The following is a 57671-nucleotide window of genomic DNA, read 5'->3' on the forward strand; positions in this document are numbered from 1 at the left end:
CTGTTAGTATAGATGACATTATTGAAACGGTGAATCACTTTCGAGCAATGGATTACTGTATTGAGATTGCAGAAGAAGAGTTAACAGAAGAAATGATTAAACAATTACACTATTTATTGAAAAGCAGAACGAAAGATGAAACACTTTCTTGGTTCAATGTTGGAGAGTACAAAACACGACCAAATGTAGTGAGTGGAATTGAAACTTCATCTCCTAGTAATGTAGCAAATGATATGCAACAGTTATTAACAATGTATCATGAGAAAAAACAGATTACTTTTGAAGATATTGTGGAATTTCACTTTCAATTTGAGAAAATTCATCCATTTCAAGATGGGAGTGGTCGCGTAGGAAGGCTAATTGCTTTTAAAGAATGCCTGAAACATCAATTGATTCCTTTTATTATCGAGGATAAAAAGAAATTTTACTACTACCTAGGATTAAAAGAATTTTTAGATAATCCCAATTATTTAATGGATACTTGTTATGATGGACAAGATATGATGAATTGTCTACTGGAATATTTTCAAGTGGAGCTTCCTGTAGAACGATAATATGAATGATAGATAGATGAGCTACTCTTGTTTGTTTTCCACTTCGAGCATGCTATACTATTTAGGAATAGTGAAAAAGGAGTGGAAGAATGGATCATTTTGAACTACATTCTCCCTATCAACCGCAGGGAGATCAACCACAAGCGATTAAAGAATTAGTCTCTGGAATTTTAGAGGGAAAACATGAACAAACCTTATTAGGAGCAACTGGGACGGGGAAAACTTTTACGATTGCTAATGTTATTAAAGAAGTGAATAAGCCAACGTTAGTATTAGCACACAACAAAACATTAGCAGGGCAGTTGTATGGAGAATTAAAAGAATTCTTCCCGAATAATGCTGTAGAATATTTTGTATCTTATTATGATTATTACCAACCTGAAGCCTATGTTCCTTCTAGCGATACATATATTGAAAAAGAATCTAGCGTCAATGATGAAATTGATAAATTACGCCACTCTGCAACAAGTGCTTTGCTTGAAAGAAGAGATGTTATTGTTGTGGCTTCTGTTTCATGCATTTATGGATTAGTAAATCCTGAAAATTATAGAGAGCATGTCTTATCTTTACGAGAAGGAATGGAAGTCGAACGGAATCAGTTACTCACTCGGTTAGTAGAAATGCAATTTGAGCGAAATGATATTGATTTTCGAAGAGGTAGTTTTCGTGTAAGAGGAGACATTGTAGATATTTTCCCTCCAGGTCATGATTCTTCTGCCATTCGTGTGGAATTTTTTGGTGATGAAATTGAAGCGTTAAAAGAAATTGATGTTTTAACAGGAGAAGTAAAAGCTACCGTTGAACATGTTCCTATTTTCCCAGCCACCCACTTTGTATCGAATGAAGATGAAATTAGTCGAGCAGTTTCTACGATTAAAGCAGAATTGAAAGAACGCTTAGAAGAATTAAGAGAAAATCACCAATTATTAGAAGCACAACGATTAGAACAACGAACAAATTATGATATTGAGATGTTACTAGAAATGGGCTATTGTAATGGCATTGAAAATTATTCAAGACATATGGACGGAAGAAAACCAGGTGAAGCACCGTATACTTTATTAGACTTCTTCCCTGAAGATTCCTTATATGTTGTTGACGAATCTCACATTACAATGTCACAAATTAGAGGAATGTTTAATGGAGACCGAGCTCGTAAAGAACAGTTAATTCAATATGGATTCCGATTACCGAGTGCTTTGGATAATCGACCATTACGATTTGAAGAGTTTGAAGAAAGAATTCCACAAATGATTTATGTTTCTGCAACTCCAGGGCCTTATGAAATGGCTCATACTCCAACTGTTACCGAACAAATTATCCGACCAACAGGATTACTGGATCCATTAATTGAAGTTCGACCTATTAATGGACAAATTGATGACTTAATCCGTGAAATTCATGACCGAATTGAAAAGAATGAACGAGTATTTATTACGACATTAACGAAGAAAATGTCAGAAGATTTAACCGATTACTTAAAAGAAGTCGGCATTCGTGTGAAATATCTTCATAGTGATATTAAAACATTAGAAAGAACAGAAATTATTCGAAATTTACGTCTAGGTGAATTTGATGTATTAGTCGGTATTAACTTATTAAGAGAAGGGTTAGATGTGCCGGAAGTATCCCTTGTTGCCATTTTAGACGCGGATAAGGAAGGATTTTTAAGAAGTGAACGTTCCTTAGTTCAAACAATTGGACGTGCCGCAAGAAATGCGAACGGACAAGTGATTATGTATGCTGATAAAATTACGGATTCTATGAAATATGCCATTGATGAAACAAATCGTCGTAGAAGTATTCAAGAAGCTTATAATAAAGAACATGGAATTATACCAAAAACGATTCATAAAAATATTCGTGATTTAATTGCGATTACTCATGCAGTTGAAAAAGAAGAAACACCTAAGACTGATTTCAAACAAATGACTACTCAACAAAGAAGAGAAGCTATTGAAGTGATGGAATTAGAAATGCGTGCTGCAGCTAAAGACTTGAACTTTGAAAAAGCCGCCCAACTTAGAGATATGATATTAGAGCTTCGAGCGCAATATAAACTATAGGGAAAAGGATCAAAGAGAAGATTAATTATGGTAAATATTGCAATTGTAGGTACAAAAATGATTCAAGAGACTCGTAAAATTTTAGGGTTAGAAGAATCAGTGGTAGTTACTGCAACTTGTGTGTGTGCCTGTTATGAATTCACATTCAGTAGAGAACAATGTCACTTTTGAAAAAGATACGATTCCGGAAGAAATTCGTGAAATGTTATCGAAAGCTTCTGGTGTTGTAGTAGTGGATAATTCTGCTAATAATGAATATCCAACGCCTTTAATGACAACTGGTCATGATGAAGTGTTTGTTGGACGAATTCCTCGTGATATTTCTCAACTGAATAGTTTCCATATTTGGTGTTTTGGGGATAATATTCGTAAAGGAGCAGCAAGTAATGCAGTACAAATTGCGGAGTTAATTGAACAAAATGAACTACGTAGAAAATGACTTTTCTACTTTTGGCGTGTTGTAATGAGGGTGCGTATGAGAGTATGACTTTTCTGTGGTAGCACTAGGACGAAAGCAGCCTCGCATTCGTGAGTCTTGTGTTACGATGAAAAGTCATTTTTTGTATCTTCATTTGCAATTTTATTTGAGTTTGTTACAATTTAATTGGGAAATTTTTGAATAAGGAGTAAGTTTTTGAAGTCATTATGGAAATATGCTAGTTATTATAAAAAAGAAAGTTTGCTAGCACCGTTATTTAAATTGTTAGAAGCTAGTTTTGAATTATTTGTGCCATTAGTGATGGCGCAATTAATGGATGTTGGAATTGCTCAAAATCGACCGTCCTATATTTTAACGATGTGTGGGTTGCTCATTCTTCTTGCGGTGATTGGTCTAGTCGTTTCGATTACTGCACAGTATTTTGCTGCTAAATCTGCGACTGGCTTTGCTAAGAAATTACGTTATGCTTTATTAGAAAAAATTACAACATTAGATTTTTCAACCATTGATCAACTTGGAACGGATTCACTCATTACAAAAATGACAAGTGATATTCAACAAGTTCAAACAGGTTGGAATTTATTTTTACGCTTATTACTTCGCTCACCGTTTGTAGTTTTAGGGGCAATGATAATGGCGTTTATTGTAAATGTTCAAGCAGCTTGGGTATTTGTTGTGACAATTCCTGTTTTAGCCATCATTATTTATACGATTTTATTGAAAACGATTCCCCTATTTACAAAAGTACAAGAAGGAATGGATCGTATTACTCAAAAAACAATGGAGAATTTAACAGGAGTGAGAGTTCTTCGGGCTTTTAATCGAGTAGAAATGGAACAAAATACTTTTCAAGTTGAAACAAATGCATTAGCGAATCAGCAAAAATTCGTCAGTTATCTATCGAGTTTAACGAATCCAATGACGATGTTGATGATTAATATTGCGATTATTGTGTTATTACAATTAGGAGCTGTGCAAATTGATTCAGGAATCTTAACAAAGGGACAAGTCATTGCGTTAGTAAATTATATGTCTCAAATATTATTAGAGTTAATCAAATTAGCAAATTTAACCATTCAAGTAACACGTTCCATTGCAAGTGCGAAGAGAATTGAAGCAATATTGACAATTGAACAAACGGATGAGGTTGCAAAAGAGTTGGATAGCTTATCTTCAAAAGAAGAGACAGAAATTGTACTTTCATTTGAAAATGTTTCTTTGAAATATGAAGGAGATAGTCATGAAGTGCTAGAAAACTTAACTTTTTCTCTGAAAAAAGGGGAAACTTTAGGTATTATTGGGGGGACAGGAAGTGGGAAAACTTCACTGATTTCATTGATTCCTAAATTTTATCGACCAACAAGTGGAACGATTCGTATGAATGGGCAAACCCTAGAAACTATTCCAACAGAAGAATTAAGACAAAAAATAGGGATTGTTCCACAAAAGGCAGCTTTATTTAGAGGAACGATTGCTGAAAATTTAAGATGGGGAAAATTAGATGCTACAATTCAAGAATTATATGAAGCATTAGAAATTGCCCAAGCAAGAGAATTAGTTGAACAAAAACCAAATCAATTAGAGTATGTATTGGAACAAGAAGGAAGAAATCTATCTGGTGGACAAAAGCAACGCTTGACGATTGCTCGGGCAATCGTTAGAAAGCCAGAGGTTTTAATATTAGATGATAGTTTTTCGGCTTTAGATTATGCAACAGATGCAGCATTAAGAAAAGCCATTGCAAAAGCTCCATTTCAACCAACAACAATCATTGTCTCTCAAAGAGCGGCTTCAGTGATGCAAGCTCATCAAATTATTGTGATGGAAAAAGGAAAAATCGTAGGAATTGGAACTCATGAAGAGTTACTAGAAACAAATGCGATTTATCAAGAAATAACTGCCTCACAATTTCAGAAGGAGGAACAGCCTCATGGAGCATGAAAAAAGGGAAGTGTATAAAAAATTATTTCCGTATTTAAAACCATATGGTTTTCTTTTACTATTTTCTCTATTGTTAGCAATGGTGAGTGTGTTATCTAGTGTATGGATTCCAAAAGTCATCGGTCAAACAATTGATGCGATGATAGGAGTTGGAGAAGTACAATTTTCTATTGTCACCAATGGCTTATTATGGATTTTAGTGCTATCATTAATCAGTATGGTGAGTCAATATGTGATGAGTTTGTGTCATAATCATATTGCTTATGGCATGGTGAAATCATTGAGAGATGATGTTTTTATTCATTTATCTAAAATGCCTCTGAGTTATTTAGATATCAAAGCACATGGTTCTCTTCAAAGTATTGTAATCTCGGATACGGAGCAAATGGCAGATGGACTATTGCTAGGATTTTCTCAATTATTTACAGGAATCTTAACAATTATCAGTACATTATTTTGGATGTTTAGTATTCAACTGACAATGACAGTAGTTGTCCTTCTTTTAACGCCTATTTCATTTGTTGTTGCATCCTTTATTGCTAAAAAAACTTATCATTTATTTCATGATCAATCCATATTAAGAGCTGAACAAACAGCTTTTACTCATGAAACGATTACTGGGATAAAAGTAGTTCAAGCCTATAGTCAAGAAGAAAAGGTGTTAGAAACTTTTGATGAGATAAACGAAAATTTAGCAGAACGTTCATTAAAAGCTATTTTCTACTCTTCTATTACGAATCCAGCGACTCGTTTTGTGAACAGTTTAGTGTATACGGTAGTAGGATTAGTTGGAGCATTTTTTGTATTGAACTCTCAATTAAGTATTGGGCAATTAGCAGCATTTTTAACGTATGCGAATCAGTATACAAAACCTTTTAATGAAATTTCAGGTGTGATGACTGAGTTTCAAAATTCAATTGCTTGTGCAAGTCGTGTATTTGAATTGATGGAAGATCCTATTGAAATGGAAGAAGGGAAAGAAATCCAATTACCAGAAAGAATTAAAGGGGAAGTCTTATTTAAACAGGTGTCATTTTCTTATCAAAAAGATCAATCATTAATCGAGAATTTTTCTTTAGAGGTAAAACCGGGAGAAAAAATTGCGATTGTAGGACCAACTGGAAGTGGAAAGAGTACACTGATTAATTTATTAATGAGATTTTATGAAGTCGATAAAGGAAATATTATAATTGATGGCATCTCCATAAAAGACATGAGTAGGCAGCAACTCAGACAATTATTTGGAATGGTTTTACAAGAAACATGGTTGCAATCGGGGACAATTCGAGAAAATTTATTATTAGGAAATCCCAATGCAACAGAAGAAGAAATTCAACAAGTATTAATCCAATGCCAATTAGATAAAATGATTGAAAAGCTACCACAAGGATTAGAAACACCTCTTCATCGACAAGGGGAAGACTTCTCACAAGGACAGCGACAACTCTTGTCCATTGCTCGAGTCATGCTAAGTCAACCATCGATGCTTATTCTTGATGAAGCAACTTCTTCTATTGATACAAGAACAGAGTTGAAAATTCAACAAGCTTTCCAAACATTGATGGAAGGGAAAACAAGTTTCATTGTGGCTCATAGATTGTCAACGATTCAAAATGCAGATAAAATATTAGTGCTGAAAGATGGACAAGTGATAGAACAAGGAACACATGAAGAACTGATTGCAAAGCAAGGGTTCTACGAACATCTTTATCAAAGCCAATGGATGAATGAGTAAGAGTTTAAAAAGACTTTTCTTCAGTAGCATACATGTCGTAAGCTACGAGGAAAAGTCTTTTGATTTTTGTTTGAGAGAAATGATTAAGCTTGGAATTCTTCTAAAGCTAAGCTAGCTTCTTCCCACTCCATCATTACTTCTTCTAATAATTCATTTAAGGTTTGTAAAGTTTGTTGAAGTTCACTAGAACGAGTAGGATTCGTATAAACTTCTTCTAATGTTAATTCTTCGTGAATGGAAGAAATTTCTTGTTCGATTTGATGAAGTTTTTCTTCTAGTTGTTCCACTTGTCTTGCTAAAGTACGAAGTTGTTTTTGTTCTTCTTTTGAGCTTAAGTAATTTTTCTTTGTATCGGTTAAAGCTACTTCTGCTTGAACGACAGGAGTGGTTTCTTCTTGTTTTAAGGCTTCAAGCTCTTGTTTCTTTTCAATATAGTAATCATAATCTCCTAAATATAAGGTACTTCCTTCAGGAGTGATTTCTAAAATAGAAGTTGCCACTTGATTAATGAAATAACGGTCGTGTGAAACAAAGCAAATTGTTCCATCATATTCAATAAGAGCTTGTTCAAGAACTTCCTTACTATCGATATCTAAGTGATTCGTAGGTTCGTCGAGTAATAAGAAATTATCATGTTCTAATGAAAGTTTTGCTAAAGCAAGTCTTGCTTTTTCTCCCCCACTTAATTGAGCAGTGGATTTTTCTACATCTTTTCCTGAAAATAGGAAACTTCCTAAAATGGTACGAATATCTTTTTCGGGCATCGTCGTATGTCGGCTCCAGAGCTCTTCTAAAACAGTTGTTTTAGAGTTTAGTCCACTTAAATTTTGATCATAGTAACCGACTTGAACATTAGCCCCGAATGAACTTTCTCCAGCAATCCATGGAATTTCTTGTGTTAGAGATTTTAATAAAGTTGATTTTCCAATTCCGTTTGGACCAACAATCGCAACGGCTTCTTGTTTGCGGATATTTAAATTGATTGGACCTGATAGCTTTTGTCCGTCATATCCAATAAAAGCATCTTGCACAATTAAAACTTGATTTCCAGGTTCTTTTTGCACAGAAAATGAAAAACGAGCAGATCTAGAGTCGGACTGAGGTTTTTCGATTCGTTCCATTTTTTCTAATTGTTTTCTACGGGATTGAGCTCGTTTCGTAGTAGAGGCACGAACAATATTTTTCGCAACAAATTCTTCTAATTTTTGAATTTTCTCTTGTTGTTTTTCATAAGCTTTCTGTTGTAGTAAGAAACGATTTTCACGTTCAGTGACATAGTATGAATAATTGCCTTTATAATAATCGCAAGTGTGATGATGAATTTCATATACTTCTTGACAGACTTTATCTAAAAAGTATTGGTCATGGCTGACAATAAGTAGTGACACAGGTGAAGATTTTAAATAATCTTCTAACCATGTTAATGTTTCAATATCTAAATGGTTGGTAGGTTCGTCTAAAATTAAGACATCATGTTTTTCTAATAAAATTTTAGCTAAGGCTAGACGAGTTCTTTGCCCGCCGGATAATTGTTGAATAGGTTTATCATAGTCTTCTGGATAAAATTGGAATCCATGTAAGACAGAGCGAATTTCACCTTCATAGCCATAAGCATTCATTTTATTTAATTGTTCTTGTAAATCATCGTAACGTGTTAATGTTTGTTGGTAGAGAGATTCATTGGCTAATACGTCTGGATTTCCTAATTTATCAGCTATTAAAAGAGCTTCCTTTTTTAAAGTTTCAATGCCTTTAAATAATTCAATCATTTCTTCCCAAATTGTATTTTCAGAATCTACGGAAGCATATTGATCTAAGTAACCGATGGAAAGGTCTTTTTTCTTACTGACCATTCCTAAACTAGGTTCTTCGATTCCTGCCAAAATTTTTAATAATGTTGATTTTCCGGTTCCGTTTCTTCCCACTAATGCAATACGAGAACGTTCTTGGACTTCAAGGGAAATATTTTCAAATAGTACATCAGGACCAAAATGTCTAGCTAGCCCTTGACCTTGTAATAAAATCATGTCATAATCCTCTTTCTATGCAGTTTCAAATTTATTCTATCATACAAGTGAAGAGGACAAAAGTTTTTACTATTTATTTATTAATTGTAAGAATGAGAAAAAATCACAATATTGTTTAGTTAAGAAAATTACAAGATATATGTAGAATAAAATTTACAAATGCAATAATTTATGTGAAAACAAGCATATTGCTTGTGAAAAATATGAAACTTATGCTAGAATGTTTATGAAATTTGATACAAAGGAGATTGAAAAATGAAAAAAGTTGAAATTCCAAAAGCTACCGCAAAGCGCTTGGCAATTTATCATCGTTATTTAAGATTTTTACATGATGCAGGGAAACGTCGTATTTCTTCAACAGAATTAAGTGAAGCAGTAAAAGTTGATAGTGCAACAATTCGTCGTGACTTCTCTTATTTTGGAGCGTTAGGGAAACGTGGTTATGGTTATGATGTGGAGTATTTATTAGATTTCTTTAGTCAACAATTAAATCATGATCGTTTAACAAATGTTGCTTTAGTTGGAGTAGGTAATTTAGGGCAAGCTTTATTAAATTATAATTTCCATCAAAGTAATCATGTAAGAATTAGTGCTGCGTTTGAAGTGGACGAAAGTATGGTAGGGAAAATTGTGAGTGGAGTTCCAGTTTATTCTATGAATGATTTAGTAGAACAACTTCGTGTACAACAAATTCAAGTGGCAATTTTAACAGTTCCTCAAGAAGTTGCTCAAGAAACTGCTAATTTATTAATCGAAGCTGATGTTCGTGGTATTTTAAACTTTACACCGCTTCGTTTAACTGCACCGGATCATATTCGTGTTCAAAATGTTGACTTAACAAACGAATTGCAAACGTTGATTTATTTCTTAGACAATAACAATATTCATTAATCGTAAAAACATCTTGTAAATGTGAGGAGCATTTATGAGATGTTTTTTTGCGTAAATGACTTTATCTATAGTAGCAGAAAGGACGGCAGCAAACCTTCGGTTTCATGCCTAAGAGGCTGGGCAAAAAGTCTCAAAAATAGAAGAAAGCACTATAAAATTCTGAAACAGGATTTTATAGTGCTTTTTAGTCTTATAAATTAAACATAGGAGTCTACCTCTGTTATAATAAGTTTGAATGAAATAAAATAAGAAAGGGTGACTCCTATGTACAAAAATTATACCACACCAACAGATACTTTAGAACTAAATTTTACATTAACCGTCCCTAAAAACCACATTGCTCAATTTATTAATCAGTTTGTAGATTCTATTCCAGATTCTATTATCTTTCCTAATACAACATCAAAAATGGGTAGACCTGCTCATCATCCTCGTATGTTATTAAAAATGATTCTCTTCGCTTATACTCGTTCTACGTATAGTGGTAGAAAAATTGTTCAATTAAATGAAGAAAATATTCCGATGCAGTGGCTTTCTCAACAAACTTATGTCTGTTACCATGTTATTAATAATTTTAGAAGTAATGAACAGTTTTCCTCTATCATTAAAAACATTTTCGTATACTTTACTTTATTACTCCAACACTATCATATTATTGATTCAGATAGTTTATTTATTGATGGTACAAAAGTTCAAGCAGATGCCAATCGTTATTCATTTGTATGGCGTAAAGCTATTGAAAGATATGATGAAGCTTTAAATGAAAAAATTAGTACATTATATGATCAATTAATTCAAAATCAAGTGAATATTGCTTTATCAGAAGAAGAAAAAATTACTGAATATGGTGTTCATGCCATGATTGAAGCTACTAATAACTCTCTAGAACAGTTAGAAGAACTCATTGAAGAAGAACCTAAACATATTGTTGGTGGTTCTAAAAACAAACAGAAAAAACGCTTGTTAAATTCTTTTAAACGTCAACTTGAAAAAGATTTTCTGCCTCGTAAAGAAAAATATACGATAGCTAAGGAAACATTTGATAACCGGAATAGTTATTCTAAAACAGATAACGATGCTACTTTTATGTGTATGAAAGAAGATGCCATGAAAAATCGAGAATTAAAACCTGGCTATAATCTTCAAATCGCAACGAATCATCAATATGTTTTAGGTTTTGATGTATTTCCTAATCCTACAGATATGCGTACTCTTAAACCATTTTTAAATTCATTTAAACTATTAGACAAATTTTCTATTATTATTGCGGATGCTGGATACGGTAGTGAAGAAAACTATCAATTGATTCTTGAAGAGTATGAAAAGACACCTTTGATTCCTTACACAATGTACGAAAAAGAACAAACGAAGAAATTTAAAAATGATCCATCTAATAGACAAAATTGGTATTACAATGAAGAGGAAGATTATTATATTGATCATTTAGGTGTAAAATTTAGTTTTAAATATTATTCAACAAGAAACGATAAGAATGGATTTACTCGTAGATTTAAAGTGTATGAGACAGATTCAATTCAAGAAACAGAAGCATTGGATGAATTAGCGAAAACTCCTACTGGACAACAACGTCAAATCCGTGTAAACCAAGTTTGGGAATCTTATAAAGAAACGATTAAAGAAGCGTTACATAGTGACCGTGGAAGTAGTATATATGCTCAACGAAAAATTGAAGTTGAGCCAGTTTTCGGTCAAATGAAGCGCAATTTTGGCATGCGCAGAACTCATGTTAGAGGTAAAAATGCAGTTCATAATGACATTGGTCTGCTCTTTTTAGGGATGAATTTGCAGAGATTAAGGAAATATATCTTAAATAATATGAATCAAGGGTGGTTTATCCCCCTTGATTTTACTGAATTTATTAAAAAGCACGTCCTAATTTTGATTTCAGTCAAAATCGGGACGTGCTTTCTTCTATTTTTGAGACTTTTTGCCCAGCCTCTTCCAGTATTAGAAGTCGAAGCGACTTCTAATACTGCTGCTACTATGAAAAGTCATTACTTTTGTTATGGAAGGGAGAAACGGTTAGATGAAGAGTGCGAAAGCGGAAATGACTTTGTCTATAGTAGCAAAGAATACGGCAGCAAACTTTCGGTTTCATTGCTAGTGCTACTATGAAAAGGCATATGCTCTTAGAAAACTATTTACTAAAACATTACTTTGGGATATTGTGAACAAGAATACTTGAAAAAGGGAGGAATTGAATATGCTGAGCTTACTAAAATTATTCTAATCGCTTCCAAAGAAAATTTTCTTACTCATTGTTAAAAGAAAGACAAATTAGTTTTATAGAAATTTCCTATCGTATCCCGAAACATCCAAAGGACTATCATAAAATTTATGTGTTAGAAGATGGAAAGCTAAGAGTAACTAAATTGTTGAGAATACTACATTTTCAAAAATTCAAACAAAATAATTGAATTATAAAAGCTAAAAATAGTATGATAGATAAAACATTCTTTATTAAAAAGTGAAGAGTATTTTCAGGAGGAAGTACATGAATCAATATACGAAATATATTTTAAAACGGATTTTCTACATGATTGTTACATTGTTTTTAATTGCGACAATTACGTTTTTCTTAATGAAATTATTACCAGGTTCTCCATATGCGAATGAAGAAAATTTGACAGATGCTCAATTACAAATTATGAATGCAAAATATGGGTTGGATAAACCTGTTTGGATGCAATATTTAATTTATTTAGGTGGTTTAGTCCGATTAGATTTAGGAATGTCTTTCCAATATAATTCAACGGTCTTAAATTTATTGTCTAGCCGTGTAGGTCCATCGTTTCAAATTGGGCTACAAGCATTGATTTTCGGTATAGGAATGGGAACATTGCTTGGATTAGTGGCAGCGATGAAACAAAATACAATTGTGGATACTGGAGCAACGTTCTTTGCGATTATTGGACGTTCAGTGCCAAGTTTTGTATTTGCGGTTGTTTTACAATTAGTATTCGGTGTTATTTTTCCGATTTTGCCAATTGCATTATGGAATCAAGGATTTATTTCTTCGATTTTACCGACTATAGCATTATCCATTTCTCCAGTAGCGGATTCTGCTCGTTTTATTCGTACGGAAATGGTTGAAGTGTTACAGTCTGATTATATGGAATTAGCACGTGCCAAAGGTTTGAGCCGTATGGAAGTGGTCATGAAGCATGGGGTACGTAATGCATTGATTCCTTTAGTGACAATTGCTGGTCCAATGTTAGTTGGGTTAATGACAGGTTCAATGGTCATTGAAAATATTTTTGCTATTCCTGGCATTGGGGAGCAATTTGTTAAATCGATTTTAACAAATGATTATCCAACGATTATGGGTGTGACAATGATGTATTCATTTTTACTTGTTGTAACCATTTTAATTGTGGATTTATTATATGGATTTATTGATCCTAGAATTCGTTTAACACAAGGAGGAGAAGCTTCATAATGACAGAAAAAGTAGCATTTAAACGTGTAGCATTGTCTTTTGAACAAGTGGAAAACATTTCACTTCCTCCTCAAAGTTTTTTACAAGATGCATGGAGACGATTGAAAAAAAATAAGGGAGCTGTTGTATCGTTAGGGATTGTAGTTCTCTTTATCATTCTTGCTTTATTGGCGCCTTTTATTAGTCCACATGATCCATTGGAACAAAATGTTCAATTTGCGAATTTGCCAGCAAAAATTCCTGGTATTTTTAAAGGGATGAGAGCAGGAGTAGATGCGTATGCTCAAGCAGGAGTTCCTGAAGGGACTTATTACTATTTAGGAACAGATGGTTTAGGAAGAGATTTATTATCTCGAATTTTATACGGAACAAGATTATCATTATTAATTGCCTTTGCTGCTGCAATGTTTGATTTAACAGTAGGAGTATTATATGGGTTAATTTCTGGTTGGTTTGGTGGTCGTGTAGACACAGTGATGCAACGTATTTTAGAAATTATGACCGCTATTCCAAACTTAGTCATCTTAGTGTTACTGCTGTTATTTTTACAACCAGGTGTTGGTACGATTATTTTAGCTATTGGGGTTACGAGTTGGTTAACAATGGCTCGAGTTGTTCGTGCGCAAACATTAAAATTAAAAAATTTAGAATATATATTAGCGTCTAAATCATTAGGACAAAGTTTTTGGAAAATTGCGTTGAAACACCTTTTACCAAATATTGCTGGAATTATTATTATTCAAACGATGTTTTCAATTCCTTCAGCGATTTTCTTTGAAGCATTTTTAAGTTTCTTAGGAATTGGGGTTCCAGTACCAAATGCCTCATTAGGTTCGCTCATTAATGATGGGTATAAAACATTTAGATTTTTACCGCATTTAATGTGGTTCCCGGCAATTGTATTATGTATTTTAATGATTAGTTTTAATTTATTAGCAGATGGATTAAGAGATGCTTTTGATCCAAAAATGAAAGAATAGGAGAAATGTATGAGTGAAACAATTTTAAGTGTAAAAAATTTACAAGTATCCTTTCAAACATTTGATGGAAAAGTTCAAGCAGTTCGAGGGATAGATTTTGACTTGAAAAAAGGAGAAACTTTAGCGATTGTTGGTGAGTCTGGTTCAGGGAAATCTGTTACGACTAGATCCATTATGCAATTATTATCTGCCAATGCTTTCATTGAAAACGGAGAAATTATTTTTGAACAGGAAAATATTTTAGAAAAATCAGAATCTGAAATGCAACAAATTCGTGGGAAGAAAATTGCGATGATTTTCCAAGACCCAATGACTTCATTAGATCCAACGATGAAAGTTGGTATGCAAGTGGCGGAATCGATGATCAAGCATTTAAAATTATCGAAAAAAGAAGCCTTGCAACAAGCTGTTCAATTATTAGAACAAGTTGGAATTCCAAATGCAGAAAAAAGAGTGAATAATTATCCGCATCAATTTTCTGGTGGACAAAGACAAAGAATTGTTATTGCGATTGCATTAGCATGTAACCCAGATATTTTAATTGCAGACGAACCAACGACTGCGTTGGATGTAACGATTCAAGCACAAATTTTAGAATTATTAAAAGAAATTCAACAAAAGTATGGCACTTCTATTATTTTTATTACGCATGATTTAGGAGTTGTAGCTAATGTTGCGGATAGAGTGGCTGTGATGTATGCTGGGAAGATTGTGGAATATGGACTAGTCGATGAAATTTTCTACAATCCAAGACATCCATATACGTGGGGATTATTATGCTCGATGCCTTCTTTAGAAGAAGAAGGATCTTTATATACGATTTCTGGAACACCACCAGATTTATTAAATCCTCCAAAAGGAGATGCATTTGCCTTAAGAAGCGACTATGCATTAGATATTGATTTTGAAGAAATGCCACCAATGTTTGCTGTGTCGAATACACATGCTGCAGCAACATGGTTATTAGATGAACGAGCTCCAAAAGTAGAGCCGCCAGAAGAAATTCAAAAACGCTGGGCACAATTTGAAAGTAGGAGAGTGACAAATGAGTAAACGTAAATTAGTCGAAGTTAAAGGCTTAAAGTGTTACTTTGGTTCTTCTTCGAAACAAGTTGTAAAAGCAGTTGATGATATCAGTTTTGAAATTTTTGAAGGCGAGACTTTCGGTCTTGTTGGAGAATCAGGTTCAGGAAAGTCTACGACAGGTCGTTCCATTTTACGATTAAATGAAGCAACAGACGGACAAATTTTATTCGATGGAAAAGAAATTCCAACAAAGACAAAAGACTTAAAAGATTTTAGAAAACAAGCGCAAATGATTTTCCAAGATCCATACGCTTCTTTAAATGGAAGAATGAAAGTTAGAGATATTATTGCTGAAGGAATGGATATCCATGGTATCGTAAAAACTCGCGCAGAAAGAGATGCAAAAGTAAATGAATTATTGAAAATGGTAGGATTGAATTCAGAACATGCCAATCGTTACCCACATGAGTTTTCTGGTGGGCAACGTCAAAGAATCGGGATTGCAAGAGCTTTAGCAGTAAATCCTCGTTTTATCGTCTGTGATGAGCCGATTTCAGCATTAGATGTATCCATTCAAGCACAAATCGTTAATTTATTAAAACAATTACAAAAAGAACAACAATTAACGTATTTATTTATTGCGCATGATTTATCGATGGTAAAATATATTAGTGATCGAATTGCAGTGATGTATCAAGGGAAAATCGTAGAATTAGGAACTGCTGATGCTGTTTATCATCAACCATTCCATCCGTATACGAAGAGTCTATTGTCAGCAATTCCTTTACCAGATCCTCAATATGAAAGAAATCGTAAAAGAGTGATTTATCAACCAACTGTCCAAAATGAATCAGAAGAAATGTTTGAAATTACTCCAGGACATTTTGTGTTCACTACAAAAGCACAAGCTGAAATTTGGAAAAATAGTTTATCATAATAGGTTAAAAATTAAAGTGCTTTCAAAAGAAATGATAGACAATAAAGCCAAATTTGAGTAAAATAGAGGTACACTGATTAGGAGTGTAGGGAGAAATCGCTTAGACAAGGAGGACAACAAATGTCAGAGCAAGAAGTATTAGACAAAGTAATTCAATTAATTTCGGAACGTTTTAGTGTCGATGTATTAAAAATTACAAGAGATACAACTTTCCAAGAAGACTTAGGTGCTGATTCATTAGATGTTGTTGAATTAGTCATGGAATTAGAAGATACATTCGGAATTCAGATTTCTGATGAAGATGCGGAACAAATTGTTACAATTGGAGATGCTGTAAACTATATTGTTAGTCAACAAGCGTAAGAAAAAAACGAGCCTAAGCTCGTTTTTTGTTTATAAAAATTATCTATAACTATAAAAGGTTATAATTATTGTATATAGATGGGCATAAATTGTTAAAATACGATGAAATATTTATTAGAAATTGCAAGAAACGTTGAAATGGCTTCTAAACTTTGTTAGTATCGAAACATTCATTAGTTTTTTAACTTAGGAGGGGATAATATGAATAACAAGAAATTATATACAGGATTTCTTAGCGTTACTGCTGCATTAGCATTAGCTGCGTGTGGTAACAAACAACAATCTTCTTCATCAGTACAAGCACCTGTTGAAGGCGGATTTAAAACAGAGGTGGTAAACGAAGGTACGCCAATTAGTGGTGGGACACTAAATATGGCACAAGTATCTAACTCACCATTCAAAGGGTTATTTAACCCAATTTTATTTAGTGATTCTAGTGATGGTGCTGTAGTGAGTATGGCTTTTGCAAACTTATTTGACTATGATGCAAACCAAAAAATCGATAGCAGCAAAGGAATGGCAGATTATAAGTTAGATGTTGAAAACAAAACATTTACAATTCACTTGAAAAAAGGCGATTATAAGTGGTCTGATGGAGAACCTTTAACGATCGATGACTATATTTTCACGTATGAAGCAATTAGTCGTCCAGATTATGAAGGCGTACGTTTCTCTGAAGATATTTTAAATGTTGAAGGGGTACAAGAATTTCATGACGGAAAAGCATCATCAATTTCTGGTTTAGAAAAAATTGATGATCAAACTGTTAAACTTCACTTAAAAGAAGTTTATCCAACGTTAGAGTATGGTGGAGAAGCGATCAATACGTTAATGATTCCAAAACATATTTATAAAGATATGACTTATCAAGAAATGATTACATCAGATTACTCTCGTACAAAAGTAGTGGGTAGCGGACCATTCGTTATCAAAAACATCGTACCAGGTGAATCTGTAAGTTTCGAGAAAAATCCTTATTACTATAAAGGTCAACCAAAAATTGACGTGAAATTAGATGTTGTAAGTAGTGAACAAATTGTTTCAGAATTAAAAGCAGGTCACTATGACTATGTAAGTGGAATGCCTTCTGATCAATACGAAACATACAAAGATTTAGATAACATTTCATTATTAGGATTAATGACAAACTCAATTAGCTATACTGGTTTCAATGTTGGACGTTGGGATGCTGCTAAAGGTGAACACGTTTTAGATCCTTCTAAGAAAATGAATGATGTTGCTTTACGTAAAGCAATTGGTTATGCAATCGACAATGATACAGTTGGTAAAGATACTTACCATGGTTTATCAGTTCGTGCGAATACATTATTATCTCCATTCTTCAAAGACTTATATGTAGGTAAAGATGTTGTTCCTGGATTTGAATACAATCCTGAAAAAGCAAAAGAAATCTTGAAAGAGGCTGGCTATAAAGATGTTGATGGCGATGGACTTGTAGAAGATAAAGAAGGAAAACCATTGACAATCACATTATTAGCAGCTAAAGGTAGTGAAACTGCTGAAGCGGTATTACAACAATATATTTCTTGGTGGAAAGAAGTTGGATTAAATGTACAATTATTAACTGGTCGTACATTAGACTTCCAAACTTATGCTGAAAAATTACAAAAATATACTGATGACTTTGATATGTGGATAGGTGGATTCACAATTGGTTATAACCCATCTCCAGATGGATTATATGGACCTAAAGCTGCCTTTAACTTTGGTCACTTTGTAGAACCTAAACATACAGCATTATTAGAACGTATTTCTTCAAATGAAACATTCGATGAAAATCTTAAAAAACAATTATTCTTAGAATGGCAACAATACGTTCAAGAAAACCCATTTGCAATTCCTCGTTTCAATACATTTGAATTAACAGCCGTTAATAAACGTGTGAAGAAAATTAATATCACTCCAGATAAAGGAACTGGATGGGAAGAAGTTGAGTTAGTTTCTGATAAAGCAGTAGTTGCTAAATAATCTTCATCTTGAATGAATTTAATCGTAAGTTAAGTAAACATCCTAAATGGGATGTTTGCTTTTTTTTATTTATCGTCGCAGCGAATTTTTTCGCTGCTTTTTTCGTATATAAAGATTGGAGGTGTGTTATGGAAAATCAAGGTAGAATTCAAGTAAGATTTCAGTCACAAAGAGATTCGTCATTAGAAGAATTGGGTGAAGTGTTGCCTGGATTTCATAAGGAAAGTGGCAAATTCATTTGTAATCGTTGTGGGAATCAAAATAGCGAAGATTTTTCGGTAGGCCCTTGCATTATTTGCAAGAAAAATTGTCATTATTGTTTGAAATGCTTGAATATGGGAAAAGTCAAAGAATGTTGTGTCTTAGTGGCTATTGAGGAACAAACTCCTGCATTTTTACCGCATTCCGTTCAGGTATATTACAAACATACGATGTCAAAAGAACAGGAAAAACTCTCGCAAGAATTAGTAGAAGTAACGGATAAGGAGCATTTAGTATGGGCCGTAACCGGAGCAGGAAAGACAGAAATGATTTTTGAACTAATACGTACAGTATTAGAAAAGGGAGGAAGAGTAGGATTAGCAGCTCCAAGAATTGACGTGTGTAATGAATTGGCTCCCAGAATTAAAGAAGCCTTTCCTTTTGAAGAGGTCATTGTTTTACATGGGTTAACAGATGGGGCGTATAAAAGAACACCAATTATCATTGCAACGACTCATCAGATGCTACGATTTTATCATGCATTTGATGTACTTATTGTAGATGAAGTCGATGCCTTTCCTTATTCTAATAGCGATATGTTGCAATTTGCGGTTCATCGTGCAGTTAAGCCGACAGGAAGGTTAGTCTTTATGACAGCAACTCCTTCAAAGTTAGAATTGTATCAAATTCAACATCAGCAATTGTCGTATTCGTTATTACCTGCAAGATTTCATCGGCATCCCCTTGTTGTACCTCTATTTAAGGAATTAAGAAATTGGGATAGAGCTTTAGAAAAGAAAAAAATTCCGCAAGAGTTGTATAGTTGGATGAAGCAGAGACTAGATGAAAAAACTCCGTTTTTAGTATTTGTATCAACCATTATACAAATTCCAGTAGTAGAAGAAATGATGAGTCGAGCATTTCCGAATGCAAGTTTTTCCAGTGTTTCATCTCAAGAGGAACAGAGACAAGAAAGAATTCAACAAATGAGAGATGGAAAGTTAGATTTTCTCATTACAACGACGATTCTTGAAAGAGGAGTTACTTTTTATGGAATTGATGTAGCGGTAATAGAAGCTCAAGAAGAAATTTTTACAAGGGAAGTTTTAGTACAAATTGCAGGAAGAGTAGGCAGAAGCGTGGATCATCCAGGAGGAGAAGTTGTCTATTTTTATGAAGGAATGAGTCGAGCAATGAAACAAGCTAAAAAAGAAATTGAATCATTGAATGAAGAAGCTAGAAAAAGAGGATTAATAGAAGGTGACTAAAATGCGGTGTGTATGGTGTGGAAATGATGTAACAGCAGAATCAGGAATTAGTTCTTTATTCATGTGGAATTCAAGACCGATTTGTCGGCAGTGTCAAAATTTATTCCACTCATTAGAAAAGGAACCAATTTGTCCGGGATGTGGGCGCTTAATGGAGGAAGCGACACTCTGTTATGACTGTGTTCGTTGGAAAGAGATGGATTCTCATTTTCCCGTGAATCAAGCATTATATGTTTATGATGAACAGGCAAAAGAATTTATGGAACGATATAAATTTGTAGGAGATTGTGCTGTAGCATTTTTAATAAAAAAAGATTTAAAAAGGGTGTTGAAAACATATCTCAAACAAGGATATACAATTTTCCCACTACCAACTTCTAAACAAAGTTTAGAAAAAAGAGAATTTGAATCGGTTGAATACCTTCTAGAACTCTCGAAAATTCCGTATCAGCAAATCTTTTACCATATTGGAAAAGGGAAAAAACAATCGGAAAAAACGAGAGAAGAGAGAATGAAACTCGAACAACCTTTTGTAATAAGAGAAGAGATAAAGTTGCCGGATAAAATTTTACTGTTTGATGATATTTATACAACTGGAAAAACAATTCGACTAGCGGCTAAGTTATTACAGGATAAAGGGGTAGAAGACGTTAAATTGTTTACAGTGTTTCGATAAGGTAAATAAAGGAAAGAATATGTTGTTTAGGAATTCCTAAAGTTTTTTTGAAAACGGTTGTAAAAAATAAGGAAAAGGTTTATAATTAAACCATAGAAAGAAATCAAAAGAAGGGATTCTTAAGAGTGGTCCTTAAGAGATTTCTTCAGTCTGGCAAAGCCAGATGAAAGGGGAGATTATTATGTTCAAATATAATATTCGTGGAGAAAACATTGAAGTTACTGAAGCAATTCGTAATTATGCCGAAAAGAAACTTTCAAAATTAGAAAAATACTTCGGCGATGTTGCTAATGCAACGGTTCATGTTAATTTGAAAGTATATTCTGAAAAAACAGCAAAAGTTGAAGTAACAATTCCTCTTCCTTATTTAGTCTTACGTGCAGAAGAAACTTCTGGAGACCTATATGGTAGTATCGACTTAGTAATCGATAAATTAGAAAGACAAGTTCGTAAATATAAAACAAAAATTAATCGTAAATCTCGTGAAAAAGGATTTGAATTGCTTGTTGCACCTGAAACAGTGGAAGAAGATGAATCTGTATTAGAGATTGTACGTACAAAACGTGTTGATTTAAAACCAATGGATAGTGAAGAAGCTGTTTTACAAATGAATATGTTAGGTCATAACTTCTTTATTTACCAAGATGCAGAAACAAATGAAACGCATATTGTTTATCGTCGTAAAGATGGAAAATATGGTTTAATTGAAACGAATGCATAAAAAACCTTCTTTTTGGGCAGAGTTGGAAAAATTTTTCCAACTCTGTTTTTTTTTCTTTTCTATTTTGAATAATGATGGTAAAATGAATAAGATGCAATTGGTATACTCATTTGCAAGATAGATGAATGGAAAGAAAAAAATAAAGGAGTCATAGAATGGCAAATTTTTTAAAGCAATTAGTTGAAAATAATAAACGCGAAGTTCGTAAACTTGAAAAATTAGCGGATAAAGTAATAAGTTTGGAAAGTAAAATGGAAGCATTAAGTGATGCAGACTTTCCAGTAAAAACAGAAGAATTTAAAGCAAGATATGCTTCAGGAGAATCATTAGATAAATTATTACCAGAAGCATTCGCTTTAGTACGTGAAGGTTCTAAACGTGTCTTAGGCTTATTCCCGTATAAAGTTCAAATTATGGGAGGTATCACTCTACATAACGGAAATATCGCGGAGATGCGTACAGGGGAAGGTAAAACTTTAACAGCAACAATGCCTGTATATTTAAATGCACTTTCAGGTGATGGTGTACACGTAGTAACGGTTAATGAATACTTATCTACACGTGACGCAAAAGAAATGGGTGAATTATATAATTTCTTAGGATTAAGTGTAGGGGTAAATTTAACTGGACAATCACCAGAAGAAAAACGTGCAGCTTATTATGCAGATATTACGTATAGTACAAATAGTGAATTAGGATTTGACTACTTACGTGATAACATGGTCGTTTATAAATCACAAATGGTACAACGTCCATTAAACTATGCAGTAGTTGACGAAACTGACTCAATTTTAATTGATGAAGCTCGTACACCATTAATTATTTCAGGGCAAGCTGAAAAATCTACAGTATTATACCAACGTGCAGATTTCTTCGTTAAAGCATTGAAAGAAGATGAAGACTATACGATTGATTTAACTTCTAAATCTATTTCATTAACAGATGAAGGGATTAATAAGGCTGAACAAACTTTCCGTCTACCAAACTTATATGATGTGGACAATTCAGCATTAGTTCACCATATTGACCAAGCTTTACGTGCGAATTACATTATGATCCGAGATATCGATTATGTAGTAGATGAAGGACAAGTAAAAATCGTAGATGGATTTACAGGTCGTATTATGGAAGGTCGTCGTTATTCAGATGGATTACACCAAGCAATTGAAGCTAAAGAAGGTGTAGAAGTTGAAAATGAATCTAAAACAATGGCGACAATTACTTACCAAAACTTCTTCCGTATGTATCGTAAATTGTCAGGGATGACAGGGACAGCTAAAACAGAAGAAGAAGAATTCCGTGAAATTTATAATATGAACGTTATTACGATTCCAACAAACCGTCCAGTTCAACGTATTGATAATCACGATGTGATTTATCCATCATTGAAGAGTAAATTCAAAGCGGTAGTACGTGATATTAAAGAACGTCATGCAAAAGGACAACCAATTCTTGTTGGTACAGTAGCGGTTGAAACAAGTGAACTATTATCACAAATGCTTCATCAAGAAGGAATTCCTCATGAAGTATTAAACGCTAAAAACCACTTCAAAGAAGCAGAAATCGTTATGATGGCGGGACAACGTGGTGCCGTTACAATTGCGACAAACATGGCAGGACGTGGAACAGACATTAAGTTAGGTAAAGGCGTTAAAGAATTAGGTGGATTATGCGTTATCGGAACAGAACGTCATGAAAGCCGTCGTATCGATAATCAGTTACGTGGACGTTCTGGACGTCAAGGGGACCCAGGTGAGACTCAATTCTACCTATCATTAGAAGACGACTTAATGAAACGTTTCGGTGGAGAAAGAATGCAAGCAATCTGGGAAAGATTAAATATTGATGAAAATGGAGATGACAACTTCATCCAAAGTAAAATGTTATCTCGTCAAGTAGAATCTTCTCAAAAACGTGTAGAAGGAAATAACTATGATACACGTAAAAACGTATTACAATATGACGAAGTCATGCGTGAACAACGTGAAATCATTTATTCACAAAGATTACAAATTATTAATGAAGAAAATTCATTAGAAAAAGTAACAAAAGCAATGATTCGTAGAACAATTCACCGTATGGTAGAAAATCACACATTAGGTGAAAAGAAAAGTTGGGATTTAGAAAGCTTAGTAGACTTTGCTGCAAATGCGATTTGTCATCCAGAAGACATTTCATTATCAGACTTAAAAGGTAAAACTCCTTTAGAAATCGAAGGTTTATTGAATGAAAAAGCAATGGAAGTTTACAAAGAAAAACAAGAGCAATTAAATGGGGATTCTCAAATGCTTGAGTTTGAAAAAGTTGTCATTTTACGTGTAGTTGACCGTAAATGGACGGATCATATCGATGATATGGATCAATTACGTGAGGGTGTAGGTTTACGTGGATATGCACAAATCGACCCACTTACTGAATATCAAACAGAAGGGTTCAATCGTTTCCAACAAATGATTGCAGCTATTGATTATGATGTAACTCGTATCTTGATGAAATCTCAAATTCGTCAAAATTTACAACGTGAACAAGTGCAAGGTGCTAGAAGTGTGATTGCTCAAGGGCATGATCGTCCAACTGAAGAACCAGAACAAGCATAATAAGAAGTAGGCTGGGCAAAAGTCCAGCCTACCTTTTTACAATGAGATAGGAGAATAGTATGGAAATTAGTGAAATCAGAAATGCTTTAGAAAAAATGAGTACGCAAATGATAAGTTATAGGGGGTCTCTTTGACTTAGATCATTTAGAAGAAGATATTGCTTCTTATGAGCAACAAATGTCAGAACCTGGATTTTGGGATGATAATGAAAAGGCTCAAATGGTCATTCAAAAAAGTAATGAATTAAAAGCTGTGTATGACATTTTTCATCAATTAGAACTGCAAGTAGAAGAAGTGGAACTGCTATTTGAAATGTATAAGGAAGATCCAGAAGAAGAAATTCATGAGGAATTAGTGGAACGTGTTTATAGCGTTGAAAAAGAATTAGAAAAATATGAATTAAGTATGTTACTAAGTGGGCCTCATGATAAATGTAGTGCAATTTTAGAAATTCATCCAGGTGCTGGTGGAACAGAATCACAAGACTGGGGAAGTATGTTGTTAAGAATGTATACAAGATGGGCTGAACAACATGGATATCGTATTGAAACAGTCGATTATCAAGATGGAGAGGAAGCAGGAATTAAGTCTGTGACTTTATCTATTGAGGGGTTAAATGCCTATGGTTATTTGAAGAGTGAAAAAGGGGTGCATCGTTTAGTGAGAATTTCTCCTTTTGATGCTGCTGGAAAACGTCATACTTCATTTTGTTCGATTGATATTATGCCTCAATTAGAAGGGGATATTGATATCGAAGTTAATCCAGATGATTTGAAAATTGATGTGTATCGTGCGAGTGGTGCTGGTGGGCAACATATTAATAAAACTTCATCAGCTGTTCGTATTACACATATTCCAACGGGGATTGTAACGCAAAGTCAGGCGCAACGTTCACAATTTAAAAATAAGGATCAAGCTATGGCAATGTTAAAAACGAAGTTATATCAATTAGAAGAAGAAAAGAAAGCAGCTGAGTTAGCTGAAATTCGTGGTGAACAAAAAGATATTGCTTGGGGTTCTCAAATTCGAAATTATGTGTTCCATCCGTATTCTTTAGTGAAGGATTTGCGTTCGGGTCATGAAACGGGGAATATTGGTGCTGTTATGGATGGAGATTTAGATCCATTTATGGATGCGTATTTAAAATGGACACTATCCGGCGATACGGAATAAAAATTGACTTTTTGATATAGTAGCAAAGGATGCCAGCAGCTTCGCTGTGCGAATCTCATGGCTAAACTTTGAGCCTAGGGTCTCAAAGTTTCCGGTGAAAGAAACCACATTTCGTGGGTTCTTTCACTAATGCTACTGTAAAAAGTCATTTTTATTTAAACGGAAAACGAATGAGAGTACGTATAAAACAGTGACTTTTTGATATAGTAACAAAGGATGCCAGCAGCTTCGCTGTGCGAATCTCATGGACAATGCTATTAATTCGTTTAAAAGTAAAGTTGTTTGAAGATAAGATTCAAATAACTTTATTTTTTCGGAAAAAAGTCAAAAAACATTTGCACTATGACTGTGAAAGCGGTAAAATAGAATTAGAAAACATAAGGGGGTTTTGGGAATGCAATATACAGTTAATGAACTTCATGAGTTATTTGATACACTAGATTTAATTGAAGAATTAAGTCAAGAATACGAACATTTTAATAATAATCAGTTGAATCATCGCGCAGATTTACTTCGCTTTGAGTTTATGGATAAAAATATGAAATCTCAAAACTCAAAGATGGTTTACCAATATTTCATCGAGCATTTAGATGAATTAAAACCTTATGAAAAAAAGAAACTACAGCAGGTTTCTGATTACTATTTGAAAAATAAGTATGCTCAAAAATATTTTGGAGAAACTTTTAACGATGTACAGAATGAATTAAAGGAAAAATGGTCTGAGTATTTAACGCCTAAATTATTTGAGTACTCTTTTGAAAAAGATTTAGATAATATTCGATTGTTTTATTCTGACTATTATTCTGAAAAATTTCATCTTCAATCTCCGACCTATAAAGAAATTTTAACGCATTTATATGGGAAAAACTTTGTCTGCTCTTGTTGCGGACAATTGAACGTCCATCATGACAAAATTATTCAATTCTATAAAAATACTATTCTTTCTAAAAAAATTCCAACAAGTGCAGAAGTCTGTGATTTAATGGTTTCACAACAAAAAGCTTCCGATTTCTTTAATTTCTTTCTTTATCAAGTTCGTGATTTGACTAAATCTTATACAATTACAGCAGCATTTCATCAAAAAGCAAAGATTATAAAAAACAATCATAAAATCTATATCTACTTATCTCCTTATCATTCATTTTCTATTTCTCTATTTGAGTTTTTAGAATTATTTGGAGAAGCTTATTCAAAGATATTTAATCATACAGATAAAATTATATCTGAAGATCATCTGAATTATAAAAAACAAGCTTTTTGCTATTATTCAGCATTATTACCGATAATATCGTTAGATATTTCTCAAATGATTTCCGAATTTTTTGTAAATATTGGAACCCCTAAAGAAGTTTCAAATGTATTATTAAAAAATTTTTTAGCTATTAGACGAAATCCTATTTCATTGCGTAATATTAATGTGATTCAAATATTTTTGATTGATTTAATAGCTGCTGAGTTAGAAGAAAAGTGGTTTGATGGAAGAATTACTTCGAAAGAATTATTGATTCAATGGGAAGAATTGATTACTGAATATTTTGGAAAAGCATCTTTTAATAAGTTTGAAATTTCAATAAAAATTTTTCATTTATTGTTAGAAGGTTTGGGGCTTCCACTATTAAGAATAGGAATTCTATTAAGTTTGTTTGAACATGGCATGTTAAATGAGCATTATCATCATCCTCTTCAATCTATGTTGAAGCATTTTAGAAATCATTCGTTAGATCAGTGGTTTCCTAATGAACTATTTTTAACGCCACATACGATTAAAGAGGAAACAGTGCAATATTTATTTTTCCAACTTTCTCAATTATATCATCAAGTTTATTTTTAAAAATTCAAAATTGACATCTGTTTGTAATATTTCATCAATAGAATGTCATCAGAAAAATGGTATAATAGACATGACATAGACTATGAATAGAGAAAGCTGGTGAGAGTATGATTGAAATGATGAATGTTTCAAAAAAATATGGAAAGGGTATTTTAGCCGTAAATAATTTATCTGTCAGAATTCAAGATGGAGAATTTGTATATGTTGTAGGCCCATCAGGTGCAGGGAAATCAACGTTTATAAAAATGATGTATCGTCAAGAAAAAGCCACTAAAGGAAGAATTACTGTAGGGAAATATGATTTAACAAAAATGAGAGAACGTGAAATTCCTTATTTAAGACGTTATGTAGGAGTCGTGTTCCAAGATTTTAAATTATTACCTCGTTTAACAGTATTTGAAAATGTTGCCTATGCGATGGAAGTAATTGAAAAAGCACCAAAAGAAATTCAACGAAAAGTTGAGGAAGTATTAGCGTTAGTAAACTTGAAACATCGTATGACCATGTTTCCGGATCAATTGTCTGGGGGAGAACAGCAACGTGTAGCGATTGCCAGAGCGATTGTAAATAATCCTGCTGTCTTAATTGCAGATGAACCAACAGGTAACTTAGATCCAGAAACTTCTATGGAAATTATGGATATTTTAGAAAGAATTAATCAACAAGGGACAACGATTGTAATGGCAACTCATAATAGCCAAATTGTAAATGAAAAGAAACATCGAGTATTGGCAATTGAAATGGGTCGTATTGTACGTGACCAAGAGGATGGAGAGTACGGATATGAAGATTAGAACAATGTGGCGTCATATTCGTGATGCCGTTAAAAGTTTATTTAGAAATGGTTGGTCTACATTTGGTGCGATTTCTGCGGTGTCAATGGTATTATTATTAGTAGGGATTTTTGTTTCATTATTATTTAATATGAATAAAATTGCGACTGATGTAGAACAAGATGTAAACGTTCGTGTGTATATTGATTTGGCAGCTGATGAAACAAAGACGGAAGAATTGAAAGCTGCGATTGAAGCACTGGATACGGTCGATACAGTGAAGTTTCGCTCAAAAGATGAAGAGTTAGAAGATATTACAAAGAGTGTTGCACAAGAATTTGAATTATTTAAAAATGATAGTAATCCATTGAGAGATGCATTTGATGTGAGTACTAAAAATCCAAAACAAACAAAAGAAGTTGCAAATGTGATTGAAAAAATGGATTATGTAGCTCGTGTGAACTATGGTGGAGCACGTGCGGATGCCTTATTTAAAGTCATTGCAACTGCACGAAATGTTGGGATTGGAGTCATTTCTGTATTATTAATTATTGCGCTGTTTTTAATTTCTAATACAATTCGATCTACGATTTATGCACGAAAAACAGAAATTGAAATTATGCAATTAGTAGGAGCAACAAAAGCCTATATTCGTTGGCCTTTCTTCTTAGAAGGTGGATTAATTGGATTGATTGGTTCCATTCTTCCAATTACTTTATTATGGGCTTTATATTTATGGGTGTATAAAGGCGGAAGTGATTTCTTTGCGGGATCAAACTTTAGCTTATTAGCGCCAAATCCTTTCTTATATCGCCTATCTTGGACGATGGCTGGAGTTGGGATTTTAATTGGATCATTTGGTTCTATTTTCTCAATGCGTCGTTTTTTGAAAAAATAAGTGTGATAAATGCAAGGAAAATCATTTGCAAGTATTGTTAAACAATGGTAGACTATATTGCATAGAATAAAAGCATTGCACAAGAGGAGTAATACGAATTTTAGTTGATAGAGAGAGAAGGGTTGGTGAAACTTCTTAACGAATTTGTATGAAGGTAGCTTGTAAGTTGGCTAGGGGAATGATAGTAACTTAGCTCGGAGTAGACTTCGTTAACAACGTCAAAGGCATCAGTTATGATGTGAATATTAGGTGGTACCACGAAAATAATCGTCCTATGAAGTGAATCTTCATAGGATTTTTTTATTGTATCAAAAATCATTTCATCAAGGAGGAAAAAAATGGCAAAAGAAATGTCACCAAAGTTTCAACCACAAGAAGTTGAAGCAGGAAAATATCAATGGTGGGTTGAGTCAGGAGTCTTCCATCCAAACGAAGATCCAAACGCAGAACCGTATTCAATCGTTATTCCACCACCAAATGTAACAGGAAAATTACACTTAGGACATGCGTGGGACGTTACATTACAAGATATGATTATTCGTCAAAAACGTATGCAAGGGTACGATACATTATGGTTACCAGGTATGGATCATGCCGGAATTGCGACTCAAGCAAAAGTAGAAGAAAAATTACGTGGAGAAGGTTTATCTCGTTATGACCTAGGGCGTGAAAAATTCTTAGAACAAACATGGGAATGGAAAGAAGAATATGCAAGCCATATCCGTGAACAATGGGCAAAAATGGGAATTTCAGTTGACTATCGTCGTGAACGTTTCACATTAGATCAGGGGTTATCAGATGCTGTTAAAAAAGTATTCGTAACGTTATATGAAAAAGGCTTGATTTACCGTGGAGAATACATTATTAACTGGGATCCAAAAGCAAAAACTTCTTTATCAGATATCGAAGTAATCCATAAAGATGTAGAAGGTGCTTTCTACCATATGAATTATCCATTAGCGGATGGAAGTGGAGTATTAGAAGTTGCAACGACTCGTCCAGAAACGCTACTTGGAGATACTGCGGTTGCAGTTCATCCGGAAGATGAACGTTATCAAGCATTAATTGGTAAAACAGTAATCTTACCATTAGTTGGAAAAGAAATTCCAATTATTGCAGATGAGTATGTTGAACAAGATTTTGGAACAGGGGTTGTAAAAATTACACCTGCCCATGACCCAAATGACTTTGAGGTAGGAAATCGTCATAACTTACCACGTGTAAATGTAATGAATGATGATGCTACAATGAATGAATTAGCTGGAAAATACGAAGGTATGGATCGTTTTACAGCTCGTAAAGCCATTGTCAAAGATTTAGAAGAAGCAGGGCTTCTTGTGAAAATTGAAAAACATGTTCATAGTGTGGGACATTCTGAACGTACAGATGTTGTTGTAGAACCTCGTTTATCAAAACAATGGTTTGTTAAAATGGGACCTTTAGCAGAACAAGCGATTCAAGCACAACGTGCAGAAGAAGACAATACAGTTAATTTCTACCCACCACGTTTTAATGATGCATACTTACGTTGGATGGAAAATATTCACGACTGGGTAATTTCTCGTCAATTATGGTGGGGACATCAAATTCCAGCATGGTATCATAATGAAACTGGTGAAGTATATGTTGGAATAGAAGCTCCAGCAGATGCTGAAAACTGGACACAAGATGTGGATGTATTAGATACATGGTTCTCATCTGCATTATGGCCATTTTCAACAATGGGTTGGCCAGATGTTGAGTCTAGTGACTATAAACGTTATTATCCAACAAGTACACTTGTAACAGGTTATGATATTTTAACATTCTGGGTAAGCCGTATGATGTTCCAAGGATTAGAATTTACTGGCAAACGTCCATTTAAAAATGTATTAATTCACGGATTAATTCGTGATAGCCAAGGACGTAAAATGAGTAAATCTCTTGGTAATGGTGTAGATCCAATGGAAGTTATCGAACAATACGGAGCAGATGCATTACGTTGGTTCTTAGCAAATGGTTCAGCACCTGGACAAGATGTTCGTTATTCAACAGATAAAATGGATGCTGCATGGAACTTTATCAACAAAATTTGGAATGCTAGCCGTTATGCATTAATGAATATTGGCGATTTAACAGTGGACCAATTAGATATTACTGGTGAAAAAACTTTAGCAGACAAATGGATTTTAACACGATTAAATCAAGTAATTGCTAAAGTAACAGAATTATTCGAGAAATTTGAATTCGGTGAAGCGGGTCGTCTATTATATCGTTTTATTTGGGATGATTTCTGTGACTGGTATATTGAAATGTCTAAAGAAACATTAGCAGGAAATGATGAAGCTGCTAAATTAACAACTCGTAGCATTTTAGTGTATGTATTAGATCAAACATTACGTTTATTACATCCAATTATGCCATTCGTAACAGAAGAAATTTGGCAATCAGTTCCTCATATTGGAGATTCATTAGTCGTTGCTCAATATCCAGTTGTACAAGAAAGTCAAATGGATGAAGCAGCAGCAGAAAAAATGGAATTCTTAATGGATTTTATTCGTTCCGTTCGTACAAGCAGAAACGAAATGAATACACCATTATCGAAACCAATTGCGATTGTTGCTAAAACTTCAAATGCGGATATTCAAGCTATTTTATCAGAAAATGAAAGCTATATTGCTCGTTTCTGTAATCCTGAATCATTTGAATATGGGTTAGAAGTAGAAGCACCAAGCCACGCTGTAACAAGTGTTATTAGTGGAGCTGAAATCTATTTACCATTAGCAGGATTAATTAATATTGATGATGAAATTGCTCGTTTAGAAAAAGAAGTGGCTAAATTACAAGATGAAGTGAATCGTGTAGAAAAAAAATTATCAAATGAAAAATTCGTTGCGAAAGCACCAGAAGCTGTCGTAGAAGCAGAGCGTGCAAAAGGAAAAGAATACGCTGACCAACGTCAAGCAGTTCTAGAACGTATTGCAACATTAAAAACATTAGCATAATGATGCCGTGAAATGAATAAGACAAATCCTGTTGGTGAGAAATCACTAGCAGGATTTTTTGGTTCATGAAGTATGTAGAAAGTTTATTATTTCTTGCAAGATGAAGTGGGAATTTGTATGATGAAAAATGAAAGAAGGGAAGTTCATGCAAACAGTTAGAGAGTGGATATTAGATCGAATGAAATATAAACGAAAATACGGATTAGAGAGAATGAGAGCAGTCATGTCTCTTCTTGGAAATCCGCAAGATGATTATCCGATTATTCATGTCACAGGAACAAATGGAAAAGGTTCTACAATTGCGATGTTATCGTCCTTATTTGTTCATCATGGGCAAAAGGTAGGAGCATTTGTTTCCCCTCATTTAATCGATTATACGGATCGTTTTTTAATAAATGGCAACGTAATGTCTGAAGAAGACTTTGAAATCGTTGGAGATCTTGTTCGACAAGCAGAAGTAAAATTGATAGACGAATATGAACCATTAAGTTTCTTTGAAATCATGACGGCTATGGCGTTAGTGTATTTCTCTAGAAAAAAAGTGGAAGTCGCTTTATTAGAAGTAGGAATTGGTGGATTATTAGATATAACTAATATTGTTCATTCAACGATGAGTGTGATTACATCGATTGGTTTTGATCATGAAGAAATGTTAGGAAATACACTTGAAGAAATTGCGATTCAAAAAACAGGAATTTTTAAACAAAATCAAGAAGTCGTATTGGGAAATTTGCCAACAGAAGCTTTGAAAGTCGCTGAAGTCGTGGGACAAGCTTATAACTGTGACATCCATCAGTTGGAACGAGAGTTTAATATTGAACCGTATGAAGAAGGGCTAATTTTTAAACGTTTAAATTTTCAAATTCAAATTCCACGTTTGAATTTGAAAGGAAAGTATCAATTAGAAAATGCTGCAGTAGCGTTAGAATCTTTTTTACTATTTAAAAAGAAATTCCAACTTCCAATTGATTCATCAGCTATTCAAGAAAGTTTCAAAACGGTTACCTGGCCAGGAAGAATGGAAGTCGTACATCAAAGTCCTACAGTAATATTAGATGGAGCTCATAATATTCATGCATTAAAACGATTGGTTGAGACGGTAAAACAACATGGAGAAGATGGGTCTCAACAGACGATTTTATTTTCCGCTCTAAAGAGAAAACATTATAAAGAAATGGTTGATTATTTACGAAAAGAATTACTTGAAGCTCGTTTAGTAATAACAACTTTTGAGTATGTAGGCGCTATTGAAAAAACGGACTACCCTAATAATGAGATTGAATTTGTAGAGGATGCGCATCCATTTATTGAGGAATATGTCACACGAGCATCTGGTAAGGAAACACTTTGGATTACAGGCTCTCTCTATTTTATTTCTTTTGTAAGAAAAATTTTCGTAAAATAAAATTTTTTTGGCCTTTTTTTGCGTATATATAAGTGAAAGTATTATTTGCAAGAGGAGGCAATAAAATGGAACTAGATCAACAATTATTAGAATTACCTTTGGAGTCAATGCCAAGGGAAAGATTAGAAAAATTAGGAGCTAAAAGTTTAGAAACTTATGAGTTATTAGCAATTTTGCTTCGGACAGGATCTAGAGAATTAAATGTACTACAATTAGCAAAAGTCGTGTTAAATACGTTTGAAGATTTATTTACATTAAAAATGGCAACAGTGGAAGAATTAATGGCAATTCATGGAATTGGACGAACAAAAGCCATTGAATTAAAAGCTGCAATGGAATTGGGAATTCGATTAGGAACAGCGAAGCAAACAAAATTAGGACATATTACAAGCTCGCAAAAAGCGGGAGAATGTATTATGGAAGAATTAAAAGATTTATATCAAGAACATTTAATTGCATTATTTTTAAATTCAAAAAATGAAGTGATTAAGAAAAAAATTATTTTTCGAGGAGGACTCAATCAAGCAGTCGTTCATCCAAGAGAAATTTTTAGAGAAGCCGTTCGTTTTTCTGCAGCAAGAATTATTATTGGGCATAATCATCCAAGTGGAAATGTTACACCATCTCAAGCGGATATTGATTTTACAAGACGACTGTCGGAATGTGGAGAAATGATGGGGATTGAATTGTTAGATCATTTTATTGTGGGGGATCATTCATACTGCTCCCTTAAAGAAGAGGGGTATTTCTAAAGAAGCATTGCTTAAAAAGTTGAAACGAACAAAAATAATCCGTAAAATACAAGTAGACAGTATGATTCTTTGAGGGCAGAAAGGGTTTCTGCCGAACCTTATTGAGGTACCTGAGATGTTGGATACACCGACCAGCCAAGGAATAATCGTTAAATCTGTTAAAGAGGCAAGTTCGCTTGGCTCTTTTTATATTTCCTAAGGTGTTTTGATAAAATGTGAGTACCTTGTCAGTTGATAGTGCATTTGATATACTAGTGTATGAAATATGAAAGAAGTATCTAGATAAGATAGTTCTAGTTGGAGGATTGTTTATGAAAATTATAGTCGTTTATGGAGGCAAAAGTGCTGAACATGATATTTCGATTTTAACGGCTTTTTCAATTATTAAAGAAATCTATTTTGATTATTATGAAGTTCAACCAGTCTATATTAATCGAAAAGGAGAATGGCTTAAAGGGGAACCATTAACAGGTCCTGTAGTTTTTTCTGAAGCATTAAGATTAGAAGCAAGTCAAGAAGCTCACTTTGCAACAAGCGAAGGGAAAGTTTCGACAGGCGTTTTAGTAACTCCTTATGATTTAAAAGAAGACGAATGTATTGTTTTCCCAGTGTTACATGGACCTAATGGGGAAGATGGAACTATTCAAGGATTGTTTGAAATGATGGATGTTCCATATGTTGGATGTGGCGTATTAGCAAGTGCTTGCGGAATGGATAAAATTACAAGTAAACAATTATTCCAACAAGCAGGATTACCACAATTACCATATGTACCATTTAATAAAACACAATGGAAACAAAATCCTGAAAGTATTTATAATAAAATTGAAGGAACATTAATTTACCCAGTATTTGTTAAACCAGCTAATATGGGATCAAGTGTAGGAATTTCAAAAGCGGAAAATCGTGAAGAACTAACTGCAGCAATTATTGAGGCATTAAAATATGACCGTAGAATTGTCGTAGAACAAGGAATTGAAGCAAGAGAAATTGAATGTGCAGTTCTAGGAAATGATGAAGCGAATACTTCTGTTGTAGGTGAAATTGTTAAGACTAGTGGTTTTTATGACTACAATGAAAAATATATTAACAATACCGTTACATTAGAAATTCCAGCGCAAATTTCGGATGAAGTTTCTGCTAAAGTAAGAGAATATTCTGCAAAAGCATTCCGTGCAATTGATGGTAGTGGTTTAACAAGATGTGATTTCTTCTTAACAGAAACAAATGATATTTACATTAATGAAGTAAATACTTTACCAGGATTTACGCAATTTAGTATGTATCCACTTCTTTGGGAGAAAACAGGAATTTCTTATAAAGATTTAGTGAATGAATTAATTCAATTAGCTTTAAAACGTTATAAAGATCGACAAAATGCATAAAAAAGGCGCCTCCCCGAGGCGCTTTTTGTGAGAGAGGAAGTAAAAACATGGCAATCGGAACAGTGGCACAAATTGTAAAAGCTGTTAAAGCAATTGATTATCAAACAGATTATCGTTTTGATAGTATTGAATCAGTTTCATTTGATACAAGAAAATTAACTCAAAATAGTTTATTTATTCCATTAAAAGGACAAACAGATGGACATGATTACATTGAACAAGCGATAGAAAAAGGCGCAAAAGCTGTATTTTGGGGAAGACAAGACCAAACTCCACCAGAAGGAATTTGTGCGATTTGGGTAGATGATCCACTAGAAGCTTTCCAAGAATTAGCAAAATGGTATTTAGAAAAAGTACAACCAAATGTTATCGGCATTACAGGAAGTTCTGGGAAAACAACAACAAAAGATATGACTGCTGCAGTACTTTCTAGTCGTTATCGTGTATACAAAACCCAAGGGAATTTTAATAATGATATTGGATTACCGCAAACGATTTTAGATATGCCAGAAGATACGGAACAATTAGTATTAGAAATGGGCATGAGTGATTTTGGTGAAATTGAGTTTCTAAGCAAACTAGCAAAACCTTCTGTAGCGGTGATTACTCTAATCGGTGAATCTCATATGGAAAATTTAGGAAGTCGTGCAGGAATTGCGAAAGCTAAATTAGAAATCTTAAAAGGATTACATGAAAAAGGAAGTATCATTTTCCCAGCCAATGAACCTCTATTAGAAAAAGAACTAGAAGAAATGCAAGCAGAAGAACATTTTAAGGTGTTACCATTTGGAGAAGGAAAGAGCAGTGTGATTCAGGCTGAAAATATTCAATTATTTGAAGACCATACTCTTTTTGACTTAGTGAAACCTTCCAAACATTCTGTTCAACTACCTGTATTAGGAGCTTACAATGTCAATAATGCGCTAGCTGCTCTTCAAGTAGGGTTAGAATGTGGAGTGCCATTAGAACAAGCCATTGAAGCGATTCAACAGTTTGAGTTAACAAAAAATCGTACGCAATGGGTGGAGGGCATTCGTGGTTCTAAAATTTTAAATGATGCTTATAATGCAAGTCCAATTGCGATGAAATCTGTGATTCAATCCTTTACATCTGTAGCTTCTAATGGACGTAAAATTGTCGTATTAGGAGACATTCGCGAATTAGGAGAACAATCAAAAGCATTACATGCAAGTATTTCTGAAGTAATGTTTCCAGAGGAAATTCAAGAAGTGTATTTATATGGGGAAGAAATGAGTGCTTTATATGAAGCGTTAAAATCTCGCTTTGAAGAATCTCATTTACATTATGTTGAAAGTGATAAAACTGTATTGATTCAATTATTAAAAGAAGAGTTACAACAAAATGATCAAGTATTAGTAAAATCTAGTAATGGTACGGGATTGTTAGCAGTTGTAGAGGCGTTAAAAGAAGCATAATTTCTATTTGATCAGTATTTCATTTGTGAATCAAAGGGATTTTCTTTGCAATCTAGCTGTGAACATGCTATAGTACTTGAAGAGTTGAGAAGTTTACACAAATGTAATGATATATATGATGAAGATTGGACAAGTAATATTGTATAATCTCATAATGTTCAGAAGTCTGGAGCTCAAGATGTTCCAGACTTTTATTGTGAAGGTCTAGATACCTCGTGTGCTTCTCTTCAGTAGTACAAGGAGGAAAATATGAAATTTAATGAATTAGGCTTAGATTCAGCCTTATTAGAATCTATTGAAAAAATGGGGTTTGAGGAAGCAACACCGATCCAATCACAAACGATTCCATTAGCCTTAGCCGGCAAAGATGTCATTGGTCAAGCGCAAACAGGTACAGGGAAAACAGCTTCATTTGGATTACCAATGCTTCAAAAAATTAATCTTCGTAATCGTAAAGTACAAGGATTAGTCATTGCTCCAACGCGTGAGTTAGCGATTCAAACGCAAGAAGAATTATATCGCTTAGGAAAAGATAAAAAAATTCATGTACAAGCCGTTTATGGTGGTGCAGATATCGGTCGCCAAATTCGTCAATTAAAAGATCAACCACACATCGTAGTAGGAACACCTGGACGTTTATTAGACCACATTTCTAGAAAAACACTTCGTTTAGACAATATTGAAACATTAGTATTAGATGAAGCAGATGAAATGTTAAATATGGGATTTTTAGAAGATATCGAATCGATTATTAAATTAGTCCCAGAAAACCGCCAAACGTTATTATTCTCTGCCACAATGCCAGATGATATTAAACGAATTGGAGTTCAGTTTATGAAAGAACCTGAACATGTTCGTATTAAATCAAGTGAAATGACAGCGACATTAATTGATCAATATTTTGTAAAATGTAAAGATTTTGAAAAATTTGATATTATGACTCGTTTATTAGATGTTCAAACACCAGAATTAACCATTGTGTTTGGTCGTACAAAACGTCGTGTAGATGAACTAGCACGTGGACTTGAAATGCGTGGTTTTCGTGCAGAAGGAATTCATGGTGATTTAAGTCAACAAAAACGTATGAGCGTTTTACGTGATTTCAAAAATAATCATTTAGATATTTTAGTAGCAACAGACGTAGCAGCACGTGGATTAGATATTTCGGGTGTAACTCATGTTTATAACTACGATATTCCACAAGATCCAGAAAGTTATGTTCACCGCATTGGACGTACAGGACGTGCGGGACAAGAAGGAATGTCAGTGACTTTTGTAACACCAAATGAAATGGATTATTTACGTGTAATTGAAGATTTAACTCGTAAGAGAATGACTGCATTACGTCCACCAACTCAAATGGAAGCAATAGAAGGACAAATGAAATCTGCCATTGAGCAAATTGATGAAAAGATGAAGTCAGTAGACACACGTCGTTTCAAAGAGGCTATTTCTTATTTATTAGATGAATATGAAGCAGATGAATTAGCAGCATTATTAGTGAGTGGAATGATTAAAGACCCAACAGAAATTCCTGTTAAAATCACTCCAGAACGTCCGTTACCAAGCCGTAAACGTGGTAATAGCCGTGGAAATTACAGTCGTAGTGATCGTAAAGATCACCGAGGCCGTAATGGTAAAGGAAGCTTCAAACGTAAAGAAGACCGCCGTGGTCGTGGTTTAGATGAGGAATATACTCGTGGATATAAGAGTAAAGATTCTCGTCGTAGAAATCATAAAAAGAAATCTGACAAAGGATTTACCATCCGTCAAAAATAATGAATGAAAAGACGACCTTAGTCGTCTTTTTTAATACAAAGCTACATAGTGTATGGTTAAATTTATTAGATTAATTTATAAACTTTTTAAAAATTTCTGACAAATATGATTTCATTTGATACAATAAGAGATACATTATGTTTTTAAAGGGAGAATGGAAATGGCAATTATTGGTGTCGGAATGGATGCAATTGAATTATCAAGAATCGAAAAAATTGTAGTACAAGATTCATCCTTTATTCAACGAGTATTAACTTCAAAGGAATATTCTGTCTATGAAACTTTAGGCATCAAAAGAAAAGTAGAATATTTAGCAGGAAGATTTGCAGCCAAAGAAGCTTATTCTAAAGCACTAGGGACTGGAATAGGAAAAGCTGTATCTTTTCAAGACATTGAAATTCTAAATGCTAAGACTGGACAACCAGTATTAACTGCTCCACACCATTATCAAAAACATGTCAGTATTACGCATACAAACCATGATGCGTACGCTGTTGTTATTTTAGAAAAGACTCCCTCAAATATAGAAGAAGGAAAGTGAAGATATGTTTCCTGCAATTCATAGGAATACACGTGTAATTATTAATTTAAATGCGATTAAACAAAATATTAAAACTGTCAAAGTCCATTATCCCAATACAGATATATTTGCCGTAGTAAAGGCAAATGCTTATGGACATGGAATGATGGAAGTTGCTAAAGCGGCTCATGAAGAAGGAGTTGCAGGTTTTTGTGTAGCATTGTTAGATGAAGCCATTCAATTAAGACAAGAAGGGTGCCAAGAAACGATTTTGATATTAGGAATTAGTCGATTAGAAGATGTGCCAATTCTTTGTGATTATCGTATTTCGACAACTGTTAGTTCCCTGAAATGGTTAAAAAAAGCCCAGACTCTAATTCCAGATGGAAAGCAACTGATTGTGCATTTAGCGATTGATACAGGGATGGGAAGAATTGGAGTTCGAACACCAGAACAAGTTCAAGAGATAGAACAATTTTTAAGAGAACATGATTCGCAATTTGTTTTTGAAGGAATCTTTACTCATTTTGCGACTGCTGATGAAGCAGATACGAGTCAGTTCGAACAGCAATTGGCATCATTTAATGAGTGTGTTGAAGCTTTAGAACAACGTCCAACTTATGTTCATTGTTCGAATTCAGCTGCAGCTATTTGGCATGAAGGATTAACAACAAATGTGATTCGATGGGGGATTGGTTTGTACGGATTAAATCCTTCTAATGGAGAATTACAACTTCCTGACACATTACAATTAGAAGAAGCATTAATTTGGGAAACGGAAATGGTTTATGTAAAACAACTACATGCAGGGGATACGATTAGTTATGGTGCTACTTATACTTGTAGTGAAGATGAATGGATTGCTACATTACCCGTAGGATATGCGGATGGCTACCTTCGTGCATATGTTCCTGGTGAAGTCATTGTTTCAGGGGTAAGATGTCCAATAGTTGGACGAGTTTGTATGGATCAATGTATGATTCGTCTTCCTTATGAAATGTCAGTAGGAACAAAGGTAACTCTATTAGGAAAAAATGGTAATGAGTGCATTACGGCAGAAGAATTGTCTCATAGAAGTCACACTATTTCATATGAATCATTATGTTTAATTAGTGATCGTGTGCCAAGAAGTTATAAATTATAATTAGGAGAAGGATAGATGGTAAAAAGAGGAGAAGTATATTTAGCAGACTTATCTCCTGTAGTAGGAAGTGAACAGGGAGGAAAACGTCCCGTTCTAATTGTTCAAAATGATGTTGGGAATCATTTTAGTACAACGGTAATTGTCGCTGCTATTACGGCAAAACATGAAAAAGCGAATTTACCAACGCATATTGAAATTCAAAAAGATCAATTTCAATTTAGTAAGGAATCTACTGTGTTATTAGAACAAGTTCGTACCATTGATAAAGTTCGATTAATTGAAAGAATAACAGAAGTCGATGATGCCTTTATGGAAAAAGTAAATGAAGGTCTCAGAATTAGTTTCGGAATTTAACAAAATAAGGCTCTTTGTCAAATAGGGTTGATGAAACAATTTTAGTGAAGGAATTAAGCAGCGTCAGGTTGCTTAATTCCTTTTTTAGTTGTTGGAGTAAATAGTTTAGACATTAGTAGAATTCTATTTCTAAAATGAGTAAAACTGCTGTAGCCATATGCATTTCTTTTAAGTACTTTTATCTTGTTGTTAATCCCTTCAATAGGTCCATTTGAAAGTGTTGGATACTCACAAGAATTTTGTAAATACGGTAAAAATTTCTTAAATGTTTGGAGAACACGATTTAATCCATCAGACAGAAGTTTTGGTTGTACACTCATCAATTCTTCTTTGAAATCATTGAAATTTCGCTCTTTAAAAACTTCTCTTAATTGATGTACTGTTTCATATTCTGGTTTAAGTGAAGGTACTTCTTGTAATAAATAATCTACAATTCCTTGAGAATGCGTTAACCAATCGAATAATCGGTAATAGCTGTAGTGATAGGATTGAAGGTCATCTCGATTTTTTAAGATTAGTTTCCAGTAACGTTTTAATTTATTATAAAGACGTCTATCTTTAAAGCGTACTTGATTCATTTTTCTTGTTCTTGTCTTGTTTAATTCTCTATTTAAAGCTTGAATAATATGAAATGGATCAATAATAATTTTAGCCTTAGGGAATAAACGTTTAATGACTTCAATGTATGGAGCATACATATCAATCGAAATTGTTTTAACATTTAAACGTGTTTGTAGAGGAAACTGGTTGAAATAACGAACTAAATTCTTCATTTTTCTATCTTGAACAACATCAACAAGTTGATGAGTAATAGCGTCACAATAAGCAAAACTCATACTAGATTCAGCGGAAGCTACAGACTTAAATTCATCCCAACACATATGTTCAGGTAACTCATTTAAAGGCTTAATTCTAAGAGATTCAGCAGTTTCATTGACAACTCTGCGAACAGTATGAACAGAAACATTCATTTCTTTAGCGATATGAGATTCAGAAACTGTTTCGCAAGCTTTGACTTTCATTTCATTTTTTACATTTTTAGAAATAAAAGCATTAAGGTCTACGATACTAGTTGTATCAGCAGTAAAACTATGAGAGCATTCACGGCAGAAGAAACGCTGTTTTCTTAATTTAAGAAAAGCAGGCAATCCAGAAACCGGATTAAGCGTAATTCTAGAAGTACGAGTACCGTTTTTAACAATAGAAAAATCACGATTTACACAACTACAGTTAGGGCAAGCGTCTAGGCAATAGGTATAGGTAGCGAAGAAAAACAAGCTTTTTTTCTTCTTAAAATACCCTTCTTCTACATTATCTTCCCATTTTACATTTTTATCTTTGATTTGTAGCACAACTTCTTGTATAGTAGTCATAGGGTTTCATCTCCTCTTAAATAGTTTAGACGCTTTTAATATAAGGGATGAAGCCCTTTTTGTATACACTAAAATAGGGTTGGTGGATTTTCTCCATCAACCCTATAAATTATAGAACCCAAAATAATACGAAAATGATGGAATAAGAAGTTAAAATTCTTATTCTATTTTTTTGCCTCAATGACTCCAATGTCATATTCAGGTCATATTTCTCTCTTATAGTAAATATATCAATTGAGAATAAAGGAGAAATTTACATGAAAATAGCATGGAATGAAATTAAATATCAACCTAAAAAATTTATTTTAATCGAGGTACTGATTGTCATTATGATGTTTATGGTCATATTTTTATCAGGATTAACAAATGGATTAGGAAGAACAATTACTGCACAAATTGAAAATTTTGGTGAAGTACAATATATTCTTTCAAAAGATTCAGAAGGAGTGATTCCTTTTTCAAATTTTACAAGCCAAAGTTTAACAGAAATTGAAGCATTAAAATTAGAAGAATCGTTTGGCTTAGTCATTCAACGTTCTTCTCTATCAAAAGAAAATGAAGACAGTACGCAAGATGTAACATTTTTTGCAGTGGATCACTTAAATCAAGTATCTAGCAAAGTAGAAACAATGAATTACTCATTAGAAAAATTAGGGAATCAAGAAGTGGTATTAGATGAATCGTATAAAGAAAAAGGCATTGCAGTAGGAGATACCATTCAAGATAAAGCGTCAAAAGACAATTTAACAGTCGTAGCTTTTGCCAAAAATGCTAAATATGGACATAGTTCCATTGCATTTGTCACTGCAGAAACATATGAAGCAATGCGTCAAAAAACTGATCCTAATTATACTTGGAAACCACAAACAATTGTAACAAAACAAGCGGTTGATTCTGACCAGTTGTCTAATCAGCTAATCGTATTTCAACCAAAACAACTAATTAAGAAAATCCCAGGATATACAGCTGAAAATATGACGTTAACGATGATTACATGGGTATTACTAGTAGCATCTTCAGCTATTTTAGGAGTGTTTTTCTACATTTTAACATTGCAAAAATTACAACAATTTGGTGTGTTAAAAGCTATTGGTATGTCGATGAAACAAATTACAGCCATTCAACTATCTCAAATCGGTATTTTATCAGTGATTGGAGTAGGAGTCGGATTGGCTTTAGCATTTGCCATGGCATTAGTTCTTCCAAGTGCGATGCCGTTTTATATGACCTTACAAGGAAATGTCACGATTGCATTGAGCTTTATTCTTATCGCTGTATTATGTGGAGCGTTATCGATTTTAAAAATTAAACAAGTAGATCCAATTGAAGTCATTGGTGGAAAGGGTGAATAGTATGTCAGTTATTGAATTAAAAAATATTACAAAATCATTTATGGACGGAATGCAAAAAAGAGAAATTCTCCATGATTTGAATTTAACCGTGAATAAAGGGGAATTTGTTGCGATTGTAGGGCCTTCAGGTTCAGGAAAGTCAACGTTTTTATCGATTGCTGGATTATTATTATCTTCTGATTCAGGAGAAATACGCATTGCAGATCAAAACTTAACGAATGTAACGCAAAGCGAATGGACTAAAAAACGTTTAGAATTATTAGGATTTATTTTCCAAGATCATCAATTATTGTCTTATATGACAGTTGGAAATCAATTAGAAGAAGTTTCTAAATTAAAAGGACAAAAAGATTCTGCTAAACGTAAAGAAGAAGTTCAAACATTATTAAAAGAATTAGGGGTAGACGGGTGTTATCATTTATACCCAAATCAAATTTCTGGTGGGCAAAAACAAAGAGTTGCTATTGCACGAGCGTTTATCGGAAATCCGCAATTAATTTTAGCAGATGAACCAACGGCGAGTTTGGATCCGGAAAAAGCACAGGAAATTGCTCAATTAATTCAAAGAGAAGTAAAAGAAAAACAAAAGAGTGCCATTATGGTTACTCACGACCGTTCAGTATTAGAATATGTGGACACTGTCTATGAGTTAAAAAAAGGAAGTTTAGTTCGCCTGTAAGAAATATGCTATAATGTTCCTAATAAGGAGGAACTATGTTTAGTATATTAGTTTGTGAAGATGATTTTGCGATTAAAACAATGATTTCTACAAAATTAAAGCAAGAAAATTACTCTGTCTATACTGCTCAAAATGGACAAGAAGCTTTGAATTTGATGGAGAAACAACAGATTGATTTAGTCATTTCAGATATTATGATGCCTGAGATGGATGGTTATGAATTCGTTCAAATATTGAGAGAAACGAAGTATACATTGCCAATCTTAATGATTACCGCAAAATCTCAATTAGAATCGTTAGAAGAAGCTTTTAAATTAGGGGTGGATGACTATATGGTCAAGCCTCTACGATTAGAAGAACTCGTTTTAAGAGTGAAAGCATTATTGAGAAGATCTCAACTAGAAGCAGAAAAAGTGCTGACGTTTACTCACACTCGATTAGATTACAATGCCTTAACAATGACGGATTTAACAACAGGAGAACAAGTACAAATTCCCCCAAAAGAATTTTTCTTATTATACAAATTATTAAGTCATCCTGAAAAAATCTTTACACGATTAGATTTGTTAGATGATATATGGGGAATGGAAGAAGATTATGACGAGCGTTTAGTCGATGCTTGTATTAAAAGAATTCGTCAAAAACTAAAAGGGAACGAAGATTTCGACATTGTAACGGTTAGAGGATTAGGCTATAAAGGAACAATTAAACATGGATAAACAAAAAGAAATTCAATTTTCACTTCGAAAATATTTTGTCCGCTTATTTTTTATAATATTAGTAGCGACCAGTTTTATTGGAGTAGCGGTCATATTTTTCTTGAAAAATCTGTTAAAAATCGAAACAAGTTTAACGTCCTGGTTACTGATTTTTGGCGGAACGATTATTGTGATTGGAAGTTTAGTGATGTGGTGGGGATCCGTTTATTTAACACGTCCAATTTCTGATTTGAATGAATCTGTTAAATCAATTTCTAAGGGAAACTATAATCATAAAATCTACCGTAGACAGTATCCAAAAGACACTGCGAAATATCATAATGAAATTGATCAATTAGCTCGAAATATCAATCAAATGGCTGAAGATTTAAAGAAGAGTAGCCAACACCGTGCAGATTTTATTGCGAATTTCTCCCATGAATTAAAAACTCCAATTGCTGCATTAGTAGGAGTAAGTGATTTACTAGCAGACGAAAAATTGGATGAAGCAACAAGAAGGGACTTAACTCATATTTTACAATCAGAAAGTATGCGATTGAGTCGTTTATGTGATGATATTGTAACACTTACAAAAATGGAAAAAGGCTTTTCACCGCAGAAAACAAAAGTTCAATTGGATGAACAAATTCGACATGCAGTCATTTTGATGACGGAAAAGTGGAAAGAGAAAGAAATTCACTTAACTTTTTCAAGTAAGCCTGTCTATTGTCGAACCGATGCAGATTTGATGATGCAAGTTTGGACCAATTTAATTGATAATGCGATTAAATATTCTGGAGATACAGTCGAATTAAACATTACGATTCTTGAAGAAAATCAACAGGTTAAGGTTCTGATTGAAGATAAGGGAATTGGACTTACTCCAGAAGCACAACGACATATTTTTGAACAATTTTACCAAGCAGAACAATCACATGTGCAAGAAGGAAATGGATTAGGACTAGCGATTGTTCAATCCATTGTGCATCGTCTAAAAGGTGAAATTTCGGTAGAAAGCGAACTAGGAAAAGGAAGCGTATTTGAAATTATATTACCGATAGAAGATGAATCATTGTAAAAATTGGTTGTTCGACAAATCCTGTTGGTGAGAAATCACCGACAGGATTTTTTACATGCAAAAAAGAGAAATCCGAGTTATGATTAAGTCGACTAAAACAAATCAAAGGAGGATTTCTCTCATGGACTATTGTATACGAAAATTACTAAGATTAACAGAAGAAAATTTTATTACGGATGAAAATTGGTTAGAAATCGTGACAGAAAACAATGAAACAGTTCATAAAATTAATGGAACTTGGACAAGTGCTTGTACTTCTTGTCTATATTGTTCTAGCGAAAATGTGATGAAACATTCTCCTATGGAACATAAAATTAGAATTCCACACCTATTTGGACATAAGACTATTTTAGACCTTAAAGTACAACGATTCATCTGTAAAGATTGTCATAAAACATGGGTTGCAGATTGCCCTCTTGTTCCAAAAAATAGTAATATTTCTTATGATTTAGAGTGTCAAATTATGTTGTATTTAAAAGAAAACTTCTCTAGAAAAGCAATCGCTAAACTCCTTTCAATTTCTGATAAGACTGTTGAAAGAGTGATGAAAAAGTTTAAAATAAAAACAATGCAGCAGTATCATTATTTACCTAAAGTGCTTTGTTTAGATGAATTTAGAGGCGTTAAAACGCAACAAGGGAAAATGAATTTCATTTGTTTAGATGGAGAAAATCGCCAATTAATTGATATTTTGCCTGGTAGAACACTTCATGAAATGATTTCATTCTTTATGAAGTTTTCTCGTAAACAACGTTTAAAAGTAAGATATTTAGTGATGGATATGAATGCTTCTTATCAAAACCTTATTAAAACAGTATTTCCAAATGCTGTTATCGTAGTAGATCGATTCCATATCGTTCAACATATGAATCGTAATTTTAATCAACTGCGCATTGTGATTATGAAGCAATTCTCAGCGAAATCAACACAACAGAAGACATTGAAACGTTACTGGAAAGTACTCTTAAAGCCTAGTGATGAATTAGATGAAGAAAAATTAAGGTACAATTATCACTTCAAAACCTATCTTACTCAAGCTCAATTGGTAGAAAAATTATTGAGTTTTGACGAAGTGTTATCAGATGCATATGATTTCATTCAAGAACTTAGAAAAGCCTATAAAAAGAAAGATTACGAGGCATTTATGACATGTATAAAGGAAATTCCAAAACAATTACCTTATGAATTTAAGAAGAAGTTTGAAGTGTTTAAACGTTTTAAGAATGGGATTTATCAAGCTTTTACGACAGGATATTCCAATGGAGCTATTGAAGGAACGAATAATCTCATTAAAGTAATTAAACGTGTTGCATATGGATATCGAAATTTTGAGAATATGAAATTAAGAATCAAGATTATTAAAGGTTGTTTCTTTACCCCGGTCAATAGAAAGTCATTATGAGTTAAAAAAGTATGTATAGAGTCGTTTTAACTTGACAATGAGCCTCCATGGGCATGTTGAATTGGGGGAAGCGAAAAATAATATCAAATTTCACAGCCCCCAAACCGCTAATCGCGGATAACATGCCCCTGCTCATTATAAAGTTAAAACTAGATTTCGTTCATAGTTATGTTTGTGGTTGATTGTTAAATTAATTAAATCGTTAATTTTCTTCCACTTTGTTCATTTAAAATGAAAGACTTAATTTGGTGTTAAATTTAATCCACCAACAGAATTTGTCGATGAGCCTAAAAATTAAGCTCAACAAATCCCTGAGGATGGGGGCTCGTTGAGTTTTTTTGTTTCAGATAGACTCGATAAGCAGAATAAAGGATTTTGATTGCTGAAAATTAGTATTTCGTATATAGTTTGAAGTGTAAGATAATATAAGAAAAAGAGGGATTTGATATAAGTCAATTATATGTACATAACATATCAACTAACACAAAAACCTTAAAAAACCTTATATGTAATCCTATATTGGCGAAAGACTATCTCACCTTGAATTATATAAGATATCGGATATTAAAATGTAGGAAAATATTGGAATAAAAAACTATATAAGAATAAAATCGGCATTTTCGGCAGTCATAAAAGGCGACATCTTAGATAAATACATAAAAAATATAATGCACGAGATAAGAATGTTGATATAACAATATTTTTATTCATCTCAATCGTTTTCATGTTAGAAGAAATAATAGAAAACATATTTACTGCTAAGAAACTAATTTATTCTTATTCATAATTCGCTGATTGTAAAATTAAGCTAGAAAAAATAAATGTAATAAAAAACCAATATGATACACTAAAACCAAATTAATCACTACAAAAATAAGGAGTGTTTCATATTGACTTACCAACATATTAGCATAGAAGAATTAATTTGGATAGAGGGATATTGGGAAAAAGGAGAAAAAGTAGCTGTTATTGCGCAAAAACTGAATCGTTCACTACAAACTATCTATAATGTTATCAACTTTTTAAAGCAAGGCCATACAGTACATGAATACTATTATCGATACTGCGTCAATAAAAAAAGATGCGGTGCTAAGAAAAAGATACTCTCACAAGAAGATGTTGAGTATCTTCGAGAAAAGAATCAAGAAGGTTGGACACCTGATGTTATTATTGGTCGTAATGAAAGAGATTTAGGGATGTCCGTTAGAACATTATATAGAAGATATCAAGACACTTCTGAATTAAGTGTTCAAGATTTACTAATGAAGGGACAAAAAAACCAAATAACCATCAAGAAAAACGTGGAAAACAAGCCTTCAAACGTGGAATTAAAGAAAGAAATGAACTATTCCCAAATCTTTCAGAGGAATTTGGTCACTTCGAAGGAGATACAATGGTTGGAAAAAAACATAAGAGCGGTGTTATTACTTTAGTGGAAGTAAAGTCTAAATTGATTGTTACGTTAAAATCGAATGGAAGAACCGCAAAAGATATTGAAGAACGTCTTCACGAGTGGTTGAGTCATCTTCCTAAAAATTTTGTAAAGACAATCATATTCGATTGTGGGAAAGAGTTTTCTTATTGGAAAAGTATCTGTAACGAGCATGATATCCATATATTCTTTGCAGATCCTGGATGTTCTAGTCAAAGAGGATTAAATGAAAATTCCAATGGATTACTAAGAAAAGACGGCTTACCAAAACAAATGGATTTCAATCCAATTGATGAAGAGTTTATACAATCAATCGCTCATTACAGAAATAAAATCCCCAGAAAGTCATTGGGGTATTTAATTCCTATTGAAGTGTTTAGGGAATATATCCAACAATTTGTAGCATAATCAAGGTCGAGAAAAAAGCGCCAAATTTTTGGCGCGAACTCCCTAGGGAGTTATTGATTTATTTTGTTTTAGTTTATCAATTGATAAGTGTTAAAAAATTCTAGCTTAATTTGACAAATGAAAAATTAAAAAAAGACGGAAATAAATCCGTCTTAAGAAATATGTAAAGATTAAGCTGTAAAATGTGGTATAATATTTTCATTGAATATTTTATTTATTCGTGTATTACATATTGTTATAAGGAGTACACATGGCTATAACATATCGAAAATTATTCCATTTATTGATAGATAAAAATATGAGTGTTTCAGATTTACAAAAGAAAGCTGGGTATAGTGCTAATATATCAACCAGATTAAAAAATGATAATTACGTTTCTCTTGAAACAATAGAGAAAATATGTAGAGCTTTGAATTGCAAAATTGAGGATATTATAGAAATCAAGGAGGATTAGGATTGATAACAAAATCAAATTTAAAAGACGTTCTAAAATTAATCGGATATGAAGAACATAAAAATCAAGAAAGATATTTAACAAAAAAATACCAAGAATTTGATTGCTCCATTTCTGTTGATTTTGAAAATGAAAAAATAAACTATCCTGAAGACAAAGGCCTAATGGTATATAAGAGAACTACATGTAACTTTTCTGACCCTGAAAATTTTGTTGTTTTAGAATGCGTGACAAGGTTAATGGATAAAGGCTATCGACCAGAGCATATAGAAATTGAAAAAACATGGGCTTTAGGACATGATCAAAAAAGTGGTAGAGCAGATATTTTAGTAAAAGAAAGTAGCGGAAAAACCCTTTTTATAATTGAATGTAAAACTTACGGTAAAGAATATGATAAAGCTCTAAAAGACACTTTAAACGATGGAGCACAATTATTTTCTTACTGGCAACAAGAAAAATACTGTAAATGGCTTGTTCTATATGCATCTACACTTGACAAAAATGAAGTAAACTATAAAACATGTGCAGTTAACTGTAGTGATGATAAAAACTTAATAGAACTTGCAAAGAAGGATTCGTCAATTCTTCTTTATAAAAATGCCTATACAGTTCCTGATTTATATACTGTTTGGAAAGAAACGTATGAAAAAAGATTATTGGGCGACATTATATTTAGAGATGATTCTATAGCTTATCAAGTTGGAGTTAAACCATTAAGAAAACAAGATCTTATTGATTTTTCAGGAAAAGATAAGGTAGTAAATAGATTTGAAGAGATATTAAGACATAATAACGTATCTGATAAGGAAAATGCCTTCAATAGGCTAGTGGCACTTTTTATATGTAAGCTAGTTGATGAAATACAAAAAACTGATACAGATATTGTCGATTTTCAATACAAAGTTGGAACAGATACTTATGAAAGTTTACAAGATAGACTCCAACGTCTACACAAAGAAGGTATGGAAAAATTTATGAAAGAAGATATTTTTTACATACCTGAAGACTATGCAAAAAGAACCATAGAACAATATACAGGCAATAATAGAACTGAATTAATTAAGGAACTTGATAATACTCTGCGTATCTTAAAGTTCTACACAAATAACGACTTTGCCTTTAAAGATGTCCATAATGAAGAATTATTCCTTCAAAATGGTAAAATTCTAGTAGAAGTTGTAAAACTATTTGAAAACTATAGGATTATTGGATCAAAAAATCTACAAATGTTAGGAGACCTTTTTGAACAGCTTTTAAACAAGGGATTTAAGCAAAATGAGGGACAATTTTTCACACCAGTACCTATCACTCATTTTATTTGGGATAGTCTTCCTTTAGAAAGAATAATAAGACAAAATGAGAAAGTAAACTTTCCAAAAATAATTGATTATGCCTGTGGCGCTGGACATTTTTTGACAGAAGGTTTTGAAGCTATCAATGATATTTTTATTTTTCTTGATCCAGACATGAATATTGATTTCTCATGGGCTAGAGATAATATATATGGCATAGAAAAAGATTATAGGCTGGCTAGAGTATCAAAAATATCTCTATTCATGCATGGAGCTGGAGACGGAAATATTGTCTTTGGTGACGGACTGGAAAACTATAAGGAAAAAGAGATTACTGCTGAAAGTTTTGATATTCTAGTAGCAAATCCGCCTTATTCTGTTTCTGCTTTCAAGCCACATTTAAATCTTAAAAATAATGATTTTAAAGTTTTGGATAAAGTATCAAATACAGGATCTGAAATTGAAACTCTTTTTGTAGAAAGAATTTCACAGCTTCTAAAGCCTAAGGCTGTTGCTGCTGTCATTCTTCCTTCTTCTATACTAAATAAAGAAAACGAAAGCTTTATTGCAGCACGTGAATCAATTCTAGATAACTTTAAAATTAGAGCCGTAGTAGCCTTATCGAGCAAAACTTTTGGAGCAACGGGAACAAATACAGTAATTTTATTTTTAGAAAAATTTGATGAACCACCTAAAAAAATCGATTTGGTAAAAGATAGCGTGAACTCTATCATAGAAGGAAAAGCCCTTAAAGATTGGGAAGATGAGATTATATTCAAAGAGTATCTAAAAACAATAGACGTGGAAATAGAAGATTATAAAAAATTCATTAATAAAAGCTTAAACTATGATGGATATAAAAATAAATATTTTAAAAATTATACGTCAAGTTTTTTAGGCTTAAGCTCTGTTAAAACTAAGAAAAAACAAAAAACTTTCACAAAATTAGAAAAAGATGAGCAAGATATCATCTTAAATAAAATGTTCTATGACTATACTTTTGACATTGAAAGAGAAAAAATCAAATATTTTGCCTTAACGTATAAGGAAAGGACTCTTATAATAAATGCACCAAATGACAATAGAGGACAAGAAGAATTTTTAGGCTATAAGTGGTCTAATAGAAAGGGACAAGAAGGAATACAGATAACAAATCCTGGTGGGAAGCTGTATAAAAATGAGGATAGGCGAGACGAAAATAACCTTGCATCTTTGATTAGAAAGTCATTCTATGGAGAAGAATACTCTATTGATGAATTAGATGAATACTACTATTATCTAAATACTAAGGATATGCTTGATTTTAGGAGTGTAGAGTTTAATAAGGGAATAAAAACTAGAAAAGTTAAGATTTTAAAAGATGATCCAAATTTAACAACCTATTACCTATCTGATAAAAAAATATTTGATTTATCAATAGGAGATAGAATTTTAAATGACGAACTTGAAGATGATGGGAAAATACCTGTTTACAGTGCCAATGTTTTTGAAGAATTTGGAAGGATTAACAAGAAGAATATTACTGATTTTTCAAAACCATCGATTTTATGGGGTATTGATGGCGACTGGATGGTCAATTCTATTTCAGCAAATAAAGAATTTTATCCCACAGACCATTGTGGAGTTTTGAGATTAAAAACGGATAAAATTTTACTTGATTATTTAGTCTATGCCTTACAAGTTGAGGGAGAATATGAAAGATTTTCAAGAAACTATAGAGCATCAATACAAAAAGTTAGACAGTTAATTATCCAAATTCCACCTATTGAAGAACAAGAAAAAATCATCGAAGAAATTAAAAAAGTAGATTTAGTAATAGAAGAACAAAAAATTAGAATAGAAAAATATGATGAAGACATCAAATCAAAATTTGTCGAGATGTTTGAAGGGAAAAATTCATATAAGAAACAAACTATTGAAAATTTATGTTTTGATGGTAGAGGTAGAGTTATAAATCAAGATTATATAAGATCAAATTCAGGAAAATATCCAGTCTATTCATCTCAGACAACAAATCAAGGAATTTTTGGTTTTATTGATTCTTTTGATTTTGATGGAGAATATGTAACATGGACTACTGATGGAGCAAATGCAGGCACTGTATTTTATAGAAACGGTAAATTCAATTGTACTAATGTTTGTGGAACTTTAAAAGCTAAGAGTATTAATATAAATATGATATATTTATCTTTTGCACTAGGTATGGTTGCTAAAGACCATGTAAGTCATGTTGGTAATGATAAGTTAATGAATGAAGCTGTAAAAAAAATCTTGATTCCTGTGCCACCTAAAGAACTACAAGACAAGTTTGGATCATATGTAGAAGAAATCGACAAATTGAAATTTGAAGCTAACGACAGAAAGAAAAAAGCAGAAATAGAAAAAGAAAACTTAATAGATAAATACTTTAGATAAAATAAGCCCACCAACTTGTTATCTGTATTCAAATTTTCAAGGAGGAATTTATGAAAAATTTAGTTATTACAGAAATTATGCAAGAAATGGTGGGCTATTTAAATAATGAGCAATTAGAAAAACTTGAAGAAACTTTAAATTACACATTTTGGAATAAGGATATTGTGGAAAAAGACGAGTCTAAAATAGAACATGAAATAGATTACTTAGCTGAATTTTTGTCAGCTAAAAAAGTAGAAGGTTGCTCTGAAAGAACTCTCTCATACTATAAAAGCACTATAAATAAAATGCTCGAGATTTTAAATAAACCTGTAAGGCGAATAGATACCAGTGATTTACGTTCTTATATTGCTTCATATGTAGATACCAATAATGTAAGCAAAACAACCCTTGATAATATAAGGCGTATTATATCAAGTTTCTTTTCTTGGCTAGAAGAAGAAAATCATATAATTAAAAGTCCAGCAAGACGTATTCATAAAATTAGAACTGGAAGTACTGTAAAATCCGTTTACACAGATGAAGAACTAGAATTATTAAGAGATTCTTGTAACAATAGAAGAGATTTAGCTATTATAGATTTTCTAGCTTCTACTGGAGTCCGTATTGGTGAACTTGTAAAAATTAATATTTCAAACATAGATTTTGATAAGAGGGAATGTCTTGTCCTAGGAAAAGGAAATAAAGAACGAATTGTTTATTTTGATGCAAGAACTAAAATTCATATCTTAGACTATATTGACAGTAGGACTGATGATAATGAAGCTCTTTTTGTATCTTTAAATAGCCCCCACAGTAGACTAAAAATATCAGGGGTTGAAATTAGACTTAGAAATCTTGGGAAAAAGCTTAATATTTCTAAAGTCCATCCTCATAAATTTAGAAGAACCTTGGCAACAAAGGCGATTGATAAAGGAATGCCTATAGAGCAAGTCCAAACACTTTTAGGGCACACAAAAATAGACACTACTTTACATTACGCAATGGTAAACCAAAATAATGTAAAACAGTCGCATAGAAAATATATAGGCTAATTCAAATCAAAATTTGTCGAGATGTTTTATAATTTAAATACTAGAATACCATTAGAAAAATATGCTGAAGAAATCATACCTGGAACTTCACCAGAATCTAAATACTATAATGAAAAAGAAAATGGTTTGCCATTTTATCAAGGCAAAAAAGATTTTGGTAAAAAATATTTAAAGAATCCATCTATATGGACTTCAGTTAGTATTAAAAAATCTATTAGAAATGATATTCTAATGAGTGTTAGAGCTCCAGTTGGAGATGTTAATATTAATCCTTTTAGTGAAATATGTATAGGTAGAGGATTATGTGCTATTAGATGTTCCAGTATCGGAAAGCAAAAATATTTATTTTACTGGCTTCTAATTAATAAAGGGAAAATTAATGGTCATGATGGAGTTACTTTTGATTCTATTTCAGTAAACGAAATAAATGAATTGCAAATCCCATCTCCATCAAAAGACTTACAAGATGAATTCGCATCCTATGTAGAAGAAATCGACAAATTGAAATTTGAAAGTGTTAAATGCGTGATTGCTTATTTTCTTTCCTGTTTTAACTCGATATAAACTTTGTTTATTTCCTGATTCAATGTTTCGGGTTCGCAAAAAATCTTGAATTCTTCTTCTGTTAGTTTGTCGTTTGATACTTCCCAAAGTTCATCATGAAGTCTATCGGCACATTTTTTTGCTGTTACAGCTATATCTAAAAAGTTAATGGCTAATCCAACTTTTCCTATTTTTGCTTTTTTAACTGAGTTTTTTGCGTATCTTTTACAAGCATTGACTTCTATTTCTAATCTTTTCAAAATTTCTTGTTTCATACATAACTCTTCCTTTTTGATATAAACATATTCCCGTACTATGAAAGATAAGTCAAGACAATAGAAATCTATTATTATACAATTAATCAAATTAAAAAAGCTAAGAACATCTCTGTTCTTAACCTTTTCTCTTGCCACCTAAAAACTCTTTAAATCAGTTTTTCTAAAATCCCTAATTAAACGAGCCTTATAGGGAGTGGATTTTAAAGTTGGTCGGTGGTTTTTGCGATTTGTTGCTTAGAAACGTTGATATGACAATGTTTTGTTGACCAACTTTATTTGAGGCAAAAGTTGGTTTAAAGTTGGTTTTGTATCAATATTAAAGCTAATTTAATCAAATAGTTAAAGAGTTTAAAGCAGAAAAAGACAGAGAGGGTTAACTCCCTCTTTTTTGTACTCAAAAAACAAGATGCTGAAAGGGTTTGCTTAAAGAAGAATATAAACAGGCGAAGATGATGCTAGAATGGGCAAAAAACGTATTCTGCAAGCTTGTGTCATCATATAATGTATTTATTCATTTCTAATCAATAAGGCTTAAATAGAGCTGAAAATAAGCTAATATGAACGAGTTAGAAAGTTATAAAGCTTTGCTGTTAGAATATAACTGATTGGTGTTATGCAATCGTCCTAGCTATCTATGTTGCAAGCTTAGCAAGATAAAAGGTAAGAGGGAAAACATTATGGATAACAAAGGGCAGACCACAAAGGCAAGCTAGCTAGTGTGTAGGCAAAGAGTGTTAGAAATGGAATATTAAAGCGTGAGATGATGCATATAGAACAGCATCTGAATGTAGTTTGAATATAGAATATAATCTAATAAGAACAACTTTGCTGACAATCAACGTGTGAAAAGCACTGGAAGAACAAGAGGACTTTAAGAGAAAGAAGAAGATGAATAAACTTGCTGTGTGTTCTATTGAGTAAGAAGGAACAAAGATGATGCTAGCAAGCAAAGAAGAAGATGCTAAAAGAGTTAAACAATCAACTAAACAAACAATCTTTCAAGAGTAAATGATATAATCATTAAGCAAGAGAACACCAATACAAGCCAAACAAACCTACTAGATGAAGGGATAGGGGGACAGTATAGACATACCCCATAGGGAAATCACGAAAGGAAAAGGGTACAAAAGACCGCACCCCCCATTTGTGTATACAAACTCCTCTTAATTTTTAGGCGCACCTAATAATAAGCGTAAAAAAAGCACTAGCTTTTGCTAGCACTTCTTATATATACGATAAAGTCCTATTGACGGTGTGTAACGGAAACGAAAAACACAAACTAATTATAGTCAAATAATAACCATTAAACAAATTAAAAACACCTTACAAAGCAAGGTGCTGTTTTCATCTTAACCATAGGGGTGTTATTTTCTTAATAAATGTCTTTAGAACTCTTTTTAGATATCCTTGTATAAAAATTCATCAAAAATAGCTAAAAACGAAAATCATGATACGTTAAAACGTTGATTTTACGCTATTTTCATTCTATTAAAAATTAAAAATGCCCCCTACAGGGCTCGAACCTGTGACCCATAGATTAAGAGTCTACTGCTCTACCAACTGAGCTAAGGAGGCATTGATTACGTTTTTAGTATAGCACTTTTAAGATAAAATGCAATCGTTTTTAGGATTTTTTTCAAAAAATACTCAAAAAAATAGTTATTCAGTATAGTTTATGGTAGAATTATTGCGTATGACAATCAAGGAGTATTCTTTTTGGCGTGCTTACTTTAGAAATATAAGAAGGTGATTATTTCGTCTGTTTATATTTCTAAAAGTAGGTTCAAAAGATACTCTCAATTATAGAAGAAAAGGAGAATCGATATGTCAGAGAAAAAAGTATATAGCTATGAATGGGGCGGTAGACTGTTACAAGTTGAAATCGGTCAATTAGCGAAACAAGCAAATGGTGCTGTCTTAGTTCGTTATGGAGACACAGTGGTATTAACAGCAGCCGTTGGTACAAAACAAGCAAAGGATACAGATTTTTTTCCATTAACAGTGAACTATGAAGAAAAAATGTATGCAGCAGGTAAAATTCCTGGAGGATTTATTAAACGTGAAGGACGTCCAAGTGAACATGCGACATTAACAGCTCGTTTAATTGACCGTCCAATTCGTCCAATGTTTGCGGAAGGTTTTCGTAATGAAGTTCAAATTACAAATACAGTAATGTCTGTAGATCCAAACTGCCCACCAGAAATGGCAGCAATGTTTGGTTCGAGTTTAGCATTATGTATTTCAGATATTCCATTTGATGGTCCAATTGCTGGGGTAGATGTTGGTCGTGTAAACGGAGAATACGTGATTAACCCTACAACTGAACAAGTTGAATTATCAGATATTGAATTATCTGTAGCGGGTACTGCAACTGCGATTAACATGGTAGAAAGCTCTGCTAAAGAAGTGAGCGAAGAAGATATGTTGGGAGCATTATTATTCGGTCACGAAGAAATTAAAAAATTAGTAGCTTTCCAACAACAAATCGTCCAAGAAATTGGAAAAGAAAAAATGGAAGTAACATTGCTATCATTTGACCCAGAAATCGAAAAACAAGTGAAAGATTTATTCAGTCAAGCAATGATTAATGCAATCCAAACAGAAGAAAAATTAGCTCGTGAAGAAAATACTGAAAAAGTTAAAGAAACTGCCTTAGAACATTTTGAAGCTGTTTTAGAAGAAAATGATGAAAAAGCAGGTTTATTAAAACAAGTTTCTCAATTAGTTGATAATCTTGAAAAAGACGAAGTACGTCGTTTAATTACAGAAGAAAAAGTACGTCCTGATGGTCGTAAAATTGACGAAATTCGTCCATTGTCTTCAGAAATTGATTTATTACCACGTGTTCATGGTTCAGGTTTATTTACTCGTGGACAAACTCAAGCATTAACTTCCGCAACTTTAGCACCTTTAGGTGAATATCAAGTC

Annotated in this window: 44 protein-coding genes, 1 tRNA gene, 1 pseudogene and 1 other annotated feature (2 of these 47 running past the window's edge); of the genes and pseudogenes, 42 read left to right on the forward strand and 4 right to left on the reverse strand. The window is 33.0% G+C overall.

From position 1 onward, the window contains the following. The 6 genes from LK443_RS05465 to LK443_RS05490 form a co-directional block, all read left to right on the forward strand. On the forward strand, window positions 1-554 hold the 3' portion of the coding sequence (locus tag LK443_RS05465; protein ID WP_227930965.1) for a Fic family protein. The gene continues 370 nt to the left of window position 1, outside the view; the window shows 554 of its 924 coding nt (coding positions 371-924); its start codon lies off the left edge, out of view; it ends in the stop codon at window positions 552-554. An 89-nt stretch (window positions 555-643) separates the two neighbouring features. Continuing rightward, entirely contained in the window at window positions 644-2620 is a 1977-nt protein-coding gene (gene uvrB, locus LK443_RS05470; RefSeq protein WP_227930966.1) for an excinuclease ABC subunit UvrB, read from the forward strand. Between the two features lie 27 nt (window positions 2621-2647). After that, window positions 2648-2791, forward strand: a complete 144-nt coding sequence (locus LK443_RS05475) for a hypothetical protein (protein WP_227930967.1) — start codon at window positions 2648-2650, stop codon at window positions 2789-2791. Then, window positions 2754-3059, forward strand: coding sequence for an Asd/ArgC dimerization domain-containing protein (locus LK443_RS05480; RefSeq protein ID WP_227930968.1), 306 nt, complete (start codon window positions 2754-2756; stop codon window positions 3057-3059). Before LK443_RS05475 ends, LK443_RS05480 begins: the two co-directional genes overlap by 38 nt. A gap of 195 nt (window positions 3060-3254) precedes the next feature. Next, complete coding sequence (locus LK443_RS05485; protein ID WP_227930969.1) at window positions 3255-5000, forward strand: ABC transporter ATP-binding protein; 1746 nt, start codon at window positions 3255-3257, stop codon at window positions 4998-5000. After that, complete coding sequence (locus LK443_RS05490) at window positions 4990-6735, forward strand: ABC transporter ATP-binding protein (protein ID WP_227930970.1); 1746 nt, start codon at window positions 4990-4992, stop codon at window positions 6733-6735. The genes LK443_RS05485 and LK443_RS05490 overlap by 11 nt, the downstream gene beginning before the upstream one ends. Before the next feature lie 83 nt (window positions 6736-6818). Here LK443_RS05490 and LK443_RS05495 read toward each other — a convergent pair whose 3' ends face one another. Beyond that, complete coding sequence (locus tag LK443_RS05495; protein WP_227930971.1) at window positions 6819-8762, reverse strand: ABC-F family ATP-binding cassette domain-containing protein; 1944 nt, start codon at window positions 8760-8762, stop codon at window positions 6819-6821. Window positions 8763-9017: 255 nt separating this feature from the next. On the opposite strand from LK443_RS05495, the gene LK443_RS05500 reads away from it, so the two are divergent. From LK443_RS05500 to LK443_RS05620, 25 genes are all read left to right on the forward strand, one after another. Further along, the gene (locus LK443_RS05500) at window positions 9018-9653 is read left to right on the forward strand and encodes a redox-sensing transcriptional repressor Rex (protein WP_227930972.1); all 636 of its coding nucleotides are present in this window, start codon (window positions 9018-9020) and stop codon (window positions 9651-9653) included. A gap of 264 nt (window positions 9654-9917) precedes the next feature. After that, entirely contained in the window at window positions 9918-11789 is a 1872-nt protein-coding gene (locus tag LK443_RS05505; RefSeq protein ID WP_227930973.1) for an IS1182 family transposase, read from the forward strand. Window positions 11790-12168: 379 nt separating this feature from the next. Next, entirely contained in the window at window positions 12169-13113 is a 945-nt protein-coding gene (locus tag LK443_RS05510; protein ID WP_227930974.1) for an ABC transporter permease, read from the forward strand. After that, the gene (locus LK443_RS05515) at window positions 13113-14093 is read left to right on the forward strand and encodes an ABC transporter permease (RefSeq protein ID WP_227930975.1); all 981 of its coding nucleotides are present in this window, start codon (window positions 13113-13115) and stop codon (window positions 14091-14093) included. The genes LK443_RS05510 and LK443_RS05515 overlap by 1 nt, the downstream gene beginning before the upstream one ends. A 9-nt stretch (window positions 14094-14102) precedes the next feature. Further along, window positions 14103-15146, forward strand: coding sequence for an ABC transporter ATP-binding protein (locus LK443_RS05520; protein ID WP_227930976.1), 1044 nt, complete (start codon window positions 14103-14105; stop codon window positions 15144-15146). Further along, window positions 15139-16056, forward strand: a complete 918-nt coding sequence (locus LK443_RS05525) for an ABC transporter ATP-binding protein (protein ID WP_227930977.1) — start codon at window positions 15139-15141, stop codon at window positions 16054-16056. Before LK443_RS05520 ends, LK443_RS05525 begins: the two co-directional genes overlap by 8 nt. A 120-nt stretch (window positions 16057-16176) precedes the next feature. Beyond that, the gene (gene acpP / locus LK443_RS05530) at window positions 16177-16419 is read left to right on the forward strand and encodes an acyl carrier protein (protein WP_227930978.1); all 243 of its coding nucleotides are present in this window, start codon (window positions 16177-16179) and stop codon (window positions 16417-16419) included. A 201-nt stretch (window positions 16420-16620) separates the two neighbouring features. After that, the gene (locus tag LK443_RS05535; protein WP_227930979.1) at window positions 16621-18408 is read left to right on the forward strand and encodes an oligopeptide ABC transporter substrate-binding protein; all 1788 of its coding nucleotides are present in this window, start codon (window positions 16621-16623) and stop codon (window positions 18406-18408) included. Window positions 18409-18536: 128 nt separating this feature from the next. Then, window positions 18537-19877, forward strand: coding sequence for a DEAD/DEAH box helicase (locus LK443_RS05540; RefSeq protein WP_227930980.1), 1341 nt, complete (start codon window positions 18537-18539; stop codon window positions 19875-19877). A gap of 1 nt (window position 19878) precedes the next feature. Beyond that, window positions 19879-20553: a ComF family protein gene (locus tag LK443_RS05545; RefSeq protein WP_227930981.1), complete on the forward strand. Its 675-nt coding sequence runs from the start codon at window positions 19879-19881 to the stop codon at window positions 20551-20553. Between the two features lie 181 nt (window positions 20554-20734). Next, complete coding sequence (gene hpf, locus LK443_RS05550; RefSeq protein ID WP_227930982.1) at window positions 20735-21274, forward strand: ribosome hibernation-promoting factor, HPF/YfiA family; 540 nt, start codon at window positions 20735-20737, stop codon at window positions 21272-21274. 155 nt (window positions 21275-21429) lie between these two features. Next, window positions 21430-23871 (forward strand): preprotein translocase subunit SecA, encoded by a 2442-nt coding sequence (gene secA / locus LK443_RS05555; protein WP_227930983.1) that lies wholly within the window; start codon window positions 21430-21432, stop codon window positions 23869-23871. A gap of 59 nt (window positions 23872-23930) precedes the next feature. Next, window positions 23931-25044, forward strand: a protein-coding gene (gene prfB, locus LK443_RS05560; RefSeq protein ID WP_227930984.1) for a peptide chain release factor 2 whose coding sequence is annotated in 2 segments (ribosomal slippage) — window positions 23931-23987 and window positions 23989-25044 — 1113 coding nt in all. Because the reading frame shifts where the segments join, the coding sequence is not laid out codon by codon here. 394 nt (window positions 25045-25438) lie between these two features. Next, window positions 25439-26875, forward strand: a complete 1437-nt coding sequence (locus LK443_RS05565; protein ID WP_227930985.1) for a hypothetical protein — start codon at window positions 25439-25441, stop codon at window positions 26873-26875. A 107-nt stretch (window positions 26876-26982) separates the two neighbouring features. Continuing rightward, window positions 26983-27669 (forward strand): cell division ATP-binding protein FtsE, encoded by a 687-nt coding sequence (gene ftsE, locus LK443_RS05570; RefSeq protein ID WP_227930986.1) that lies wholly within the window; start codon window positions 26983-26985, stop codon window positions 27667-27669. Continuing rightward, entirely contained in the window at window positions 27659-28546 is an 888-nt protein-coding gene (ftsX, locus tag LK443_RS05575; RefSeq protein ID WP_227930987.1) for a permease-like cell division protein FtsX, read from the forward strand. The genes ftsE and ftsX overlap by 11 nt, the downstream gene beginning before the upstream one ends. Window positions 28547-28612: 66 nt before the next feature. Next, window positions 28613-28824, forward strand: a binding site (T-box leader). A gap of 60 nt (window positions 28825-28884) precedes the next feature. Then, window positions 28885-31530, forward strand: coding sequence for a valine--tRNA ligase (locus LK443_RS05580; protein ID WP_227930988.1), 2646 nt, complete (start codon window positions 28885-28887; stop codon window positions 31528-31530). 145 nt (window positions 31531-31675) lie between these two features. Continuing rightward, a complete protein-coding gene (locus LK443_RS05585; RefSeq protein WP_227930989.1) occupies window positions 31676-32935 on the forward strand; it encodes a bifunctional folylpolyglutamate synthase/dihydrofolate synthase in 1260 nt (419 codons plus the stop codon). A 65-nt stretch (window positions 32936-33000) separates the two neighbouring features. Further along, window positions 33001-33687: a RadC family protein gene (radC, locus tag LK443_RS05590; protein ID WP_227930990.1), complete on the forward strand. Its 687-nt coding sequence runs from the start codon at window positions 33001-33003 to the stop codon at window positions 33685-33687. Window positions 33688-33998: 311 nt separating this feature from the next. Then, window positions 33999-35072, forward strand: a complete 1074-nt coding sequence (locus LK443_RS05595; protein WP_227930991.1) for a D-alanine--D-alanine ligase — start codon at window positions 33999-34001, stop codon at window positions 35070-35072. 47 nt (window positions 35073-35119) lie between these two features. After that, window positions 35120-36508 (forward strand): UDP-N-acetylmuramoyl-tripeptide--D-alanyl-D-alanine ligase, encoded by a 1389-nt coding sequence (locus tag LK443_RS05600; protein ID WP_227930992.1) that lies wholly within the window; start codon window positions 35120-35122, stop codon window positions 36506-36508. A gap of 249 nt (window positions 36509-36757) precedes the next feature. Further along, complete coding sequence (locus LK443_RS05605) at window positions 36758-38287, forward strand: DEAD/DEAH box helicase (protein ID WP_227930993.1); 1530 nt, start codon at window positions 36758-36760, stop codon at window positions 38285-38287. Between the two features lie 160 nt (window positions 38288-38447). Next, on the forward strand, window positions 38448-38828 hold the full coding sequence (acpS, locus tag LK443_RS05610; protein ID WP_227930994.1) for a holo-ACP synthase: 381 nt from the start codon (window positions 38448-38450) through the stop codon (window positions 38826-38828). 4 nt (window positions 38829-38832) lie between these two features. Beyond that, on the forward strand, window positions 38833-39951 hold the full coding sequence (gene alr, locus LK443_RS05615; RefSeq protein WP_227930995.1) for an alanine racemase: 1119 nt from the start codon (window positions 38833-38835) through the stop codon (window positions 39949-39951). A gap of 15 nt (window positions 39952-39966) precedes the next feature. Further along, window positions 39967-40305 carry a type II toxin-antitoxin system PemK/MazF family toxin gene (locus tag LK443_RS05620; RefSeq protein WP_227930996.1) on the forward strand — a complete coding sequence of 113 codons (339 nt, stop codon included), beginning with the start codon at window positions 39967-39969 and terminating at the stop codon, window positions 40303-40305. A 53-nt stretch (window positions 40306-40358) separates the two neighbouring features. Here LK443_RS05620 and LK443_RS05625 read toward each other — a convergent pair whose 3' ends face one another. After that, a complete protein-coding gene (locus LK443_RS05625; protein WP_227930997.1) occupies window positions 40359-41678 on the reverse strand; it encodes an ISL3 family transposase in 1320 nt (439 codons plus the stop codon). 257 nt (window positions 41679-41935) lie between these two features. Here LK443_RS05625 and LK443_RS05630 point away from each other — a divergent pair, with 257 nt between their 5' ends. From LK443_RS05630 to LK443_RS05675, 10 genes and pseudogenes are all read left to right on the forward strand, one after another. Then, the gene (locus tag LK443_RS05630; protein ID WP_227930998.1) at window positions 41936-43030 is read left to right on the forward strand and encodes an ABC transporter permease; all 1095 of its coding nucleotides are present in this window, start codon (window positions 41936-41938) and stop codon (window positions 43028-43030) included. A gap of 1 nt (window position 43031) precedes the next feature. Next, window positions 43032-43709, forward strand: a complete 678-nt coding sequence (locus tag LK443_RS05635; protein ID WP_227930999.1) for an ABC transporter ATP-binding protein — start codon at window positions 43032-43034, stop codon at window positions 43707-43709. Between the two features lie 35 nt (window positions 43710-43744). Further along, window positions 43745-44428 (forward strand): response regulator transcription factor, encoded by a 684-nt coding sequence (locus LK443_RS05640; RefSeq protein ID WP_227931000.1) that lies wholly within the window; start codon window positions 43745-43747, stop codon window positions 44426-44428. Then, window positions 44421-45485 carry a HAMP domain-containing sensor histidine kinase gene (locus LK443_RS05645; protein WP_227931001.1) on the forward strand — a complete coding sequence of 355 codons (1065 nt, stop codon included), beginning with the start codon at window positions 44421-44423 and terminating at the stop codon, window positions 45483-45485. The genes LK443_RS05640 and LK443_RS05645 overlap by 8 nt, the downstream gene beginning before the upstream one ends. A 55-nt stretch (window positions 45486-45540) precedes the next feature. After that, window positions 45541-46887 (forward strand): ISL3 family transposase, encoded by a 1347-nt coding sequence (locus LK443_RS05650; protein WP_227931002.1) that lies wholly within the window; start codon window positions 45541-45543, stop codon window positions 46885-46887. An 890-nt stretch (window positions 46888-47777) separates the two neighbouring features. Continuing rightward, window positions 47778-48727: pseudogene (locus LK443_RS05655) on the forward strand (IS30 family transposase). Between the two features lie 250 nt (window positions 48728-48977). Then, a complete protein-coding gene (locus LK443_RS05660; protein ID WP_075659016.1) occupies window positions 48978-49181 on the forward strand; it encodes a helix-turn-helix domain-containing protein in 204 nt (67 codons plus the stop codon). Window positions 49182-49183: 2 nt separating this feature from the next. Then, window positions 49184-52888, forward strand: a complete 3705-nt coding sequence (locus LK443_RS05665; protein WP_227931003.1) for a restriction endonuclease subunit S — start codon at window positions 49184-49186, stop codon at window positions 52886-52888. 50 nt (window positions 52889-52938) lie between these two features. After that, complete coding sequence (gene xerA, locus LK443_RS05670) at window positions 52939-53922, forward strand: site-specific tyrosine recombinase/integron integrase (RefSeq protein ID WP_227931004.1); 984 nt, start codon at window positions 52939-52941, stop codon at window positions 53920-53922. Between the two features lie 21 nt (window positions 53923-53943). After that, a complete protein-coding gene (locus LK443_RS05675) occupies window positions 53944-54486 on the forward strand; it encodes a restriction endonuclease subunit S (RefSeq protein WP_227931005.1) in 543 nt (180 codons plus the stop codon). Here the strand turns inward: LK443_RS05675 and LK443_RS05680 are convergent. Both LK443_RS05680 and LK443_RS05685 read right to left on the reverse strand, forming a co-directional pair. Continuing rightward, window positions 54456-54740, reverse strand: a complete 285-nt coding sequence (locus LK443_RS05680) for a hypothetical protein (RefSeq protein ID WP_227931006.1) — start codon at window positions 54738-54740, stop codon at window positions 54456-54458. The two genes, LK443_RS05675 and LK443_RS05680, sit on opposite strands and share 31 nt — an antisense overlap. A 1505-nt stretch (window positions 54741-56245) precedes the next feature. After that, a tRNA-Lys gene (locus LK443_RS05685) sits at window positions 56246-56318 on the reverse strand. A gap of 249 nt (window positions 56319-56567) precedes the next feature. Here LK443_RS05685 and pnp point away from each other — a divergent pair. Continuing rightward, window positions 56568-57671 carry the 5' portion of a polyribonucleotide nucleotidyltransferase gene (pnp, locus tag LK443_RS05690; RefSeq protein WP_227931007.1) on the forward strand. 1002 nt of this gene lie beyond the right edge of the window, so the window shows 1104 of its 2106 coding nt (coding positions 1-1104); the start codon lies at window positions 56568-56570; its stop codon lies off the right edge, out of view.

This window comes from Granulicatella elegans, from assembly GCF_020735385.1.
GTDB lineage: Bacteria > Bacillota > Bacilli > Lactobacillales > Aerococcaceae > Granulicatella > Granulicatella elegans_B.

What these genes read in the sequence shown, in the direction of transcription:
- uvrB (WP_227930966.1), top strand. Translation starts at nt 644, where the DNA reads ATGGATCATTTTGAACTACATTCTCCCTATCAACCGCAGGGAGATCAA.
- LK443_RS05475 (WP_227930967.1), top strand. Translation starts at nt 2,648, where the DNA reads ATGGTAAATATTGCAATTGTAGGTACAAAAATGATTCAAGAGACTCGT.
- LK443_RS05480 (WP_227930968.1), top strand. Translation starts at nt 2,754, where the DNA reads ATGAATTCACATTCAGTAGAGAACAATGTCACTTTTGAAAAAGATACG.
- LK443_RS05490 (WP_227930970.1), top strand. Translation starts at nt 4,990, where the DNA reads ATGGAGCATGAAAAAAGGGAAGTGTATAAAAAATTATTTCCGTATTTA.
- LK443_RS05495 (WP_227930971.1), bottom strand. Translation starts at nt 8,762, where the DNA reads ATGATTTTATTACAAGGTCAAGGGCTAGCTAGACATTTTGGTCCTGAT.
- LK443_RS05500 (WP_227930972.1), top strand. Translation starts at nt 9,018, where the DNA reads ATGAAAAAAGTTGAAATTCCAAAAGCTACCGCAAAGCGCTTGGCAATT.
- LK443_RS05505 (WP_227930973.1), top strand. Translation starts at nt 9,918, where the DNA reads ATGTACAAAAATTATACCACACCAACAGATACTTTAGAACTAAATTTT.
- LK443_RS05510 (WP_227930974.1), top strand. Translation starts at nt 12,169, where the DNA reads ATGAATCAATATACGAAATATATTTTAAAACGGATTTTCTACATGATT.
- LK443_RS05515 (WP_227930975.1), top strand. Translation starts at nt 13,113, where the DNA reads ATGACAGAAAAAGTAGCATTTAAACGTGTAGCATTGTCTTTTGAACAA.
- LK443_RS05520 (WP_227930976.1), top strand. Translation starts at nt 14,103, where the DNA reads ATGAGTGAAACAATTTTAAGTGTAAAAAATTTACAAGTATCCTTTCAA.
- LK443_RS05525 (WP_227930977.1), top strand. Translation starts at nt 15,139, where the DNA reads ATGAGTAAACGTAAATTAGTCGAAGTTAAAGGCTTAAAGTGTTACTTT.
- acpP (WP_227930978.1), top strand. Translation starts at nt 16,177, where the DNA reads ATGTCAGAGCAAGAAGTATTAGACAAAGTAATTCAATTAATTTCGGAA.
- LK443_RS05535 (WP_227930979.1), top strand. Translation starts at nt 16,621, where the DNA reads ATGAATAACAAGAAATTATATACAGGATTTCTTAGCGTTACTGCTGCA.
- LK443_RS05540 (WP_227930980.1), top strand. Translation starts at nt 18,537, where the DNA reads ATGGAAAATCAAGGTAGAATTCAAGTAAGATTTCAGTCACAAAGAGAT.
- LK443_RS05545 (WP_227930981.1), top strand. Translation starts at nt 19,879, where the DNA reads ATGCGGTGTGTATGGTGTGGAAATGATGTAACAGCAGAATCAGGAATT.
- hpf (WP_227930982.1), top strand. Translation starts at nt 20,735, where the DNA reads ATGTTCAAATATAATATTCGTGGAGAAAACATTGAAGTTACTGAAGCA.
- secA (WP_227930983.1), top strand. Translation starts at nt 21,430, where the DNA reads ATGGCAAATTTTTTAAAGCAATTAGTTGAAAATAATAAACGCGAAGTT.
- LK443_RS05565 (WP_227930985.1), top strand. Translation starts at nt 25,439, where the DNA reads ATGCAATATACAGTTAATGAACTTCATGAGTTATTTGATACACTAGAT.
- ftsE (WP_227930986.1), top strand. Translation starts at nt 26,983, where the DNA reads ATGATTGAAATGATGAATGTTTCAAAAAAATATGGAAAGGGTATTTTA.
- ftsX (WP_227930987.1), top strand. Translation starts at nt 27,659, where the DNA reads ATGAAGATTAGAACAATGTGGCGTCATATTCGTGATGCCGTTAAAAGT.
- LK443_RS05580 (WP_227930988.1), top strand. Translation starts at nt 28,885, where the DNA reads ATGGCAAAAGAAATGTCACCAAAGTTTCAACCACAAGAAGTTGAAGCA.
- LK443_RS05585 (WP_227930989.1), top strand. Translation starts at nt 31,676, where the DNA reads ATGCAAACAGTTAGAGAGTGGATATTAGATCGAATGAAATATAAACGA.
- radC (WP_227930990.1), top strand. Translation starts at nt 33,001, where the DNA reads ATGGAACTAGATCAACAATTATTAGAATTACCTTTGGAGTCAATGCCA.
- LK443_RS05595 (WP_227930991.1), top strand. Translation starts at nt 33,999, where the DNA reads ATGAAAATTATAGTCGTTTATGGAGGCAAAAGTGCTGAACATGATATT.
- LK443_RS05600 (WP_227930992.1), top strand. Translation starts at nt 35,120, where the DNA reads ATGGCAATCGGAACAGTGGCACAAATTGTAAAAGCTGTTAAAGCAATT.
- LK443_RS05605 (WP_227930993.1), top strand. Translation starts at nt 36,758, where the DNA reads ATGAAATTTAATGAATTAGGCTTAGATTCAGCCTTATTAGAATCTATT.
- acpS (WP_227930994.1), top strand. Translation starts at nt 38,448, where the DNA reads ATGGCAATTATTGGTGTCGGAATGGATGCAATTGAATTATCAAGAATC.
- alr (WP_227930995.1), top strand. Translation starts at nt 38,833, where the DNA reads ATGTTTCCTGCAATTCATAGGAATACACGTGTAATTATTAATTTAAAT.
- LK443_RS05620 (WP_227930996.1), top strand. Translation starts at nt 39,967, where the DNA reads ATGGTAAAAAGAGGAGAAGTATATTTAGCAGACTTATCTCCTGTAGTA.
- LK443_RS05625 (WP_227930997.1), bottom strand. Translation starts at nt 41,678, where the DNA reads ATGACTACTATACAAGAAGTTGTGCTACAAATCAAAGATAAAAATGTA.
- LK443_RS05630 (WP_227930998.1), top strand. Translation starts at nt 41,936, where the DNA reads ATGAAAATAGCATGGAATGAAATTAAATATCAACCTAAAAAATTTATT.
- LK443_RS05635 (WP_227930999.1), top strand. Translation starts at nt 43,032, where the DNA reads ATGTCAGTTATTGAATTAAAAAATATTACAAAATCATTTATGGACGGA.
- LK443_RS05640 (WP_227931000.1), top strand. Translation starts at nt 43,745, where the DNA reads ATGTTTAGTATATTAGTTTGTGAAGATGATTTTGCGATTAAAACAATG.
- LK443_RS05645 (WP_227931001.1), top strand. Translation starts at nt 44,421, where the DNA reads ATGGATAAACAAAAAGAAATTCAATTTTCACTTCGAAAATATTTTGTC.
- LK443_RS05650 (WP_227931002.1), top strand. Translation starts at nt 45,541, where the DNA reads ATGCAAAAAAGAGAAATCCGAGTTATGATTAAGTCGACTAAAACAAAT.
- LK443_RS05660 (WP_075659016.1), top strand. Translation starts at nt 48,978, where the DNA reads ATGGCTATAACATATCGAAAATTATTCCATTTATTGATAGATAAAAAT.
- xerA (WP_227931004.1), top strand. Translation starts at nt 52,939, where the DNA reads ATGAAAAATTTAGTTATTACAGAAATTATGCAAGAAATGGTGGGCTAT.
- LK443_RS05675 (WP_227931005.1), top strand. Translation starts at nt 53,944, where the DNA reads ATGTTTTATAATTTAAATACTAGAATACCATTAGAAAAATATGCTGAA.
- LK443_RS05680 (WP_227931006.1), bottom strand. Translation starts at nt 54,740, where the DNA reads ATGAAACAAGAAATTTTGAAAAGATTAGAAATAGAAGTCAATGCTTGT.